Origin of the sequence: Desulfomicrobium apsheronum, from assembly GCF_900114115.1 — a bacterium.
GTDB lineage: Bacteria > Desulfobacterota > Desulfovibrionia > Desulfovibrionales > Desulfomicrobiaceae > Desulfomicrobium > Desulfomicrobium apsheronum.
On record NZ_FORX01000004.1, the window covers coordinates 1 to 57,001 of the forward strand.

Annotated in this window: 54 protein-coding genes (1 of these 54 cut by a window edge); 27 read left to right on the top strand and 27 right to left on the bottom strand. The window is 57.3% G+C overall.

The window, feature by feature from the left end; translation table 11 throughout:
- Positions 1 to 36: 36 nt before the first annotated feature.
- From BMZ40_RS05620 to BMZ40_RS05630, 3 genes are all read right to left on the bottom strand, one after another.
- Entirely contained in the window at positions 37 to 192 is a 156-nt protein-coding gene (locus tag BMZ40_RS05620; RefSeq protein WP_092372871.1) for a (2Fe-2S)-binding protein, read from the bottom strand.
- Between the two features lie 180 nt (positions 193 to 372).
- Positions 373 to 3,090, bottom strand: coding sequence for a molybdopterin-dependent aldehyde oxidoreductase (locus BMZ40_RS05625; RefSeq protein WP_092373141.1), 2,718 nt, complete (start codon positions 3,088 to 3,090; stop codon positions 373 to 375).
- 54 nt (positions 3,091 to 3,144) lie between these two features.
- Positions 3,145 to 4,167 carry a molybdopterin-binding protein gene (locus BMZ40_RS05630; RefSeq protein WP_092373142.1) on the bottom strand — a complete coding sequence of 341 codons (1,023 nt, stop codon included), beginning with the start codon at positions 4,165 to 4,167 and terminating at the stop codon, positions 3,145 to 3,147.
- Positions 4,168 to 4,695: 528 nt separating this feature from the next.
- On the opposite strand from BMZ40_RS05630, the gene BMZ40_RS05635 reads away from it, so the two are divergent.
- Positions 4,696 to 5,100 carry a NifB/NifX family molybdenum-iron cluster-binding protein gene (locus BMZ40_RS05635; RefSeq protein WP_092373143.1) on the top strand — a complete coding sequence of 135 codons (405 nt, stop codon included), beginning with the start codon at positions 4,696 to 4,698 and terminating at the stop codon, positions 5,098 to 5,100.
- Positions 5,101 to 5,131: 31 nt separating this feature from the next.
- Here the strand turns inward: BMZ40_RS05635 and BMZ40_RS05640 are convergent, their stop codons facing one another.
- Positions 5,132 to 5,551, bottom strand: coding sequence for a winged helix-turn-helix domain-containing protein (locus tag BMZ40_RS05640; protein ID WP_092373144.1), 420 nt, complete (start codon positions 5,549 to 5,551; stop codon positions 5,132 to 5,134).
- A gap of 8 nt (positions 5,552 to 5,559) precedes the next feature.
- Positions 5,560 to 7,236, bottom strand: a complete 1,677-nt coding sequence (locus tag BMZ40_RS05645) for an FmdE family protein (protein ID WP_092373352.1) — start codon at positions 7,234 to 7,236, stop codon at positions 5,560 to 5,562.
- 299 nt (positions 7,237 to 7,535) lie between these two features.
- On the opposite strand from BMZ40_RS05645, the gene BMZ40_RS05650 reads away from it, so the two are divergent.
- Positions 7,536 to 8,378, top strand: coding sequence for a transposase (locus tag BMZ40_RS05650; RefSeq protein WP_177193035.1), 843 nt, complete (start codon positions 7,536 to 7,538; stop codon positions 8,376 to 8,378).
- Between the two features lie 102 nt (positions 8,379 to 8,480).
- On the opposite strand, the gene BMZ40_RS05655 is transcribed toward BMZ40_RS05650, so the two are convergent.
- The 5 genes from BMZ40_RS05655 to BMZ40_RS19130 all read right to left on the bottom strand — a co-directional run bounded on the left by BMZ40_RS05655 (position 8,481) and on the right by BMZ40_RS19130 (position 15,052).
- Positions 8,481 to 9,416, bottom strand: a complete 936-nt coding sequence (locus tag BMZ40_RS05655) for a formate dehydrogenase accessory protein FdhE (RefSeq protein ID WP_092373146.1) — start codon at positions 9,414 to 9,416, stop codon at positions 8,481 to 8,483.
- A 57-nt stretch (positions 9,417 to 9,473) separates the two neighbouring features.
- The gene (locus BMZ40_RS05660) at positions 9,474 to 10,232 is read right to left on the bottom strand and encodes a 4Fe-4S dicluster domain-containing protein (RefSeq protein ID WP_092373354.1); all 759 of its coding nucleotides are present in this window, start codon (positions 10,230 to 10,232) and stop codon (positions 9,474 to 9,476) included.
- 26 nt (positions 10,233 to 10,258) lie between these two features.
- Positions 10,259 to 13,303 (bottom strand): formate dehydrogenase-N subunit alpha, encoded by a 3,045-nt coding sequence (gene fdnG, locus BMZ40_RS05665; RefSeq protein ID WP_092373356.1) that lies wholly within the window; start codon positions 13,301 to 13,303, stop codon positions 10,259 to 10,261.
- Between the two features lie 415 nt (positions 13,304 to 13,718).
- On the bottom strand, positions 13,719 to 14,324 hold the full coding sequence (locus BMZ40_RS19125; RefSeq protein WP_143075547.1) for a hypothetical protein: 606 nt from the start codon (positions 14,322 to 14,324) through the stop codon (positions 13,719 to 13,721).
- A gap of 173 nt (positions 14,325 to 14,497) precedes the next feature.
- Positions 14,498 to 15,052, bottom strand: coding sequence for a hypothetical protein (locus BMZ40_RS19130; protein WP_143075548.1), 555 nt, complete (start codon positions 15,050 to 15,052; stop codon positions 14,498 to 14,500).
- Between BMZ40_RS19130 and BMZ40_RS05675 the strand changes: the two genes are divergently transcribed.
- Entirely contained in the window at positions 15,039 to 15,386 is a 348-nt protein-coding gene (locus BMZ40_RS05675) for a hypothetical protein (RefSeq protein ID WP_177193036.1), read from the top strand. The two genes, BMZ40_RS19130 and BMZ40_RS05675, sit on opposite strands and share 14 nt — an antisense overlap.
- Before the next feature lie 70 nt (positions 15,387 to 15,456).
- Here BMZ40_RS05675 and BMZ40_RS05680 read toward each other — a convergent pair whose 3' ends face one another.
- Together BMZ40_RS05680 and BMZ40_RS05685 are read right to left on the bottom strand one after the other, a co-directional pair.
- Positions 15,457 to 16,299: a KilA-N domain-containing protein gene (locus BMZ40_RS05680; RefSeq protein WP_092373149.1), complete on the bottom strand. Its 843-nt coding sequence runs from the start codon at positions 16,297 to 16,299 to the stop codon at positions 15,457 to 15,459.
- Entirely contained in the window at positions 16,296 to 16,511 is a 216-nt protein-coding gene (locus BMZ40_RS05685) for a hypothetical protein (RefSeq protein WP_092373150.1), read from the bottom strand. The genes BMZ40_RS05680 and BMZ40_RS05685 overlap by 4 nt, the downstream gene beginning before the upstream one ends.
- 647 nt (positions 16,512 to 17,158) lie before the next feature.
- Here BMZ40_RS05685 and modB point away from each other — a divergent pair.
- From modB to BMZ40_RS05715, 6 genes are all read left to right on the top strand, one after another.
- The gene (gene modB / locus BMZ40_RS05690; RefSeq protein WP_177193037.1) at positions 17,159 to 17,830 is read left to right on the top strand and encodes a molybdate ABC transporter permease subunit; all 672 of its coding nucleotides are present in this window, start codon (positions 17,159 to 17,161) and stop codon (positions 17,828 to 17,830) included.
- Between the two features lie 47 nt (positions 17,831 to 17,877).
- Positions 17,878 to 18,660 (top strand): ABC transporter ATP-binding protein, encoded by a 783-nt coding sequence (locus BMZ40_RS05695; protein ID WP_092373358.1) that lies wholly within the window; start codon positions 17,878 to 17,880, stop codon positions 18,658 to 18,660.
- 124 nt (positions 18,661 to 18,784) lie between these two features.
- Positions 18,785 to 19,480 carry an ATP-binding cassette domain-containing protein gene (locus tag BMZ40_RS05700; RefSeq protein ID WP_092373152.1) on the top strand — a complete coding sequence of 232 codons (696 nt, stop codon included), beginning with the start codon at positions 18,785 to 18,787 and terminating at the stop codon, positions 19,478 to 19,480.
- An 8-nt stretch (positions 19,481 to 19,488) separates the two neighbouring features.
- Complete coding sequence (gene modA, locus BMZ40_RS05705) at positions 19,489 to 20,202, top strand: molybdate ABC transporter substrate-binding protein (RefSeq protein WP_092373153.1); 714 nt, start codon at positions 19,489 to 19,491, stop codon at positions 20,200 to 20,202.
- Between the two features lie 3 nt (positions 20,203 to 20,205).
- Positions 20,206 to 20,868 (top strand): molybdate ABC transporter permease subunit, encoded by a 663-nt coding sequence (locus tag BMZ40_RS05710; RefSeq protein WP_092373154.1) that lies wholly within the window; start codon positions 20,206 to 20,208, stop codon positions 20,866 to 20,868.
- A 19-nt stretch (positions 20,869 to 20,887) separates the two neighbouring features.
- Positions 20,888 to 21,610, top strand: coding sequence for a Rossmann-like domain-containing protein (locus BMZ40_RS05715; protein WP_342707882.1), 723 nt, complete (start codon positions 20,888 to 20,890; stop codon positions 21,608 to 21,610).
- 99 nt (positions 21,611 to 21,709) lie between these two features.
- On the opposite strand, the gene BMZ40_RS05720 is transcribed toward BMZ40_RS05715, so the two are convergent.
- Entirely contained in the window at positions 21,710 to 22,846 is a 1,137-nt protein-coding gene (locus tag BMZ40_RS05720; protein ID WP_092373156.1) for a TOBE domain-containing protein, read from the bottom strand.
- Between the two features lie 170 nt (positions 22,847 to 23,016).
- Between BMZ40_RS05720 and modA (BMZ40_RS05725) the strand changes: the two genes are divergently transcribed.
- Positions 23,017 to 23,766, top strand: a complete 750-nt coding sequence (gene modA / locus BMZ40_RS05725; protein ID WP_092373157.1) for a molybdate ABC transporter substrate-binding protein — start codon at positions 23,017 to 23,019, stop codon at positions 23,764 to 23,766.
- A 157-nt stretch (positions 23,767 to 23,923) separates the two neighbouring features.
- A complete protein-coding gene (locus BMZ40_RS05730) occupies positions 23,924 to 25,075 on the top strand; it encodes an iron-containing alcohol dehydrogenase (protein WP_092373158.1) in 1,152 nt (383 codons plus the stop codon).
- A 132-nt stretch (positions 25,076 to 25,207) separates the two neighbouring features.
- Here BMZ40_RS05730 and BMZ40_RS05735 read toward each other — a convergent pair whose 3' ends face one another.
- From BMZ40_RS05735 to hpsG, 3 genes are all read right to left on the bottom strand, one after another.
- On the bottom strand, positions 25,208 to 26,596 hold the full coding sequence (locus tag BMZ40_RS05735; protein WP_092373159.1) for a sigma-54 interaction domain-containing protein: 1,389 nt from the start codon (positions 26,594 to 26,596) through the stop codon (positions 25,208 to 25,210).
- A 163-nt stretch (positions 26,597 to 26,759) separates the two neighbouring features.
- Positions 26,760 to 27,704, bottom strand: coding sequence for a (2S)-3-sulfopropanediol dehydratase activating enzyme (gene hpsH, locus BMZ40_RS05740; RefSeq protein WP_092373160.1), 945 nt, complete (start codon positions 27,702 to 27,704; stop codon positions 26,760 to 26,762).
- Positions 27,705 to 27,805: 101 nt separating this feature from the next.
- Complete coding sequence (hpsG, locus tag BMZ40_RS05745) at positions 27,806 to 30,298, bottom strand: (2S)-3-sulfopropanediol dehydratase (protein ID WP_092373161.1); 2,493 nt, start codon at positions 30,296 to 30,298, stop codon at positions 27,806 to 27,808.
- A 659-nt stretch (positions 30,299 to 30,957) separates the two neighbouring features.
- Between hpsG and BMZ40_RS05750 the strand changes: the two genes are divergently transcribed.
- The 7 genes from BMZ40_RS05750 (at position 30,958) to BMZ40_RS05780 (ending at position 40,026) form a co-directional block, all read left to right on the top strand.
- Entirely contained in the window at positions 30,958 to 31,968 is a 1,011-nt protein-coding gene (locus tag BMZ40_RS05750) for a TRAP transporter substrate-binding protein (protein ID WP_092373162.1), read from the top strand.
- A 180-nt stretch (positions 31,969 to 32,148) separates the two neighbouring features.
- On the top strand, positions 32,149 to 34,020 hold the full coding sequence (locus BMZ40_RS05755; RefSeq protein ID WP_245751049.1) for a TRAP transporter large permease: 1,872 nt from the start codon (positions 32,149 to 32,151) through the stop codon (positions 34,018 to 34,020).
- A gap of 91 nt (positions 34,021 to 34,111) precedes the next feature.
- Positions 34,112 to 34,951 (top strand): amidohydrolase family protein, encoded by an 840-nt coding sequence (locus BMZ40_RS05760; protein WP_092373164.1) that lies wholly within the window; start codon positions 34,112 to 34,114, stop codon positions 34,949 to 34,951.
- A gap of 597 nt (positions 34,952 to 35,548) precedes the next feature.
- Entirely contained in the window at positions 35,549 to 37,123 is a 1,575-nt protein-coding gene (locus tag BMZ40_RS05765; protein ID WP_092373165.1) for a methyl-accepting chemotaxis protein, read from the top strand.
- 95 nt (positions 37,124 to 37,218) lie between these two features.
- On the top strand, positions 37,219 to 37,935 hold the full coding sequence (locus BMZ40_RS05770) for a substrate-binding periplasmic protein (RefSeq protein ID WP_092373166.1): 717 nt from the start codon (positions 37,219 to 37,221) through the stop codon (positions 37,933 to 37,935).
- 234 nt (positions 37,936 to 38,169) lie between these two features.
- A complete protein-coding gene (locus BMZ40_RS05775; protein WP_245751039.1) occupies positions 38,170 to 38,916 on the top strand; it encodes a sulfite exporter TauE/SafE family protein in 747 nt (248 codons plus the stop codon).
- Between the two features lie 90 nt (positions 38,917 to 39,006).
- Positions 39,007 to 40,026 (top strand): nucleoside phosphorylase, encoded by a 1,020-nt coding sequence (locus BMZ40_RS05780; protein ID WP_092373362.1) that lies wholly within the window; start codon positions 39,007 to 39,009, stop codon positions 40,024 to 40,026.
- 258 nt (positions 40,027 to 40,284) lie between these two features.
- Here the strand turns inward: BMZ40_RS05780 and BMZ40_RS05785 are convergent, their stop codons facing one another.
- From BMZ40_RS05785 to BMZ40_RS05805, 6 genes are all read right to left on the bottom strand, one after another.
- A complete protein-coding gene (locus tag BMZ40_RS05785; protein WP_092373167.1) occupies positions 40,285 to 40,659 on the bottom strand; it encodes a hypothetical protein in 375 nt (124 codons plus the stop codon).
- The gene (locus BMZ40_RS19500) at positions 40,656 to 40,808 is read right to left on the bottom strand and encodes a hypothetical protein (RefSeq protein WP_177193038.1); all 153 of its coding nucleotides are present in this window, start codon (positions 40,806 to 40,808) and stop codon (positions 40,656 to 40,658) included. Before BMZ40_RS19500 ends, BMZ40_RS05785 begins: the two co-directional genes overlap by 4 nt.
- A gap of 66 nt (positions 40,809 to 40,874) precedes the next feature.
- Positions 40,875 to 41,486, bottom strand: a complete 612-nt coding sequence (locus tag BMZ40_RS05790) for a response regulator transcription factor (protein WP_092373168.1) — start codon at positions 41,484 to 41,486, stop codon at positions 40,875 to 40,877.
- On the bottom strand, positions 41,471 to 42,724 hold the full coding sequence (locus tag BMZ40_RS05795; protein WP_177193039.1) for a PAS domain-containing sensor histidine kinase: 1,254 nt from the start codon (positions 42,722 to 42,724) through the stop codon (positions 41,471 to 41,473). The genes BMZ40_RS05790 and BMZ40_RS05795 overlap by 16 nt, the downstream gene beginning before the upstream one ends.
- A 5-nt stretch (positions 42,725 to 42,729) precedes the next feature.
- A complete protein-coding gene (gene rnk, locus BMZ40_RS05800; RefSeq protein WP_092373170.1) occupies positions 42,730 to 43,152 on the bottom strand; it encodes a nucleoside diphosphate kinase regulator in 423 nt (140 codons plus the stop codon).
- Between the two features lie 8 nt (positions 43,153 to 43,160).
- On the bottom strand, positions 43,161 to 43,820 hold the full coding sequence (locus BMZ40_RS05805; RefSeq protein WP_143075551.1) for a hypothetical protein: 660 nt from the start codon (positions 43,818 to 43,820) through the stop codon (positions 43,161 to 43,163).
- Between BMZ40_RS05805 and BMZ40_RS05810 the strand changes: the two genes are divergently transcribed.
- Positions 43,802 to 44,875, top strand: coding sequence for a lipid II:glycine glycyltransferase FemX (locus BMZ40_RS05810; RefSeq protein ID WP_092373172.1), 1,074 nt, complete (start codon positions 43,802 to 43,804; stop codon positions 44,873 to 44,875). The genes BMZ40_RS05805 and BMZ40_RS05810 overlap by 19 nt on opposite strands.
- A 189-nt stretch (positions 44,876 to 45,064) precedes the next feature.
- Here BMZ40_RS05810 and BMZ40_RS05815 read toward each other — a convergent pair whose 3' ends face one another.
- Both BMZ40_RS05815 and BMZ40_RS05825 read right to left on the bottom strand, forming a co-directional pair.
- On the bottom strand, positions 45,065 to 45,400 hold the full coding sequence (locus BMZ40_RS05815) for a helix-turn-helix domain-containing protein (protein WP_092373173.1): 336 nt from the start codon (positions 45,398 to 45,400) through the stop codon (positions 45,065 to 45,067).
- A 289-nt stretch (positions 45,401 to 45,689) separates the two neighbouring features.
- The gene (locus BMZ40_RS05825; RefSeq protein ID WP_092373174.1) at positions 45,690 to 46,175 is read right to left on the bottom strand and encodes a FlxA-like family protein; all 486 of its coding nucleotides are present in this window, start codon (positions 46,173 to 46,175) and stop codon (positions 45,690 to 45,692) included.
- A gap of 149 nt (positions 46,176 to 46,324) precedes the next feature.
- Here BMZ40_RS05825 and BMZ40_RS05830 point away from each other — a divergent pair, with 149 nt between their 5' ends.
- Positions 46,325 to 46,564, top strand: a complete 240-nt coding sequence (locus BMZ40_RS05830) for a hypothetical protein (RefSeq protein WP_092373175.1) — start codon at positions 46,325 to 46,327, stop codon at positions 46,562 to 46,564.
- Positions 46,565 to 46,771: 207 nt separating this feature from the next.
- On the opposite strand, the gene BMZ40_RS05840 is transcribed toward BMZ40_RS05830, so the two are convergent.
- Together BMZ40_RS05840 and BMZ40_RS05845 are read right to left on the bottom strand one after the other, a co-directional pair.
- Positions 46,772 to 47,530, bottom strand: coding sequence for a slipin family protein (locus tag BMZ40_RS05840; RefSeq protein ID WP_092373177.1), 759 nt, complete (start codon positions 47,528 to 47,530; stop codon positions 46,772 to 46,774).
- Positions 47,531 to 47,543: 13 nt separating this feature from the next.
- Complete coding sequence (locus BMZ40_RS05845; RefSeq protein ID WP_092373178.1) at positions 47,544 to 49,001, bottom strand: NfeD family protein; 1,458 nt, start codon at positions 48,999 to 49,001, stop codon at positions 47,544 to 47,546.
- Between the two features lie 147 nt (positions 49,002 to 49,148).
- Here BMZ40_RS05845 and BMZ40_RS05850 point away from each other — a divergent pair, with 147 nt between their 5' ends.
- A complete protein-coding gene (locus BMZ40_RS05850) occupies positions 49,149 to 49,811 on the top strand; it encodes a class I SAM-dependent methyltransferase (RefSeq protein ID WP_092373179.1) in 663 nt (220 codons plus the stop codon).
- Positions 49,812 to 49,832: 21 nt separating this feature from the next.
- A complete protein-coding gene (locus tag BMZ40_RS19505; RefSeq protein ID WP_177193040.1) occupies positions 49,833 to 49,988 on the top strand; it encodes a helix-turn-helix domain-containing transcriptional regulator in 156 nt (51 codons plus the stop codon).
- 240 nt (positions 49,989 to 50,228) lie between these two features.
- Here BMZ40_RS19505 and BMZ40_RS05855 read toward each other — a convergent pair whose 3' ends face one another.
- Positions 50,229 to 50,585 (bottom strand): helix-turn-helix transcriptional regulator, encoded by a 357-nt coding sequence (locus BMZ40_RS05855; protein ID WP_092373180.1) that lies wholly within the window; start codon positions 50,583 to 50,585, stop codon positions 50,229 to 50,231.
- Between the two features lie 615 nt (positions 50,586 to 51,200).
- Between BMZ40_RS05855 and BMZ40_RS05860 the strand changes: the two genes are divergently transcribed.
- The 5 genes from BMZ40_RS05860 to BMZ40_RS19135 form a co-directional block, all read left to right on the top strand.
- Entirely contained in the window at positions 51,201 to 52,655 is a 1,455-nt protein-coding gene (locus BMZ40_RS05860) for a class I SAM-dependent DNA methyltransferase (RefSeq protein ID WP_092373364.1), read from the top strand.
- Positions 52,652 to 53,344 carry a four helix bundle suffix domain-containing protein gene (locus BMZ40_RS05865; RefSeq protein WP_245751040.1) on the top strand — a complete coding sequence of 231 codons (693 nt, stop codon included), beginning with the start codon at positions 52,652 to 52,654 and terminating at the stop codon, positions 53,342 to 53,344. Before BMZ40_RS05860 ends, BMZ40_RS05865 begins: the two co-directional genes overlap by 4 nt.
- 111 nt (positions 53,345 to 53,455) lie before the next feature.
- The gene (locus BMZ40_RS05870) at positions 53,456 to 54,679 is read left to right on the top strand and encodes a restriction endonuclease subunit S (RefSeq protein ID WP_092373181.1); all 1,224 of its coding nucleotides are present in this window, start codon (positions 53,456 to 53,458) and stop codon (positions 54,677 to 54,679) included.
- Between the two features lie 26 nt (positions 54,680 to 54,705).
- A complete protein-coding gene (locus tag BMZ40_RS05875) occupies positions 54,706 to 56,502 on the top strand; it encodes a GmrSD restriction endonuclease domain-containing protein (RefSeq protein ID WP_092373182.1) in 1,797 nt (598 codons plus the stop codon).
- Between the two features lie 180 nt (positions 56,503 to 56,682).
- Positions 56,683 to 57,001 carry the 5' portion of a hypothetical protein gene (locus BMZ40_RS19135; protein WP_143075553.1) on the top strand. It continues 23 nt past the right edge of the window, so only the first 319 of its 342 coding nucleotides appear in the window; the start codon lies at positions 56,683 to 56,685; its stop codon lies off the right edge, out of view.

The following is a 57,001-nucleotide window of genomic DNA, read 5'->3' on the forward strand; positions in this document are numbered from 1 at the left end:
AATTTGGTCCGCCAACTGACGAACGTCTGAAAGACATCAGCGACCTTTCGGATTCTTTTCAGCACACTGGCACCCACCAGCCTTTTTTTCGTTCATGATACGTTCAAAAATTGTAGATTTTCCTTTTTGAATAACATCCTGCTCAATATCGTCGGATGTATAGCCAAAACAATAGCATACGAGTTCTGACATAATCAAACTCCTTAAAGAAATTTTCCGATGAATGCATGATTTTCTCTGAATTGATTACGGCCAGGATGACGGCGATGTCAATTTTTGGCTCTGACGTCGGAAGGAATTTTTCAACACGCTGTTAGAAATAAAAAAAGCCCTCCGGGCGCAAAAGCGCCCGGAGGGAGGTTGACCAGGTCATTATTTCTTCATTGCAGCCAGGATTTTCTCCGGCAGCGCGGGAATCTCGCGCACACGAGCGCCGCAGGCGTTGTACACGGCATTCAGGACCGCTGCGTGAGGAGCGGTCAGAGGCATTTCACCGACACCGGAAGCACCGAAGGGACCGGCGGGACGCGGGGTCTCCACATAGGTGATGTCCATGGAGTCCGGGATGTCCTTGATGTAGGGGATACCGGCGCCGCGCATGGTGGCATGCTTCTTCAGGTCCTCGTAATCCTCGGTCAGCGCCAGGCCGATGCCCTGGGCCAAGCCGCCGTAAATCTGGCCGTCGACCAGGGAGTAGTTGTTGACCTTGCCGATGTCGCCGACAATGGCCATCTTTTCGACCGTGGTCTTGCCGGTGGCGGCTTCGACAGCGACCTCGGACAGGAACAGGCCGTACATGTAACAGCAGAAGGGGCTACCCTGGCCGTTGGCGTCGCAATCCTTGGCAGGAGCGGTCCACTTGCCGTTATACTTCGTAGGCAGCTTTTCGGCGACCATCTCATCGTAGGTGCGGAATCCGCCGGAAGGCTTCTTCATGGCTTTGACCAGCTGTTCGCAGGCGTTGATGATGGCCTGTCCGCCCATGACCTGGGAGCGGCTACCGCCTGCAGGGCCGGTGTTGGGAGCCACGCGGGTGTCGTTCATGACCAGACGGATCTTGTCGGGCGTGATGCCCAGCGGCCTTAAGGCCTCGTGAGCCGTGCCCAGGGTGCCCATGTCGGCACCCTGGCCGTGATCCTGCCAGCAGTCGTAGATGGTGACGGTGCCGTCGGCCATCAGTTCGGCATCGGCGGCGGCGGAGTCGGCGCCGTCAAGGCCTGCGCCGTAAATGCCCAGGGCGACACCCACGCCGCGCTTGACTTCGGCGGTGGAGGCAGCGGCGGCGCGCTTCTTGGCTTCCTCGTACTTGGGCCGCATGATGTCGAACATCTCGGGCAGGCTGTACACTTCAGGATCCTGACCCGTGGGGGTGGTGGAACCCTTGCGGTAGATGTTCTTGTAGCGCAGCTCGAAAGGATCAATGCCCAGCTTTTCGGCCAGTTCGTCCATCAGGGTCTCGGACGGGAACTCGGATTCCGGAGCGCCGTAACCACGGAACGCAGCGCCCCAGCAGTGGTTGGTGCAGACGGTGCGGCCTTCGCCGCGAATGTTCGCGATGTCGTAACCGGCGCCGATGTACTGGGCTCCGCGCAGGGTCAGCAGGTCACCGAACTCGGAGTACGGGCCGTGGTCGACGGTCCAATCGGTTTCCATGCCCAGAAGCTTGCCGTCCTTCGTGGAGGCCAGGCGCATGTTGGTCCAGAACGGAGAGCGCTTGCCGGTGTAGGCCTGCTGCTGACGATAGTCGTATACCAGATTCACGGGACGACCGGTGGCCAGGGCGGCGGCGCCGACAAGGGCTTCCAGGGTCGGGCTGAACTTATAACCGAAGGTGCCGCCGGCGGGATTCTGAACCAGGTGCAGCTGATCGGGTTCCAGACCGAGGCCGGGAGCGATCATGTACAGGTGCAGGTGCAAACCGATGGACTTGGAGTGAATGATCAGCTTTCCTTCGTCATCGATGTACGCAAAGCCGCAGTCGGGCTCGATGGGCAGATGGGGCTGGCGGGAGGTGTAGTAGCTGCCTTCCACGACCACATCGGCCTTGTCGAAGATGGGAGCGGTCTCGGCGCCCTTGGCGATCTTCTGGATGTAGTAGACGTTGGGCGTGCCGGGATGAATCTCGATGGCGTCCTCGGCCATGGCCGCCGGAGCGCTCATGTATTCGGGCAACTGCTCGATCTCCACCTTGACGGCCTTGGCAGCGGCCTTGGCCTGCTCCTCGGTGTCGGCGCAGACGATGGCGATGGCGTCACCGTACTGGAAGATCTTCTCGTCGCACAGGATCGGACGATCCCAGCCGTCACCCTTGTTGGTGGGGAAGGTAATCAGACCGGTGATGCGGTTCTTGCCCTTCACATCCTTGTGGGTGACGACCTTGAACACGCCGGGCAGCTTCTCGGCTTCGGTGGTGTCGATGGACAGGATCTTGGCGTGGGACACTTCGGCCTGCACCATGGCACACTGCAGAGTGCCGGCGGGCAGCTTCAGGCCCAGATCAGCGCCGAAATCCAGGGTTCCCGTGACCTTGCTCAAGGCCGAGGGACGGGGGTAGCGAGTGCCCCAGACACTGCCGTCGGCAGGCATCTTGAATTCGAGGTCGGCCGCGCTCTTTTCGCCGCGTAGCACCTTGGCCGCGTCCATGACGGCGTCCACCAGCGGCTTGTAGCCGGTGCAGCGGCAGGCGTTGCGATGCTTCTGAAACCAGTCGCGGACGTCGTCGCGGGTCGGGCTGGGGTTGGTGTCCAGCAGGCCCTTGGCCGAGACGATGAAGCCCGGGGAACAGAATCCGCACTGGGCAGCGCCGTGGAGCATCCAGGCGAGCTGCAGCGGGTGCGGGTTGGCCGGGGTGCCGATGCCTTCGATGGTGGTGATCTCGGCACCGTCGTCGACGCGTTTCATCTTGGTCGCGCAGGCGCGCACGACCTTGCCGTCCATGATGACGCTGCACGCTCCGCACTGACCTTCGCCGCAGCCGACCTTGGTGCCGGTCAGGCCGATGCTTTTCCTGATCACGTTGACCAGGGTGTCTTCCGCGTCGACCACCAGATTCCTGCGGATGCCATTGACCACAATTTGCTTCTTAATCATTCCGGTTCCTCCAAATAACAATGTGAATGTTCGAACAGAATCTGCGTGGGGACGCTAGAGTTTGCCGAAGCCGCAGGCCGGGTAGTGGCAACTGGGACAGCTTTCGCACAGACCTCCGTGACCGAACGCAACAATATCCTTCCGCTCCAAACGCTCCCCGGTCAGCAGACGGGGCACGATCAGATCGAAAATACTGGCTTTGTAGTACATGACGCATCCCGGCAGTCCGACCACGGGCACGTCATCCAGATAGGCGAGCATGAACATGGCGCCGGGATAGGTGGGCGCGCCGTATGAAACGACCCGGGCCCCGGTCGCCCTGATGGCCGCCGGGGTCTGATCGTCGGGGTCGACGCTCATGCCGCCCGTGACGGCGATGAAATCTGCGCCCCGCTCTTTGAGGCCCATAATGGCCTGGGCTGTCATCTCGACCTGGTCCGAGACGAAAACTTGGTCCAGAACGGTGGATCCAAGACCTTCGAATTTCTTCCTGAGCACCGGCCCGAAGCCATCCTTGATGCGGCCGGTGTAAACCTCGCTGCCCGTCGTCACCACGCCGACACGCGTGGGCTTCAGGGGGCGGACCTCGATGAGCGGAGCATGCTCGCGACAAACGCCCTCGGCCTCCTGCAGCAACTCTTCCGGCACGGCCAGCGGGATGACCCGCGTGCCGCCGAGCACCCTGCCCGACTTCACGAACTGACCGGTGTGGATAGTGCCAAAAGTCACGTCGGTGATGGAATTGAGGCGGAAAAGTCCTTCCACGTCGATGGACAGAACGCCGTCGTGGGCGGCGGTGAGCGTCGATTTGCCCTCGCTTGGCGAACTGAATGTGATGCCCTGCCCGGCCGCTGCCCGGGCCAGACGCAGGGCGCATTCATCCTCATGGACGTATCCGTCTCTGGGATCAAAAACATAAAGATGGGCCTTGCCGATATCGAGCAAGGTGGAGATGTCATGCGGCCCGACAATGTGCCCGCGCCGAAAGGCGGGTCCCTTGGCCTCGCCGGGAACGATGCGCGTGATGTCATGACAAAGAACGGTGCCGACAGCCTCTTCAACGGGGATGGATTTCATCGCATGTCCAAAATATATCTTGATTGGCATTTTAATATTAAAACATGTCATTTTTGACATATTTTAAGGCCTGAGCAACCTTAACCACCTATTATCATGTGCAAATCATTCTTTCTGAAGATGCCTCGCCGCATCGAAACAATGGAGGCTGCCAAGTCGAACGAAATCACTATGTCACAAGTGGCATATCGACGCATAAAGGCAAAAACAAGGCCAATATGCTTGAATTATCGCTCCATAATTTTGCAACATATTTATTTAATTGAAAATATAACTTTTCAACGCAAAGACTCAGTCACTCTTTGATGTCGATTCGTGTCCGCACGTGGCCGAATTGTCCCAAATGGAACCACCCGAAACAGGAAAAATGAGACAGAATGACACACAAGCCATGAAGGATTCCAGCCTGAACTAGCGAACCGCCCTCCCAGGCATGGCCTGTGTTCCCGGCAGGATTCGATCTCGACATATGTCGAAAAAGGCACAATAAATGCTTGGCTCTGCCATCAAAACATCAAAGGAGAACTCATGAATATTGCAGTAAGCGCCGCAGGAGCATCCCTGGCCAGTCCGGTTTTCGAAGAATTCTCGAAAACTCCGTTTCTGCTGATCGTGAATGTGGAGACGATGGAATGCACCAGCATTCCGCACGACAAGTCCGGGCAGGGGTCGCAGATCGCCTTGGCCGAAATGATCCTGCAACACCGCTGTGAAGCGTTGATCACCGGCAAGCTCGAAGAGGATGTTTTCAAGATTCTGGCGGACGACCACGTGACCCGATTTTTCGGGTCGGGCCTGTCTGCGGAAGAGGCCCTCATGGCCATGGAGAGACGGAAACTAAAGCTGATCCGCAACCCTGAAGGGACGGATGAATGCAACGAAAATCATCACGAACTTGAAGAATTGCAGGTCTGTAGCGGCCACCAGCATTGAAAGTGGGGCCCGGTGGATCATCGGCACAGGCTCAATGTCTGTTTCGATGGTCCGCCGGAACTTCTATATGCCCGGACGCGTGCGGTCTGACCTTCTTTTCGGAAAAGCTTTGCACGCCTTGGGCGAAAATGACCCGGGCCTCGGCCACGGCAGTTCTCTCCACGGCTTCGAACCAGGCGCTGAACTTGTCCCGGTATCGCCGACCGGCCGGAGTCAGGCGGTATCCACCGCGCTTGGTGCCGAGCATCTCGACAAGCTCCTCGCCCACGGCTTCCTCCGTGGCCCGGAGTTTCCCCCAGGCCGCCCGGTAGGACATGCCCAGGGACTCGGCGGCCTTGCGCAGGGAGCCATGCTCCTCGATCCTGTCGAGAAGCATGAGTCGCCCCATGCCGAAATAGACGTTCTCGCCCGACTCCAGCCACAGATGCATCCGAACGGTTGGTGTCTTCATGGCAATCCTCACTTTCCAAATGGACATTTGGGATAGGTGCAGCGTTTGCACTGCATGCACAGCCCGCCGTGACCAAGCCTGGCCAGCTCGCGGCGGGACGGAGACATCCCGGCCAGAATTCTCGGCAACAGCAGATCAAGGCTCGTTGTCTTGAAATACAGGGCGCAGGCCGGAACGCCGATCAGCTCCACTCCCCCGATCGAGCCCAGAAGCGTCATGGCCCCCGGCAGGATGGGCGTGCCGTAGCGCAGGTTTTCCAGACCGGCATCGACAAGCCCCTGCCGGGTCACATCTCCGGGATCCACCGACAAACCGGCCGTGGTCACGATCAGCTCGACGCCGCGATCGAGCATGTCCTGCACGCCCCGGCAAATGAGCTTACGATCGTCAGGCACGATGTCCGTGGCCACCACGGGGCAGCCGTAGGCCTCGACCTTGGCGGTGATGATGGGAATAAAGCGGTCCTCGACCAGGCCCTTGAACACTTCCGTGCCCGTGACTAGGATGCCGACCCTGCGTTTGCCGAAAGGACGCACGCTGACAGCGGGACCGCCGCCCAAGGTGCGCAGCGCCTCGCCGAGCGTATCCCGGCCAAGATAGAGCGGAATGGCACGCGTGGCCGCGATCTGCTGTCCCTTTTCGACCACGCTGAAGGCGTGACGGGTGGCGCACATGACGCCGGGGATGGCGTTCAGCTCTTCGAGCGCCTCCTCGTTTATGGTCACAAGTCCTCCGTGCCGGGCGACCATGGTGATCTTGCCTTCGCGGGGCTCTCCCGAGCAGTCCACCCCGTCTCCCGCCACAGCCGCGGCCAGCAGTCTCGCCGCATCGTCCTCATGGACCCAGCGCGATTCCTCCAGCTCCTCTTCCTCCACATAGACTTCGAACCGGCCCATGCGCTGCAGACGGCAGACATCACCCACATCGAGCACCTGCCCGCGCGTGAAAGCGGCGTCCTTGCTCACGCCCGGATCGATGCAGGTCATGTCGTGCAGGGTCTTCTCGCCCACTGCTTCCTCGGCCGCGACCACCCGGAGTTTTGGTCCGTCAAAGCCCAGTTCGCGCAGATCATGGCCTCCGATCCAGCCCATGTAGGGAGACTCGCCCCGACAGGACCGGCAAACAGAGCCATCCCGGGCCGGATAGGCCTGACCACAGGAAGGACAGGCCGCGATGGCCCCCTTGCCGCGCCCTCCCATGAATTCCGGTCGAAGCGCGATCTCCTTCACGGAACAGATGGATGCCCCCGCCATGCGGATCTCCTCGCGCAGGCGGTCACTGTCCTGTTCCTTTTTGGGCTTGAGCTTGAAAAGCCACTCGCGGATAGTCGGGTAAGGCGTAAGCAGGTCCGTCTCCACGGCCACGCGCACGCCCTTGCCGGTGAACTTGTCGAAAAGAGAGACAGCGTAAAGGCCAAGATGGAAAATTCGCAGCCAGCCGTTGCCCACCGTGCAAGGGGTCAGCATCTGCACGGCGTCCGGCAGACACCAGGCCGTTTCGGAGATGGCGTCGAAAAGGATTCCCTCGGCGATATGGCTTTTCGCCTCGTGGACCATGAACCCGCCCAGTATCAGGCCTGGCGCGGCATATCCGTGAAAGCGTCCCGCCGCCGCGATGAATTCGTCTACGGTGTACGGACCAATGACGGGGCTGGCATAACTCAGGGCTGAAGATCCGTCGGGCATGTTCATGGGCGGCTCCAAATATGAAATTTTATGTCATGTCGCGCAGGAACATATCATGGAACCATCCCGCCGCAACGCCCCCGTGCTGCACAACCTATCGCTTTGGCCCCGTCCTTGAATTTTACAACTACTCAAATTTATTAATTTTTTATCCCTAAAGACAAATTATTGCATCTTTTTGACACAACCGCGTGAAACTCGCCTACCATTATGCCTTGTTAGACATGATTGTTTGTGACAAAAACGCCGATAACGCATCCACTCTACCTGAACACATTGGCGATTCGGCACGGCAGGGCATGGCAAAAATAAACATAATTAGCTTCAATAGCTTGACTTTCACGGAGAAGTCCGCACGAAAATTCCTTTTGGATTTTTGCTGGAAAAACCATCAAAGGTATTGCCCGAGCTGCAAAAACCGCAAACTCTATCGCCTCGCCGACGGCAGGCGCAGATGCGGCCGCTGCGGGTACACCTTTCATGACTTCAGCCGTCGCTTCCTGAATCGCTGCGCCTTCACCTCAAGGCAATGGCTCTGGTTCCTGAAACTTTTCGCGCTGGACATCGCTCCGGTCTGCATCGCAGCCGAGATGGACGTGAATTACGCGACCATCCTGAAAGCCGCCGATACCGTGCGCCGGGCCATAGTGGCCCAGGCGCTGGACGCCGATGGACTCTACGAGGCGGGCGTGTGGCCCGGCCCGGGCAATCCCATGCCCGCAGCGGCGATCGTGAATGCCCCGGTCTTCGGCATCATCGAACTGGGCGGCGTGGCCATCTGCGACCTCATGCCATCCCTAAGCGCTGAAAATCTGCTGCATTTCAAAATCAATTTCTGCCTCAAGACGGCCAGCGTCGGCCAGGTTGTCTACACCGCGCCCTACAAGCAGTATCTGTCCCTCGTCTCCTGCGGACCCGGACTTTGGCCCGCCCGGTACATCAGGCACGCGGACAAGCGCCTGCCTGTCGAGGCCTCCCCGTTCTGGACTTTCGCCAAGCTGCGGCTGCGCCACATGCGCGGCGTACCGGCCTCGCACTTTCCGCTCTATCTGAAGGAATGCGAACTGCGCTACAACTCCCGCGACCAGGATCTCGTGCCCATCCTGGCCCAGATGCTGTGCATGTTCGTGCCCCGCAAATGAGGCGGCGTGGGCTTGCGGGTTGGAATGAAAGCGGCCGCCAACGGACTCGCCCAGTCCATTGACGGCCCATCACCGAAGGAGGAGGGTGAAGAATATGAAAAGTTAGGACGCCTTGGCCACAGGGGTTGCCAGACCCAAGGCGGTCCAGGGGGCCGGGGACAGGGGCACATACCCTTTGCTCTGCGCGACGGCGTCCAGATGCACAAGCCCAAGGGCGGCCAAATCAAAATCAATAGGTTCGGAACGCTCAACCAGATCCAGACACGGCAGGTACTGGGAGCACTCTTCACAGACATGGATATACTCATGCGGGGAATCCGGGAGTGAAAAACGAGTCATGTTTTCATGTTCCTGATTCCCGCAACCCGGACAGGTCATACGCATAAAGCGCCAGCGATGGGTGCAAACCGGACAATGGTGCCAAAGCTCACCACTTTTTGAGATCAGAAAGTCCGATGGATTGGGGTGGTTCTCCAAAGTCGCCAGGTCCGGATCAGATCCGCAGACCGGGCAATATGACTTGCGCCACAAGTCTGCCGGAGCCAGAGACAGCAAAGCCTGTTTTTGGGCCGCGATGCAGGGTCCGTAAGCCGCTCGCAAGGCCATGAGTAAAAAATCGGGCGTCACGGCGGCTTCTGCTGCCGCGCGGTCCAAAGCCGCCTCATCGCCATGAACCACGGCCATAAGGCACAGTCTGGTCCACTGCCGATCTTCTTCGAGCTTGCGACCAAGCCCGCCGAGGCCTTCAGCCAATGCCGGAAAAAGCACCCCCATCACAGGCCAGATCCGTATCGCCGAAGCCTTTAAGGCCGGGGCGAACGCCCCAGAATCCATGCCGACAACAAGCGCCTCCCCGCCAAGAAACCTGTCCTCGGCGACACTCATCGCGCTCACGTCCGCAAGGGGAAGCTCAGAATGCAACTCCACCTGACGGCAAAGAAGCAGCCCAAAACGATTGATGATTTCGCGAAATGGCTCGTGGCGACTGGCCAAAGTATTCAAAATGGCGTCCTTGGTCTTAAGTCCGGTGCTCGGCATGTCTGCTCCTTGAAAAATTGGCCCGCCGGGAGTCCGGCGGGCCAAGGTTGAATTCTGCTAACCTAGCATGTTCTTGAAAGGTTTCGCCAAACCCGCCAGGAAATCGGCCCTGTTCAGGGGCTTGATCTCGCGGCCAGCATATTGATGGTACATTTCCCTAGGCATCTCCAGAAAATAGATAACGCCCAGATCTTCCTCATCCAATATCGTGCAGCTCTTGTGCACATCACAGACGATCTTGGTCTCAAGTTCGGACTTTGGTCTCTCGATCTCTGCCTGGGCCTCGGTGAGGCGCAACTTGGCCTTGATGAGCATGTCCTCACGTTCGCCGAAGCTCATGGCTCCTGTGCAGCAACTCTTCACGCACATGGGCACAAGACCGGCCTGAACGCGATCGATGCACATGTCGCACTTGACCAGTTCACCCGAGATCTCGTTACGGCGCGGGATGTTGTAGGGGCAGGAATCAATGATCTCGTCGCACTGCTCCTTGGTCAATTCCTTGGTCTTTTCCGTGCAGACGACAATCCCCGTGGCCTCATCGACCACGATGGCGTCTTCCACATACATGTCCGCCGTGGCCTTGCAGGCAGGTTGCAGACAATGGCGGCACTGATCGGGAAAGAAAAGCCAATGAACGTGCCCGTCGATCTTGTGTTCGGAGAAACGGACCAGTTTGAAGTTGTTGGGGGTCAGATCCGGCGGATTCTGATGGGTGCCGGTCTGTTTTGTGGGCACGGCCTCATGGTCGTGCCACTGTTTGCACGCCACCTGACAGCCACGGCAAGCCGTGCAGCGGGTGGTATCGATGAAGATGCTCTTGCCATGTTGTTCCTCCCTGCTTAAACGGACAGTTCCGTGACCTTGTCGGCCTTGCGGATGTTCACCAGACACGCCTTGTACTCCGGAATGGTGGTATTGGGGTCACCCACCGAGGGTGTCAGACGGTTGGTGGCGTCGCCCACGCCGGGGGTAGTCCAACCAAAGCAGAAGGGCATGCCGATAAGATGCACGGTCTTGCCTTCCACCTGGAACGGCACGATGCGCACCGTGACCATGGCGATGGCCTCGACCTTTCCGCGGATGCTCTCGACCACGACCACGTCGCCGTTCTTGATGCCCTTTTCAGCTGCCAACTCGTGACTCATTTCCACATACTGCTGCGGTTCAGCTTCAAGCAGATACGGAGTGTTGCGGGTGTCGCCGCCGCCGCACCAGTGCTCGGTCAGGCTGTATGTGGTCAGCACGATGGGGTATTTGGGGTCCGCCGGTTTGGCCAGCAGGTCCATATCGCTCTTGGCTACTTTCATGCACGGATTGTTCATCCGGCTTGAGAACGGGTTCTTGGCTATCGGGGTTTCGGCTGGCTCGTAATGTTCCGGAAATGGACCATCCACCCGGCCTGGACCAAAGAGATGGCCATGGCCTTCCGACTGCATAATGAAAGGATAGGTGCCCTTTTCCTCGGCCATTGGCGGAGCGCCACCGTCCGGAATGTCGCCTATCCATTTCCCGCCTTCCCACAAAATGACCGGCAGTTCCGGATTGAAAGGATTCCCCTTCGGGTCAACGGAAGCACGGTTGTAGAGAATACGGCGGTTTACGGGCCAGGCCCAAGTATAACTCGGGAACAGTCCGAGCTTGGCCTGCATGGGGGTCTGGGTCAGATCGCGGCGCTTGGCCAGATTCTTGCCCGCTTCCGGATAACAGCCACAGTAGAGCCAGTTCAGACTGGTCGTGGAACCGTCCGCCTGCAACGAGGGAAAGGACGGAACCTGGTCACCTTTCTTGTAGGTCTTGTCCTTGATGGTCACGTCGCGAGTGAAGACGCCGTTGATCATGCGGGCCATTTCGTCGGCGTTGTATTCCTTGGGCCAGGTATGGCTCAGCAGACCTTCGGGAAACGCGCCCTTCTCCTTTTCATACAGAGCGCGGACTCGCTTGCCGATCTCCACCAGCATCCATCCCATGGAACGGCTTTCGCCCGCGGGCTCGTAGCCTTTGTGGTGCCACTGATGCCAGCGACCGGAATTGGAGGTAGTGCCGTCCTTTTCGCCGCGCTGGCAGGAAGGAAGCAAAAACACCTCGGTCTTGATCTTCTTGGGATCCTCGCTCGGATTGCGCCAGAAGGACGCCGTCTCGGTATCGTGGACTTCGCCCACCACCAGCCAGTCGAGGTTCTTCAAAGCGGCGCGGATCTTGTGCGTGTTGGGCATGCTCACGGCCGGGTTATGGCCGAAAATCATGCCACCCTTGATCTTGCCTTCGTACATTCTGTCGAACTGGAACATGCTGGCGTAATCCACGCCCGGTTCGGCCTTGGGCAGCAGTCCGTAACCGAACTCGTTCTCGGCCGTGGCATTGTCGCCAAACCATCCTTTGAGAAGACTGACCACGTACTTGGGCCTGTTGCCCCACCAGTTCAGACTCTTGGGGTCGTTGGTGACCGGCGTGTTCGCCTTTAAATAATCGGTCAAAGTGGGCCAGGCCGTGGTCGGAACGGCGTGGTAGCCGGGCAGGATGTGCCACAGGAGGGCATGGTCCGTGGACCCCTGGACATTGGGCTCGCCGCGCAGGGCGTTGACGCCGCCGCCGGCCACGCCGATGTTGCCCAGCAAGAGCTGGATCATGCAGCCCAAGCGGATATTCTGACAACCCACGGAATGCTGGGTCCAGCCCAAGGCATACATCATGGTGCCGGCCTTGTCGGGCTTGCCCGTGGCGGAGTACGTCTCATAGACAATGAGAAGATTTTCCTTCGACACGCCGGTTATGGAGGAAACCCTGTCAAGATTGTAGCGATCATAGTGCTTCTTGAGCAGCTGATACACGCAACGCGGGTTCTGCAACGTCTTGTCGCGCAAGGGCACGCCCTTCTCGTCCTTGGCGAATGCCCAGGTCGTCTTGTCGTATTTCCCGGTCGCGGGGTCGAAACCTGAAAAAAGGCCATCTTCGAACGTGTAGCCGTCACCAAGGATGAAGGCCGCATTGGTGTACTCGGCCACGTATTCTTTCTGGATCAGATCGTTCTCCAGAATGTACTTCACCATGCCGCCCAGGAAAGCTATGTCCGTGCCGCTTCGGAGCGGAACGTGTAAATCGCTTCTGGCCGACGTACGCGAGAATTTCGGATCCACGTGGATCACCTTGGCCCCCGCATCCTTGGCCTTGAGCACCCATTTGAAGGAAATAGGGTGATGTTCGGCAGCATTGCTGCCCATAATCAGAACTGCATTGGCATTCTTGATGTCAATCCAATGCTGGGTCATTGCACCGCGTCCAAACGACTCTCCCAGAGCCGCTACAGTGGGGCTGTGTCAGACCCGTGCCTGATGATCGATGTTCAGGCCTCCCAGCGCGCGGCAAAGCTGATGGGTCAATGCGCATTCCTCATTGTCCATCTGGGAGGTGCCGAGCTGGAAATAGGACTCCCAACGGTTGACGGTCTGTCCCTTTTCATTTTTGAGCATGAAGTCTTTGTCACGCGTGTCTTTCATCTTGCGTGCAATGCGATCCAGAACCCAATCCCAATCCTTCTCTTCCCACTTCTCGCCGCCTGCGGCGCGATACCTTGGCTTGAGCACGCGATGGTCGCTGACATGCATCTGATAGAACGCAGCACCCTTGGCGCACAACGCGCCTTCGCTGACGGGATAGTCAGGATTGCCTTCGGAGCTGACAATCTTGCCGTCCTTGATGTGCATGATGATCTCACATCCGCAGGAGCAAAAGGCACAGGTCGAGATGACCTCCTTGGCTCCCTCGATCTTCAGCCCCTTCGCATACGCGTAGGCGGGCTTGAGATCGAACCCCAGTTGCCCGAGGGACATGGCCGCGACGCCCGCCCCGGTGATTTTCATGAACCCTCGCCGTGAAAACGTAGCCATCAAAACCTCCATGGTTTCATGTTCCTGCACCCTTCACTCCCTCTTCACAAAGTGGGTAGCGGGTGTAGAGCTAATGGCTACATAGCACTTCAATCAATATTTTCAATATGTTATAATAAACACATATGACATTCTTTTCGATTTGCACGGTGTAAAATTGCGTGATGGTCCACCGTGCTCGCAGCGCGGTCCCACTCGCTAAAAAAATCAGCGAGAACGTGACCATCCCGGCTCCTTTCAGGCCGGGAATACGCTCAGCCCTGGAAAGAGGCAGGCTAGCTGACTATTGAAAAATTCAAAATTCTCAGACCGTTCAAAAATGGTGAGATGCAAGGAAGCGAAAAAACCAGACCGCTTATGTATGCGCAATACACTTCGCGCTCTGGATTTTTTCGCTGGCGCAGTGCCCAAAATCCTACGACATTATTTTTTTGAAAACAAATTTGTTGCGATCATCAAAAAGTGAATCGTCGTTAATATTTTTGTTTAAAAAATCTACCCACTCCTCTGATTCGGACACGAATATATATGATTTTGCCATACCGCTTCCATATTCTACAAATTTTAAATTATAGTTACCATTTTCAATTTCATCAATTACATATTGTCTATTCAACAACCGTACTGTCATTATATTGTCTTTAATTTCAATTTTCCCTAAAGAATGAGATGATATTAAACCTGAAATTAAATATATACTAGCTTTTTTTTCTAAAAAATTATCAAAATCATATGGTGTAAAATCAACTAATATTGAATTTTTTATTTTAAAATATTTCGCATCGAGAATTAATTCTGAATTATCTTCTTCAAGTATATTTATAGTTCCAAATTTAAATGTCCATCGATTCATATTTGCAAAATCTTCAGAATCTTCATCTTTTATTAACATCCAATCCCCATAAACTTCATCAAATAAAATATCCATATCGTCAGTTAAAAATGGATGAAGCGATTGAATACATCCAGAAAGAACTATTGAAACAAAAATTAAAACTGAAAAATTAATTAACAATCTCATAAAATTATCTCCGTATTTTTTACAATATAAATGAATTACTAACAGTATTTTACTGATAAATCCTCTAAAAATGCCATAATTACAAAAATATGCTTGCTGTCTTGGGTCGCTTCGGACATTTCACAGAAGAAACTCTGACACATTAGGACACAAGGATCATTACTACCCTTTCATCAAAATTCTTCCTTCAGCCAGGCAGAGATTGTGAATGGCGTTGATGGTGGCCTGGATGGCACACCGGTCGTAGAAAGCCAAATGTTCGCTTTCCTTGGGACTGCCCGTGGCAGTGAATATGTTGCCGGTGGGCCTGTCCCATAACGGAAGCAAGCCGTTGCGCCAGCCCATGTGTTGCAGTCCGGGTCTAGGCCCGTGGCCGAACTGAGCGGCACGGTGCCGTCCCCGAGGTGGCAGCGCTTTTCGTCACGCATGCCCGGTCCTTCCTTACCGATATTCGACAGTCTGAACTGCCTGAGGCGACGCGGCGCCTCCATGAACGCCTCTCCGTCCCGGTCGATGCAGGCCAATGATCGAGTATGCGTCCTGGTCACCATGCGGCGCACGGGACCCAGGAAAACGGGAATCTCTTCGGGCAGGATGCTGCAGATGCGGCTCAGGACCGATCCATCCCAGACTTGCAAAATGGCGTCGTTCTCGTCGGTCCAGACCAAGAGGAGGCTTCGCAGATGGACCATGATTTCCTCCAGCAGCGCGTCGATGGCAAGTATCATGCCCCTGTTCCGAGGCTCATCCTCGCTCAACCAGCTCAGCATCGGAGACTTCGACCCAATGGCGGCCACGCGGGATGTGGCCGTGCGGGATTGTTCCAGTGGCGTTTTGTGGAAAAGCTTCACGATGTCCCCGCTCTGTTTGTATTCGTACAGTCTTGGCAAGGGCCAAGGCGTGACAAAAGGAATCCTGCACGAGCCAGAGCGCACACCCTTTGTCCTCGGCTGCCCGCAGACACGGCCCGGCATCCTCGCCGATGCGGTGTATGGGACGATTTGGTGGACGCGTTGTCCATCTTCCTACCTCCTGACTCTTGGTCTCAGAGACCCAGACTGAGTTGCTGTTCTCGATCCGGCCCAGGCGCACAGAAAGTTTCATATTTTGCAACTTTCCGTAGCCCCACCTGTCACTTTTGCCCTCTTCCCAACTGCTTTGCGATTCGTGCGGTGAGCGTTTGCATCTGGCGGATGGCAATTTGATTAAGCCGTTTCAAACGGTCGCCCTGAGGGAGTTCCATATGGATAAACTCGGCGTTCATGTTTTCGAGGTTGGCGAGAACAAGAAGCTGTTCGAGGCTGGCGTGATCGCGCATATTGCCGTCCTTGCCGGGATTGGCGTCCCGCCATTCTCGGGCGGTCTGGCCGAAGAGGGAGACATTGAGGAGGTCGGCCTCTTCGGCGTAAGCGAAAGCGGCCTGTTTTGCGGTAACTTCCTTCGGAATGAGATGCGTCTGAATCGCGTCGGTATGGATGCGGTAGTTGATCTTGGCCAACGTGCGGTTGAGGTTCCAGGCAAGGGAAAGGCGACGATTTTCGTCCTCCTTGAGACGCTGGAATTCCTTGATGAGGTAAAGCTTGAATTCCACCGAGATCCAGGACGCAAATTCAAAAGCCACATCGGTATGGGCATAGGTTCCGCCGTAGCGTCCGGCTTTGGAAACAATCCCGATCGCGCCAGTTTGATCAATCCACTGTTTCGGAGTGAGCGTGAAGCTGTTCAGTCCGGCCTGTTTTTTAATCCCGTCGAATTCGACGGGATTAAAATCGGGGTTGTGAAGTTGCTCCCATATGCCGAGAAACTCCAATGTGTTGCGATTACGTAGCCAATTGCGAATGAGGTCGTCGGTGTGCTCCGGATTCTTCGACTTTGCGATGTCGGTGAGCGAGATGTAGTCCTCGTCCTGTCGACGAATCACGGTGATCTTGGTGCCCCGGACGTTGATTGTGGTGTCGGAGGTTTTCTTTTTCATTCCTTGGAACCCAAGTGTCCGAGAACACCCCTCAGGGCCTCGTCAGTATGCCTGGCCTCCAGTTCAACGGCGTTCGAAACATGGCGCAGCGCCAGCAGGAATCCTTCAGTATCCCCGTCTTCCAGACATGCATTGAGCATTCCCGCCGCCAAAGCGGGATCTTCCCGGTACATTCTGATGGCCACTTCATCAAAAGGCTTTGTAGCTCTCATTTCTTCCTCCGTTCATAGTAGGCCCTGTATTCCTTAGCCCGCTGATTTTATGGCAAAAGGGTTCCCTCACGAGTCAAAACGTGCACCCTTTATCCACGGATTCCCGCAGGCACGGCATCCGTGACATTCCGTTGCATGGAGCGACTGGCGAGCGCGATATTCATCTTCCACCTCCTCTGGCCAAAATTGCTCCGGTGAGCCGGAATGAAACCCTGGATTTAATGAAGAAGCAAAGATATGGACATTCGGCGCATCGTGTACCGCTGCGACACTGAAGCTACTCAGTTTGCGGTATGCGCAGGGCTGAAGTGTGAGATACTTTGGAAGAGAACAACGCGGCATCGCAAAAATATTCGAAAATGCTCGATATCTGCGCTCACAATAACTACGTTTATGTATCCTACTGCAAATATGTAGAAATCCATATCGTAGCCCGTCCGAAAAGGAGCGGATATCATCGCAGATCCCGGTCACGCTTTTCCGCGCTACCGTGACCGCCTTGAGGCCAACGGACCGGAAAGCTAAGGGATCTAGAAAGTCATGAGAAGCGACCTCGGGAACGCCTTCCTGCGGCCCGGTTGTTGCTTGAGAGCCTGTAGCCACCCACGGCGGCACACCGCCCAACCCTCGCCAACGGATAAATGCGAATGGACATGACCTTTCTCTTCCCGGTGCAGCTCAGCCTGCGCGTGGCGGCCTTGGCCACCTTGACCTCCCTGGTCTTCGGGGTGTTTTTTGGCTGGGTCTTCCACCGCTATCGTTTTCCGGGAAAGGAACTGCTTGATTCCGTCCTGAGCCTGCCCATGGTGCTGCCGCCCACGGTGCTTGGCTATTACCTCATCGTGCTGCTCGGCCGGAACGGTTTCGTCGGGCGTTGGCTGGAATCGACATTCGGCGTGACGCTGATCTTCACCTGGCAGGGCGCGGTGATCGCCGCCGCAGTGGTCTCCTTCCCGCTCATCTTCAAATCCTCCCGCGCCGCCCTTGGAGGCGTGGAACGCAAGTACGAGGACGCGGCCCGGACCATGGGATACCCTGAATGGAGGGTTTTCCTGCGCGTTTGTCTGCCGCTGGCCGCGCGCGGCATTCTGGCCGGGACCATGCTCGCCTTTGCCCGGGCCATGGGCGAATTCGGGGCCACCCTCATGATCGCGGGCAACCTGCCCGGCCGCACCCAGACCCTGTCCCTGGCCGTGTATAGCGCCACCCAGGCGGGTCACGACGATCTGGCCGCGCAGCTCGTGCTGCTCATTTCCGTGCTCTGCACCCTCATCCTCTGGGTCTCGGGGCGGCTCCTGACACCAAGATGGCAGGCCTGACCATGTTCGTGATCAGCCGCACCGCAAGCTCCCATTCCGAGGCTTCCATGCATCCACGGACCGCACCGAAGGCAACGGCCCGGACCATCTCCTGCGACATCGACACGCGCGTGACCGCTCCCGGCGCCGAGTTTCGCCTGCAAGCGCGCTTCGAGGCGCCCGGACGGCGCATCGCCCTCTTCGGCCCCTCGGGTTCCGGCAAGAGCCTGACCCTCATGGCCCTGGCCGGACTGCTGAAGCCCCAGCGCGGCCGCATCGAGGTCTGCGGCCGCACCTTCCTCGACACCGCCTCCGGCGTGAACGTCCAGGCCCGCAGGCGCAACATCGGCATGCTTTTTCAGGATTACGCCCTGTTCCCGCACCTGACCGTGCGCGACAACGTGTCCTTTGCCCTCAAACCCATTTTCGGCCCCCTGAAGGCGGCGCACCGCGAACGCGTCGACGAACTGCTGGAACTGTGCGGCTTGACGGCCCTGGAAGGCCGACGCCCCGCCCAGATCTCCGGCGGCCAGCGCCAGCGCACGGCCCTGGCCCGGGCCCTGGCTCCAAGCCCCGACCTGCTCCTGCTGGACGAACCCTTCACCGCGCTCGACCAGCCCCTGCGGGAACGGATGCGCGCCGAACTCTTCGACATCCTGGAGCGATTCGACATACCCATGGTCATGGTCAGCCACGACCTTGAAGACGTGGACCATTTCGCCCAGACCCTGGTCGCCTTCGGCCACGGCCGAGTGCTCTCCGTCATCGACTACGAAGCCCGGCGCAAATCGGAATCACCCCGCCAGATCCTCGACCCTCTTTTCCTGGCCGCTCAGACGCAGGCCGGTTGAGCGGTCACGTTTCCTTCCCCTTGCGTGACCCCGTTGCCGCGCGCTCCCTTCTTCTCCTAAAGCACAGACAAACACGGTCCGCTTCCCTCTTCCGTCCTTTGGACCGCAAGCGCTGGAGCAATGCATGGGACTTCACATCAGTCTTCGCAAACGCCTGCCCCACTTCGACCTGCGCCTCGACCTGAGCTGCGCCCGGGGGCAGTTGACTGCCATCGTCGGCCCGTCCGGAGCGGGCAAGAGCACGCTCATCCGGCTCGTCGCCGGACTGGAGACGCCGGACTGGGGCCGCATGAAGCTTGGCGCAAGGACCTTCTTCGACAAGGCGGCCGGAATCGACATGCCCACCCGCGAGCGGCAAGTCGGCATGGTCTTTCAGGACTATCCCCTCTTCTCCCACCTCAGCCTGGCCAAAAACGTGGCCTTTTCCTGTCCGGACCAGGGCAAGGTGAACGCCCTGCTCGCACGCTTCGGCATCCGGCATCTGGCCCAGCGCAAACCAGGCGCCGTCTCCGGCGGGGAGCGTCAGCGTGCGGCCATGTGCCAAGCCCTGGCTCGCAACCCGGCCATCCTGCTGCTGGACGAACCGTTCTCTGCCCTGGACGCGCCCACGCGCTCCGATCTGCGCGGTGAGCTTCGGCAACTCACCAGACAGCTGGACATCCCCGTGCTGCTCGTCACCCATGATCTGCACGAAGCCGCCGAGCTTGGCGACGCCATCTTCCCCATGACCGACGGCCGCCACGATCCGCAGTGGCTCAGCGATACCCTCTCGGGGGCGCGGCGCGCCTCCCAAAATCTTGCAACCCGCGTCTGCGCATAGGACTGGCCATGAAAAAAACGCTGTTCACTCTTCTTCTCGTCTTCCTCGCCCTCCCCGCCCTGGCCGGAAACACCCTGCTCATCGCATCCGGGGCGGGCTACAAAACCGTCGTCGAAGCCCTGTCCGAGGCGTACGCCAAGCAATCGGACGCAACGGTGGAGCGCATCTACGGCAACATGGGCCAGATCATCGGCCAGGCGCAAACCAGCGGCAAGGTCGACATGCTCATCGGCGAGGAGGGATTCCTGCGCTCTTCGGCCCTGCTCCTGGCCGAAAGCGCCCCTCTGGGCACGGGCAGGCTGGTCATGGCCTGGCCCAGCGGCAAGGAAGAACCGGCGGACCTGAAGTCCGCGGCCGTCACGCGCATCGCAGTGCCGGACCCCAAACGGGCCATCTACGGCAAGGCCGCAAGGGAATATCTTGAAAACAGCGGGCAGGCAGACGCCCTGAAGGACAAACTCGTGGTCGTGGGCACGGTGCCGCAGGTATTCACCTATCTGACAACGAACGAAGTGGACGCGGGGTTCATAAACCTCACTCAGGCCGTAGCGGTAAAGGACAAGATCGGCGGCTTCAGGGAGATGGACCAAAGCCTCTACGATCCCATCGCGATCAGCTGCATCCGGCTTGAAACCTCTCCGTCTCCAGAAGCGGCCAGAAATTTCGCCAAATTTCTCAAAACCGGCACGGCCCGGAGCATCATCGCCGCCCATGGCCTGTAGGTCATGACGGAACTGTTGACCGATCCAAGGACCCTCGGCCCGCTCATTCTGTCCTTGAAGATCCTGGCCCTGGCTGGCGGCATCCTGCTTCCTCTGGGGGTGCTGCTGGCTTATTTCCTGTGCGGCAGACCTTGCGCCGCGCGTTCGGCGGTCGATTTTCTGGTGACCGTGCCGCTGGTCTTCCCGCCCATCGCCACGGGCTTCATCCTGCTCATGCTGCTGGGACGAAACGGACCTTTGGGGCGCGTGCTGCCCATAGACGTGGTCTTCTCCTCCCCCGGTCTGGTGCTGGCCTCGGTCATCGCCGGACTGCCCCTCATGGTCAAACCCGTGGAGGCCGCCTTGCGCAGCCAGGGCAAACGCCTCTCGGAAGTGGCGGCGGTGCTTGGAAAAACGCAATGGCAGACATTCGTCCTGGTCCTGCTCCCGGCCATACGCAAGTCCGTGCTGAGCAGTTGGCTCTTGGCCCTGTGCCGTTCCATGGGAGAGGTCGGCATCACGCTCATGCTCGGCGGCAACATCATCGGCAAGACCAACACACTGTCGCTGGAAATCTACAATTGCGTCTTTACCGGAGAACTGGATCGGGCCATGGTGCTGTGCGCCATCATCGCCACGCTGTCCGGCACGATGCTCTTCACCCTCAAACGCATGTCCGCGATCTGAACATGCCACGGAGAAAATGATGACTATTCTGGAACAGGTCCGCGCACGGGCCATCACTATATGGGACGAGGCAGGACTCATGGATGAAAGCGTCGAGGTCACGGCCGCGCCACTGACCGTCGAGCAGGCCATCGGCAAGCCGGAAGGACACGACTTTCCGATCCAGAAAGGCAAGGAAAAGCTCATGGAAGCATCCTTCAAGGGAGCAAAGGGGCAGGCCTTCACCGACACCTACGGCAATTACCGGGGACGTCTGCGCGACATCGCCAGTCTCGACCTTGCAGAGCCCATGTCGCAGGCGATTTTCGTGGCCACCCTGAACGCGGTCATGCGCAGCGTGGGTCAGACCGAGTGCACCGTCCACTGCAAGGACGCAGGCCCCGCCGAGTGTTCAAAGCTCATCGCCGGACACATTCGCGCCGCGCACGGCCAGCCGAAAATCGGGATGGTCGGCTACCAGCCCGCCATGATCAAGGCCCTGAGCGACGAATTTGAAATGCGCGTGCTCGACCTTGACCCGGACAACATCGGGCAGATCAAACACGGGGCACTGGTCGAAGGCGGCTGGGCCACCGAGGAAGTCATGCGCTGGGCGGACCTGCTGCTGGTCACGGGCACGACCCTGGCCAACGGATCCATCGACATGTTCCTGAATTCGAAGCCGGTCATTTTTTACGGAACGACGATCGCCGGAGCGGCCAGCATCATGGGATGGGAACGTTACTGCCCGAAAAGCATGTAGATTTTCGCCAAGCTGGCAGTGCAGTTCTGAAAAAAAACGGGCCTGACGCCTCAAGACGCCAGGCCCGTCAGGCCCGCTCACCAAAGGGCGGAACAGGTGTCATTCAAGAGTCAGGATCACCGAGAAGGCCTTGACCATGGCGCAGATGTCGTCGCCGACTTTGAGATCGAGGTTGCTCACGGATTCATCGGTGATGAGCGAAGTGATCTTGGTGCCGTCGGCAAGGTCCACCACCACCTCGGCCGCGATCTGCCCCGTGTTGACGGCCGAGATCCTGCCGCAGAACTTGTTGCGGGCGCTGGTCTTGAACATGGAATCCTCCTTGACCAGCACCACCCAGGGAGCCTTGACCGTCGCGATGACGGTCATGCCCATGCTCAGTCCCAGGTTCTCGTAACTTTCCTTGGTGATGACGGACACGACCCGCAGACCCGAGGCGGTGGTTACCTCAACCTCGCTCAGGATCATTCCTTCGCGCACGGCGCTGATCTGACCGACGAACATATTTCTGGCTGAAGTCTTCATCTTTTTCTCTTCCAAAATATAATGGTTCATGATCCGCCGGGTGTCGGCATCGGAAAAGCTGACGTACTGGGAGGACGGACTCTGATGGCCGAGCATGGCGTCGACCACGACCAGCGGTACCCCGCCGCGCAGCAGCTCCACGGCCCTGGAATGACGGAGCACCCGAGGATTCAAAAGCTCCCGGGGGATGCCAGTGCCAAGGCCGCGTTCGGAGAACTTGCGGCGCACATACCCCTGGTCCATGCGAAAAATCTGCCCCCGCAGCTCCATGCTCATGGGATGCTCGAAAAAAAGGGCCAGGGCGTCCACAACCTCGGTCGGCAGAGGGATTTCGCGAGGCGCGTCGCCCCGGACCATGACCACGCCCCGGGCGAGGTCGAAGTCAGCGCAATCATCGAGATCGAGGACCTCCCCAAGACGCATGCCCGTGTAACGCAAAAGGAGGAAAAGGAGCCAGATGCGAGTGCGTGCCTGACGAGTCCGCGCATCACGGGCCGCATGCAGCCATTCGCGAAAAGAACGCGTCAGGGTTTCAAGCTGGCCGGGTTCGAGATACTTGACCGACTCGGGCACCTGAAAAATCCGGGCCGCCTTGGGAGCGCGTTTTAGCACGCCCTCCGATTCCTCCAATCCCCGGCGTTTCATTTCCTCCTGCGCCAGAAAGGACAGCTGAATCAATGTATTCGGATCAAGTTGGTCCAATTTGTGCATTTTTTCTCCCGCCAACATATTTTTGCAAAGCATGCAATAGTACACATCGAGCGATGCACGAAACGCAGCGGTCTGATCAATACAGTCACGCTTTATCATGCTTGCGTGACCATATTGCCAAACAGGTGATCTTCAGGCCAGTAAAAATGCAATCAAAAAAGGAGAGCCCCATGAATTTTAAATCGTTGCATACAATTTTGTCGCTTTGCATTGTCCTCATGTCCACTCCCGCCATGGCAGGGGACCTTCTTGTCTCGGCGGCCGCCAGTCTGACCAACGCCTTCACGGAAATGAAGGAACCATTTGAGAAGGCCCATCCCGAAACCACTCTGGTCCTGAATTTCGCTTCTTCCGGTGCGCTACTCAAACAGATGGAGCAAGGCGCTCCCGTGGATGTCTTCGCCTCGGCCGACCAGGCGACCATGGACAGGGCCGAGAAGCTTATCGACCCGGCCACCCGCGTCAATTTCGCGGGCAACGCCCTGGTCCTGATCGTGCCCATAGAAGGTGGTCTGCCCCTGAACGACCCAGCCGCGCTCAAGGGAAAAGAAGTCAAGCTCGTGGCCATCGGCAACCCCGACTCCGTTCCGGCCGGGCGTTACGCCAAGGTCGCTCTTGAACATGCGGGCCTGTATGAGGCGCTGACCCCCAAATTCGTCCTTGCCGAAAGCGTGCGCCAGGCCCTCGACTACGTGGCCAGAGGAGAGGTCCAGGCAGGATTCGTCTTCGCCACGGACGCGGCCCTGCGCGCAGACAAGGTCAAGGTCACGGCCGAGATCGCCGGACACAAGCCCATCACCTACCCCGTCGCCCTGCTTGGGGCGTCCAGGGAAAAGGAAATGGGCCAGGCATTCATTGACTTCGTGAAGTCGGAGGAAGGACAGGGCATCCTGGGCAGGTTCGGGTTCAAAAGACCCTGAAATTCATGATCTGCATTCCGTCAGGCCAATGATTCGTTGCACCGGATCATTGGCCTGACGTCTTTTTTTGCATTTTCATTCCTGAAAACCCCAAATTTACCCGCCAGGCCTGAATCTTGCTTTGTTCTGAATCGATAAAAAACATTCTGGAGCAAGCATGATTCACACATTTCAAACGGTCGGAAAAATCATTCACGGCAGAGGTTCCTCGGCAAGAATCGGCGATGAAGTCATGCGCCATGGAGCGTCACGCGTTTTCATCATAGCGGGCGGGAGCAGCATCCGAAACGATTGCCACAAACCCCTCGTCGAATCCCTGGCACGACACGACATCCCGGTGGAAATATTTTCCGGGGTCTCCAGTGAGCCGACCCCGTCACTGGTTGAAGAGTGCGCGGCCTGTCTCAGGAAGTTCGGCGCGGACGCCGTCATCGGACTTGGCGGGGGAAGCGTCCTCGATACCGCCAAAGCTGCCTCTTTGCTGGCCGTAAGCGAGGGGCCCCTTGAAAAATACTTCGGGGTCGATCTTGTCCCCGCACCATGCCTGCCAACATTCCTCGTTCCCACCACGGCCGGGACCGGGAGCGAAATGACATCCATCAGCGTCGTGGCGGATGTCGCGTCGAATTCCAAAAAAGCCATCGTCAGCGATCATCTCTTTGCCAGGGCGGTGGTGCTCGATCCGGAACTGACCGTCTCCATGCCGCCACGCATAACAGCGTCCACGGGGCTCGACGCCCTCGTCCACGCCATGGAGTCCTACGTCAATCTCAGCGCCACCCCGTTCACGGACTGCCCCAACGTGCAGGCCATGGGCATGATCGCGGCCAGCATCCGCGAAGCCTACGCAAACGGCGGCAACATCGAGGCCAGGGAAAACATGCTCTACGCTTCGGCCCTGGCCGGGATGGGCTTTTCCAACACGCAGAACGGAGTAATCCACGCCATCGCCATGGCCGTCCCGGCGACGTATCACATCCCCCACGGCCTTCTCGTCGGCGCATTGGCCCCCATGGGCATCGCCTTCAACTGCCTGGCCAGCCCCGAAAAATACGCCCGGATCGCCGAAATACTCGGCAGCGACGTCGTTGGAAACAACATGGACGAACGCGCACAAAGCGCCGTCGCCGGTTTTGAAAAGCTGCTCTTTGATCTTGGCGTCAAGCCTGGCCTTGAAGCCCATGGGGTGAAGCGTGAGGATATTCGGGGCATCGCGGAACGCGCGGCCGCGACGCGGCGGCTGATGGACAACAATCCCCGAAAGGGAACTGCCGACGAACTGGAAAAACTGATCGAAAGGCATTTTTAGATCGAAGCACACCCTGCGCCGACGTTACGCGGCAGCATCCGAAGAACACTGGCAAGGCAAAACAAGCCTGTCAAAGGAACGCGCCATGTCAGGCAATGTCTGCGTCCAGATGCCGGGGCAACCGCCCCGGCGTCACTTCTTCTGGACCTTCCTGAAAATCGTGCTGCGATCGACCTGGAAAAGATCGGCAACTTTCTGCACCGAACCGTGAACTTCAAGGGCCTGCTGCAGAAAATCCCGCTCGATATCGGCCATGATGTTCTTCAGCGAGCGCCCGCCGGTCAGGATGTCGTCGGTGTAGCACCGCTCGCGCGCCAGGCCCTCGGAGACGGAGGCGGGAAGGTCGCGCGGGGACACGAGGGTTCCCTTGTGGGTTATGACCAGTCCATGGATCATGTTCTGCAATTCCCGCACGTTTCCAGGCCACTGATAGCGTGACAGGATGCCCATGGCGACCTCCATGACGGCCATGCTCTTGCTGTACTTGGTGGCATAATAGCGCAGGAAATGCTCGACCAGGGGGCGCACGTCGTCGGGCCGCTCGCGCAGCGCCGGGATGGTTACCGTGGCCACATTCAGGCGATAGAAAAGATCGCGGCGAAAGGTCCCCGTCTCCACGCATTCGGCCAGATTCTTGTTGGTGGCGGCGATGATCCGGACGTCCACCTTGCTCGGACGACTCCCGCCGACGCGCATGATCTCCCCGTCCTGCAAGACACGCAACAGCCGGGTCTGCATGGACAGCGGCAGCTCGCCTATCTCATCCAGAAAAACCGTACCGCCGTCGGCCAGTTCGAAATAACCGGCCTTGCCCTTACTCGACGCGCCGGTGAAGGCGCCCGGCATGTAGCCGAACATCTCGGACTCGGTCAGGGTTTCGGAGATACCGCCACAGTCCACCTTGAGAAAGATCTTGTCCTTGCGCGAACTGTGTGCGTGCGTGAGACGCGCGAAGACATCCTTGCCCACGCCGGTCTCGCCGAGCAGGAGCACGGAGGCGTCGGTGGGGGCCACGGTCTGGAGCATGCTCACCACGCCCTGCATCACCTCGCTTTCAAAAATCGGGGTCAGCGTCTTGCTGCGCTCCTGGGCGATATAGGCCATCTGCTCATGAAACTGCTCGATCAGGTGTCGCTGTTCCTCCATCTGATCGTTGAGGCGCGTGATCATGGTGATGTCGCGCACGAAGGTGACCACCAGGCGCAGGGCCCCGGAATCATCGAATACGGGAAATCCCGACAGGACCAGCTTCTTCCCGTTCTGCAACTGCTGCACGTGGGTGGCGGGCTTGCCGGTGCGTACTATTTCAGGGTTCAGGATCTTGTCGAAGACTCCGTTCTCAACAAGTGCGCGCACCTGTTTGCCCTGCACCTGCTCCTGCTTGAGCCCGGTAAGCTGCTCGTACATGCGGTTGACACGCAGGGTCACGCCCGAAACGTCCGAGATGAACACTCCGTCGGGAAGAGCATCAAGTATGTATTCAAAGTTCTTTGAAAGAAAATCCATGGAACGGTTTGGCATGCAAAAAATCTCTCACGGCTTAAAAAAAAAGGCAACCCTGACGAGCTGCCTTTTAATACAATGCTATGTAAAATATGAATATGACATCAATCTACCGTCACAAATATCAATTAATGACAAAATAAGTGATGTATAAATTCAAATTATAAATATTGCATCAATACTATTTCGCCACTTCGACCCTGTCTCCAAGAACGCTTCGTGCGGCATCAATCAGTCTTGGCATGACGGATTTATCCAGCGTGACTTCATCCATGGGCGGAACACGATCGAGAAAATGATATTTCTGTGTCCCGAGACGATGATAGGGAAGCATTTCGTAGCGCACATTCGGGAATGGTTCCAGAAACTTCGCAATGGCGATGATTGCCTCCTCCGAATCATTGAATCCGGGAATCACCGGAGTGCGGGCCAGAATCGTCTTGTCCGGATCAAGCAGGGCGAGCTTCCTGAAATTGTCGAGAATCCGCTCATTGGAACATCCGGTCTGTGCCTCATGAATCCCGCTATCCATATGCTTGATATCGTACAAGACGTAATTCAGATATTCGGACGCGGCCTCCAGCGTCTTCCATGGAACCATCCCGCACGTCTCCACCGCCGTCTTGATTCTGCGACGACGCGCATCGCGCAGCAAAGCCAGGGCAAACTCGCCCTGCATGAGCGGCTCCCCTCCGGACAGGGTCAATCCACCGCTGGATCTGGTGTAGAACGCCGCATCCTGCTCAACGACCTTCAGCACATCATCGACGCTTCGCTCCTGTCCGTAGACGATAAGCCCCTGGGATGGACACGCCTCGGCGCAATTTTTCGGGCACCCGTCACAAAGCGCGCGGTCTATGCGCAGCGTGTCGTCCGCCTCACGTATGATCGCGCCGCGCAGACAGGCCTGCAGGCAGCGCGTGCATTTTGAGAAGGTGAGGCAGCGGCCGGCATTGAAGGCCAACTCGGGTTCGCTTTTCTGCGACTCGGGATTGCTGCACCAGTTGCAGGACAAGGGGCAACCCTTCAGAAACACGATGGTTCGGATTCCGGGGCCGTCGTGCACGGAATATTTCTGGATGTTGAACACCAGACCTTTCTTCTTTTTGTCTTCTAGCGCGCTCATGAGACTCCTCGATGGTTTACGCGATGGGAAGGACCGACGGGCGGTCCCGGCGCCGATTCCAGGAACGGAAAAGGTCAGGGGGCCGAAGCCCCCTGTTTTTTTTAGATATCTCCATGCTCCGTACGAGCGATGAGGTCGTTCTGGAGATCGGGGGAGAGATCCACGAAGTAGGCGCTGTAGCCTGCGATGCGCACGATCAGGTTGCGGTACTTCTGCGGGTCCTTCTTGGCCGCGATGAGGGTGTCGCGGTTGATGACGTTGAACTGCACGTGCCATATCTTCAGGTCGCAGAAGGTGCGGATGAAGGACACGAGCTTTTCCGTGCCCTGCTCGCCCTCGATGCACTTGGGAGTGAACTTGATGTTGAGCATGCGGGCCGCGCGGTCGCGCATGCCGTAGTTCTTGGTGTTGTAGTTCGAGAGCAGGATGGCGGTAGGCCCGTTCACATCCGCGCCGTGGGAGGCGGAGGAGCCGTCGGACAGCGGAGTGTACTGCTTGCGTCCGTTGGGGGTCGCGCTGACGACCTTGCCGAAGGGCACATGGGAGGTGAAGGGCACGTAGCGCACGTCGTTGTGCATGCCCAGTTCCTTGCTGTACTTGCCGCCGTATTCGACGGAAATCCTGTCGATTTCACGGCCGATGCTGTCGGCATAGGGGTCGTTGTTGCCGTAGCAGGGAGCGCTGCGCAGCAGGGCCTCGATGTCTTCGTGCCCTTCGAAGTTGGCGTCGATGGCGTCGATGATCTGCTGCATGGTCAGCTTCTTGTCCTCGAAGACCAGCTTCTTGATGGCCGCAAGGGAGTCAACGACAGTGCCGAGTCCCATGTATTCGAAGTAACCGAGGTTGATGCCCTCGGGGATCTGCTCCTGATGCAGGTCGATGCAATGCTTCATGCACAGGTCGTGCATGGCCGAACCCATGGGCTGGGCGAAGCAGGTCGCGCGGATCTTGTTGATCTTGTACTGCTGCACGAAGGCGGCGCGCAGGAAAAGCAGGTGCTGCTGCACGTATGCGTTCCAGAACTCCTCCCAGGTGGCGAACGTGGTCGGATCGCCGGTCTTCAGGCCGAGCTCGGCATCGCCGTATTTCTTCATGCGGCCGTTGCGCAGCACCATTTCCACGGCGGCGGCGAAGTTGATGTACGCGCCGCCCGAGGTGTAGGTGTCGCGGTTGGGCATGCGCGCCTCGGTGCAGCCGGACACCGCGTAGTCATAGGCCTCGGCGAAGGTCGCGCCCTTGGAGACGTACAGCGGCACGATCTCCTCGTCGTTGATCAGCTTGGGGAAGCCCGAGCCGTCCTTGATGGTCTCGGCCACGTCCCACAGGTAGCTCTCGGGGGAGCGGCTGTGGATGCGGGCGGCGAGGTCAGGGTAATGCAGCGGGAACTCGCGCTTGGACTTCAGGATCAGGTGCGTCAGGTCGTTGGTGGCGTCGCGTCCGTCCGGGGTCTGTCCGCCAACGGTCACGGCTTCCCAGTGCGCGTAGCCTTCATTGAAAGCGCCGCCCGTGGGAGAGATGTACATGTCGATGAATTCGGCCATGCCGACCCACATGCACTCCAGAAGCTCCATGGCCTGCTCTTCGGTCAGCTTGCCCGCCTCGACGTCCTGGGCGTAGTAAGGGAAAAAATACTGGTCCATGCGGCCGTTGGAAATGGTCGTGCCGGTCTTCTGCTCGATGCGGGAGAACATCTGCGTGAACCACTGGCTCTGACAGGCTTCCCAGAAATCACGGGCGGGCTCGCCGGGAACGTGCTCGGCGTTTTCGGCCATGCGGATCAACTCCGCCTTGCGGGCCGGGTCGGTTTCCTTCTCCGCCACTTCACGGGCAAGCACGGCATGGCGCTTGGCCCAATGCACGATGGCATCGCTGACGATGACGATGGCCTCAAGAAAAGGTCTCTTCTCGCAATTGTCCTTGGGGCTCAACGGATCAAGGATGGCCAGCTTCGCTTCGGCTTCGCGCTTGATGTCGTTGAAGCCGCGCTTCAGAATCTTCTCGAAGTCATGCACCCACTGGATGGAGGAACGGAACGAGGCGGTCTCGTTGACGATGAAACGGGACATGAGTCCTTCCGGATCGTCGTAGGTCAGCTTGTGAACTTCCTCGGGCAGTGCGGCGTTGAGCTTCTCGTGAAAGGTCTTGCCCTTCCAGAAGGGAGCGATCTGCTCGACGACAATCTTTGCGTCCTCGGGAGTGATGGTCGCGGGAGACTGCGTACGGGTGGGCAGGTCGCGCACCGCGATATCCAGAAAGTCGCCATCGAGTTCAGGATAGAGAATGCCGTAGCGGCCGTCGAAACCGGCGCGACCCAGCAAAAGCTGATCTTCCTGAACGTAAACAGTCATGTTTTCGGCGATGTGCTTCAGAGCCTTTGCCCAACGCAGAACAAGAGGCTGTCCTTCAGTCTCTTGCATCGACTGTGTAAAATACAAGGCACGCTCGACATCGATGCGCGGTTTCTGTCCGTCAAATTTTTCCAGGAGCTTGAAGACACGACTGTGGGTCTTTCTGAATTTATCTTCCTTGCCTTCAATCTGATTATAAAGGCGTTCTTCCTGAGGCGACATGCATCCACAAGTAAAGCGAGTCATGTTCTTACTCCTGATCTAAGTTTATTGATTGAATCTTATGAGAACTTAAATCCCGAAAATTAGTCATTGGACTATTTTTAGCATCGTATTCAATTCTTCTCTTCACAGACATGCTTCGGGATTATTGAACTGCCTGCTTCTGAGCATTCTTTGTGCCAAATCTTATAACCACATGAAAAGATACGGTTTCCGGAGTTATGGTGTCTTTTCGGTCTTTTGAGAAAAAAATAACGAATCGCGCCCGTCGCATATTTGCAACAAAGCGTAAAAAAACTTCTTTTCAGGCAAAAAAAGAGTTGCAAATTTGCGACGAGATGCTCAAAATTTACTACCAAAACCGTCGCAAAACCCGAAAGCCAACTTAAAGAGCTTACGTATGACACCGTTTTGTGATTTTTTTCCCAAAAGCAGCGCTTCTGACAAGAACATTTCCCAGTAGTTGCAAGTTTGCAACGACACCTCCCACACTCTGCCGCATTTATGCACTGCACAATTCCAACCATCTGGATTTAAAACACTTTTCAACGTAGCATATTTGCTGATCGGCTTTTTTCTCTGGCATGTATTCTGCTCAGGGACCATCAACACCCGTGATCAGAGGGCGACAGCCAAACAATTGCAGAGCAATACTGGTCAAAACTTAAATTTTTGGAGGAAGAATGAAAAAGAAGATCGTTTTTGCAGCGCTGGGACTCATGGCCGCCATCGGTTTGTCCGGGAGCTTCAACGCCGCCGAGGCCGGAAAGCCGCTGACCCTTCGTCTTGGACACCCGATGGCTCCAGGTAACAACGTCACCGTCGGCTACGAAAAGTTCAAGGAACTGGTGGAAGCGAAAAGCGACAGGAAGATCCGCATTCAGATCTTCGGCAATGCCCAGCTCGGCAGCGACAGAGTGACCACCGAAGCGGCCCAGGCCGGCACGCTGGACATGTCCTCATGCTCCTCCCCGAACATGGCCAGCTTCAACAAGGCCTACATGGCCCTGGACCTGCCCTACATAACCGCTCCCAAGTATCAGGAAAACCTGTACAAGGCCCTCGATGAAGGCGAACTCGGCCAGGAACTGGAGAAGCTTTCCAACGAAATCGGCCTGACCACGCTCATGTTCAGCCAGTACGGATACAGAAACTTCGTCAGCACCAAGAAGCCCATCCGCACCGTGGCGGATCTGGCAAACCTCAAGGTCCGCACCACTGACTCTCCCGTCGAGGTTGCCGTGGCCACCGCGCTTGGCATGAACCCCGCTCCGGTTGCCTGGGGCGAGACCTACACCGCCTTGCAGCAGGGCACTGTCGATGCCGAAGGCAACACGTTTTCCCTGCTCAACGACGCCAAGCACACCGAAGTCCTGAAGTACGCCATGGACTCCAACCACAACTACAGCATGCACCTTCTGCTCATGAACAAAAAGAAGTGGGACAGCCTCACTCCCGACCAGCAGCGCATCCTTGGCGAATCCGCACGCGAAGCACTGCAGTGGCAGCGCGAGGAAACTGTCCGCCTTGAGGCGAAGGCCTGGGAAGCGTTCAAGGAGAAGGGAATCGAGATCACCATCCTGGACGACGCCGAACGCGCCAAGCTCAAGGAACTCACCGCGCCCGTGCGTGATAAATTCGCAGAGCAGATTCCCGCCAATCTGCTCAAGCTCTTGAACGAAACACAGCAATAACATTCCCTTTTCACCCCCGGAAGCAAGTCCGGGGGTGAAAAGACAAACCTGTCTCCCCTGAACATCGTGAAGTGCATCAAACTTTGCGGCATGCTCGACTTGCAGGGGATTTGACCGGATGGTCCACATAAAATGAGGCAAAAGGGAGACCACATGGATCAGGAAATCACCTGCGGCGCAATGCCCATCACACAAATCAACGCGCCAGACACTCAGTCGAAGTGCTGGGCCTGGATCGATGAAAATTTCGAAAAAATATTCCTTGTTTCGGGATTATTGCTGATAATCCTCTTCATCACCTTCCAGACCACTTACAGATACCTAATAACCCACTTCTCAGACACTGCGGGCGCGGCGGTCTGGAGTGAAGAGCTTTCCCGGTACATTTTCATCTGGATAACGTACCTGGCACTCTCCGTGGCCATCAAAAAACGCAGTTCGATCCGCATCGACATAATTTTCGACAAGCTCCCTCTGCGCTGGCAAAATGCAAGCTGGGTCATGGTCGACACGTTCTTCCTGATACTCACGCTCACCATCTGCTGGACGGGATGGTCGCAAATCGAAAGATTGCTCGAATTTCCCCAGCATACGACGGCCCTGGGCATTCCCTACATAATCCCGTACATGGTTCTGCCGGTAGGTTTCGGGCTCATGAGCCTGCGCCTGCTTCAGGGCCTGGGCCGCCAGGTTCGCATCTGCGGCCTGAAGGACACCCTGTTTGCGCTCGCATGCGTGGCCCTGGTCGTCTCTCCGGTCTTCGTCGCGGAGTACATCGAACCGCTGCCGGCCCTGTTCGGATATTTCGTGGTCCTGTGCCTTCTTGGCGTCCCCATCGCGATCTCCCTCGGACTGTCCACCCTGGCCACGGTCATCTGCGCCGACACCCTGCCCATTCAGTACCTGGCGCAGACGGCCTTCACATCCATCGACAGTTTCCCCATCATGGCCATCCCGTTCTTCATCGCGGCGGGCGTGTTCATGGGCGCGGGCGGCCTTTCGCAACGTCTCCTCTCCCTGGCCGACGAGATGCTCGGAGGACTGTATGGCGGCATGGCTCTGGTCACCGTCGCGACCTGCATGTTCTTCGGAGCCATCAGCGGCTCCGGCCCGGCCACCGTCGCTGCCATCGGAGCGCTGACCGTTCCGGCCATGGTGGAACGCGGATACGACAAATATTTCGCGGGCGCACTGGTTGCGGCTGCGGGCGCCATCGGCGTCATGATCCCGCCCAGCAATCCCTTCGTGGTTTACGGCATCTCGGCCCAGGTCTCCATCGGCGACCTCTTCCTGGGCGGCATCGTGCCTGGTGTTCTGACCGGGCTTGTGCTCATGGGTTATGCCTATTTCTTCTCCAAGGCCCGCAACTGGCACGGTGAAGTGCGCGAAAGAAGCGTAAAGACGCTGGGCAAGGCATTCTGGAACGCCAAGTGGGCGCTCATGGTGCCCGTCATCGTGCTCGGAGGCATCTACGGAGGCCTCATGACGCCCACGGAGGCGGCGGCTGTCGCGGCTTTTTACGGCCTGATCGTCGGCGTTTTCGTATACCGCGAGATCGGCTTCAAGAAACTGTTCAATTGCTGCGTCGAAGCCACCGAGACATCCGCCACGATCATCGTGCTCATGGCCATGGCCACCCTCTTCGGCAACATCATGACCATCGAGGACGTGCCGGGCACCATCGCCCGCGCCATCCTGAGCGTCACCGAGAGCAAGCTGGTCATCCTGTTGCTCATCAACGTCCTGCTGCTCATCGTCGGCATCTTCATGGAAGCCCTGGCCGCCATTGTCATCCTGACCCCCATCCTACTGCCCGTCGTGACCGGCGTGGGTGTCTCCCCGCTGCATTTCGGCATCATCATGGTCGTCAACCTGGCCATCGGCTTCATCACCCCGCCCGTCGGAGTGAACCTCTTCGTCGCCAGCGGCATCTCGAAGGCGAAACTCTCGGAGCTGTCCAAGTCCGTCATACCCATGATTCTGCTCATGATCGTGGTGCTCCTGATCATCACCTACATCCCAGAAGTACCGCTCTTCTTCATCTCGAAATAACGCACCCGTAACAAATGCCGCCGGACATTCCGGCGGCACTTTTCAAACCCGGCTGACGCACCTGTCAAGCCCGGATAAGGAGACTTTGTCCATGAAAATCATTGATTTCCGTTTCCGCCCCAACACTCCTGAGATAATCAACGGCATCAAAAACAGCGCCATGTTCAAGGCAGCCTGCAAGGCCATCGGGTTCGACGCCCGCCAGGCCCAGCCCCTGGACGAGATCGTGGCCGATCTTGACCGGCGCGGCGTCGAACGCGCGGTCATCACCGGCCGCGACTGCGAAACCACCTACGGCTCCCCGGCCAACAACGGGAGCGTGCTGGAGTTTTGCAAGGCCTATCCCGAAAAGTTCATCGGTTTCTGGGGCATCGATCCGCACAAGAAAATGGCCGCCGTGCACGAAATTGTCAGGGCCGTCGAAGAACACGGCATGAAGGGCATCGCCATCGACCCCTATCTGGCCCACATCCCGGCCTGCGAGGCCCGCTACTATCCGCTGTACACCAAGTGCGCGGAACTGAATCTACCCGTGTTCGTGACCATGGCCCCTCCGCCGCAGGTTCCCGGCGCCATCATGGACTACGCCGATCCCCGTCACGTCGATCAGGTCGCCCGCGACTTCCCTGAACTGACCATCATCATGAGCCATGGCGGCTATCCGTACGTCAACGAAAGCGTCTACGCCTGCCTGCGCAACGCCAACGTCTACATGGATTTCTCGGAATACGAACGCGCGCCCATGGCCGACGTTTTCGTGCAGGCCATGAGCACCATCATCCAGGACAAGGTCGTCTTCGCCAGCGCCCACCCGTTCATCGAACTCAAAGACGCCCTTGACGCCTACGCATCCTTCCCCCTAAGCGACGAAGTTCGCCGCAAGGTCATGTACGAAAACGCAAGCCGCATCCTGGGCCTTCACCGCAACTAGCCACTCCTTTAGCCCCCTGGGGATGACGCCACGGCGCTCCCCAGGGGGCTCAAAGAACGAACTGTCGACACGACCACAACCCTTTTGAAACCATCCGAGCCTTTATTGAGTGGCCTTGAGCGAGGCGCTGTACTTCTCGTCGACGTTTAACAGAGGTCACTGCAAAAATTCATCATCCCCTTGAAGAAGGGGAGCCAAACTTTTTTAACCATCTGAAAAAAATGGATTCCCGCCTGCGCGGGAATGACACTCAGGTTCTTTCGCGACTTTTTACTGTGTCGCCTTAACAGGCGAAATGATTTGGATCGGACCAAATTATATAGAATATAAAATGCACTGGAATAAAATGAAAAAAACTTAATAAGAATAAGATCACTGCAAAAAGTCGTCATCCCCTTGAAGAAATGGAGCCATGCTTTTTTAACTATCTTAAAAGAATGTGTTCCAGCCTACGCGGGAATGATACTCAGGTTACTTTGCGACTTATTGCAGTGTCGTCAATAATAAAATATTTCAAATTTATTATAAATCAATAAATATCATAAATAATATATATTATTTAAACATATAAACTTTATTAATCTTTAAGGAAGTTCGATGAAAAAAAGACGCAGCTTGCAAATTCTTATGGTGGGCTTCATTGCAGCTATCGTTACTCTTGTTTTGAGCGGGCTTGGTGCCATGGATTACATCAGGGAACGCTCAGAGCTGACCTCATCACTGGATCAGGATATGCAAATCATCTCCGGAAGATTGGCTGTAAACCTGGTTGCACCGCTCTGGGACATGAATGCTGATGGAGCCAAGGGCGTGCTTGAAAGTGAAATGACCAATCGGAATCTTTACGCCGCCACGATCATGCACAAGGACAAGCTCATTACCGGAGTGGTGCGGGATAAAACCTGGAATGCCGTCACTCTGGAAAGTCCCGTGGAACCTGGGAACTATGAAACAATCACGATTCCCCTGGTTTACGAGAAAAGCGGCAAAAAGACCGACCTGGGCGAACTCACACTGTTCATGAGCAAAAAGTTCCTGAACGAGACGCTTCGCGAAACACTGCTGGCCACGATACTGCGCGTCATCGTGGTGGACGCCATACTGATCCTTGGCATCGTGTTTTTCGTTCGGCGCACGATTACGCGTTCACTGCAGGGAATGATCGCCATGCTCAAGGATATCGCGGAGGGCGAAGGCGACCTGACGAGGCGCCTTGAGGACAAATCCGGAACGGAAATCCAGGAACTGGCGGACTGGTTCAACATATTCATCGATAAAATCCGCGCCATCATTACCGAAGTGGTGGACAACGCCCAGCGCCTTGAAACGTCTGCCCAGAATCTTCTGCAACTCTCCTCCACCCTTTCGACATCTGCCGAGGCAATGACCGGACAATCGAATAGCGCCTCGACATCATTGAACTCCATGAGCGGCAACATGAATTCCGTGGCTTCCGCGATGGAACAATTCGCTGTCAATATCGGTACAGTGGCCGCTTCTTCCGAGGAAATGAGTTCAACCATCCATGAAATTTCGCAAAACACCGCCAAGGCCAAGGACATCACGGGAAATGCGGTGCTCAAGTCCACAGAGGCTTCAGAGAGAGTCAACGAACTCGGCAGCGCCGCGCAAGAGATCAGCAAGGTCACCGAAACCATTACGGCCATATCCTCCCAGACCAATCTCCTGGCTTTGAACGCAACCATCGAAGCCGCCCGGGCCGGAGAGGCAGGGCGCGGCTTTGCTGTCGTGGCAAATGAAATCAAGGAATTGGCCATGCAAACCGCTCGGGCCACCGAGGAAATCCGGGAGAAAATCCAGGGCATTCAGAGCGCAACCGGAACCACCGTCGGCGAAATACATCATATCAGCCAGATCGTCGGCGACGTCGATCAGATCGTGGCCACCATAGCAGCGGCTGTCGAAGAGCAATCCGTGACGACCCGCGACATCGCGGACAACGTTGGGCAAGCGTCCCAGGGCGTCAAGGAGGTGAACGAAAATGTTGCCCACGCGGACACTGTTACTCGTCAAATTGCACGAAGCGTTGACGATGTCAGCGGCACTTCAGGGGACATATCCAACATGGCGGGGACAGTGCAGGAAAATTCCGAAGCATTGAGCGCTCTGGCGAAAAGTCTGAACACTCTTGTCGGCAAGTTCAAAATCTGAAGGCCAAGGAGATCCCTATACCAAGGGGAATCCCAGGCAAGACGATAAATCCAGTTTATCCATTCAACACGTTAACGTAACAACATGGAGGAAGAATGAAAAAGATCGCATTATTTTTTCTTGCGGCGTGCATGCTTATCCCGGCAGTAGGCATGGCAGCTCCGGAGTACACATTTGTCCGTATTGAAAACCTTCCAGAACAGGAGATAGGCGAACGCCTGCTCAAGGAAGTCTACAAACGCGCCGGAATTGAGATCGAAGTCGAAGCCATGTCCGGGGTCCGCGCCCTGGAAGCTGCGAGCTCCGGGGAAAAAGATGGCGAGGCCCTGCGCATCTGGAGCGTCGGCGAAAAATATCCTTCGCTGGTCCGCGTTCCAACGCCGCTCTCCGCGCTCACGACCCAGGCGTTTGTCAGAAAAGACAGCAACATCAAGCTCTCAAGTCCTGACGAACTCAAGAAATTCTCCATTGCCATCACCCGTGGCGTGGCCCACACCAAGGACATCACAGCCGGCCTGGAAAACGTGCACGAAGTGCCAAGCGAAGATTTGCTCATGCCTTTCGTCCAGGCAGGCCGCGCCGAAGTAGCCCTCACCAGCCTTGAAAACGGCATGGTCATCCTCAAGAATGCAGGGATCACTGACGTGGTTCCTGTGGAACAACCTCTCAAGGTTCATCCGCTCTACCATTATGTCAATGAAAAGAACAAGAATCTGGTGGAGAAGATCGATGCAGTCATCAAGGAGATGACTGCTTCCGGCGAACTTGAAAAACTGCAGAAACAATACGCTGAAGACATTCTAAACAAGTAGAATGATACAAAAGGGAGGCATTATGGCTAAGCAGCCTGATGCCTCCCTTTTTTACATCCGAAAATCAATCACGCATCATCTTTAATAATTTAATGGAATTATAAGCCTGCACTTCCAAATCTGAAAAATATCAGATAGCCCCGATGCGCGGCCAGGAACAGCGCCGTCCCGTTCCCGGTTGAGAGATTGCACAAGCCGTGACTCACGACACCCGAACCGAGCAGAGCTTCTCACATGAATATCGACTTTTCACACGCCTTTCTCACCACCATGTTCGGCTGGCTCCTTGGCGGTTTCGTCAACGGCATCGTCGGCTTCGGCGCGGCCCTGGTGGCCATGCCCATCGTGGCGGCGGGACTCGACATGCAGCTGGCCGTCTCCACCTGCGGGCTGGTGGTCCTCTCGCTCAATGTCCAGATGGCCTGGAATTACCGGCAGCACCTTGATTCCTGCGGCATACGCGCCATGATTCTGGGCGGACTGCCCGGAGCCGTCAGCGGCGTGCTGATACTTAAAAATGTCCCGGAATCCGGGTTGAAACTCGGACTTGGAGCCCTGCTCGTGGCCTATTCGATCTGGGGCCTGAGCGGCACGCAAGTGAACAAACGGAAACTAGCCGCGCCTTGGGGCATGCTGGCCGGATTCCTCTCCACCGGACTTGGCACGGCCTTCGGATTCAACGGCCCGCCTCTGGCCGTATACCTGTCCCTGCGCGGCGGCACGCAGCAGCAGATCAAGGCCGCCCTTGGCGCATTCTTCATCGTCAGCGGCCTCTTCATCGTCGCGGCCCACGCCCTGGCCGGGCTGTACAGCGCGCAGTCATTGACGCTCCTCGCGGTGGCCCTGCCTTCGGTATCCCTCGGCGCGTGGGCGGGGATGCGCGTTTCCGGACGGATGCGGGATCTAATTTTTCAGCGGATCCTTTTCCTGATGATCCTCATCATGGGGTTGAACATGGCCGTAAAGGCGCTTGGCGCATAATTCACGCGGGCCTGCCCTGCCGTGTCCATGCCCTGCCGTATCCTGAAAGGGACACTGGCTAGCCGAAATAAACTTGGATAGATGCCGGCCATGAACACGAAACCTGATCTCTTCCCCGCCCCGCCCTGCTCCGCCGCCGACCTGCCCATCGATGCCGAAGGGCGCATCTATCATCTTCAGATCACGCCCGAGCAGCTCGCGCCGGATATCCTGCTGGTCGGCGACCCTGGTCGGGCCGAATTCATCGCCCGGACCTTTCTGCATGACCTGGAGGTCGAACGGGAGCACCGGGGTCTGGTCACGGCCACGGGCACGTCCTGCGCGACCGGGGGCCGGACCACGATCATTTCACCCTTGCGAGCCACCGTGGCGACTTCGGGCATGGGCACCCCATCCCTTGAGATCGTGCTCAACGAACTGGTGGCGCTCTGCGAGATCGACTTCGCCACGCGCACGCCAAAGCCGCTCTTCCCCAGGCTGCACATCATCCGGGTCGGAACTTCCGGAGGCCTACAGGCGTCGACGCGGCTCGGCACATCCATCATCACCGCCTACGCCTTAGGCATGGACAACACCGGGCTGTTCTACGAAACGCCCTGCCCGGACCAGACCTGCGCGCGCCTGGAACAGGAACTGGCGCAAGTGGTCGAGAAGGCGGCCAGGCCGGACTCACGGTTCCGGGGAAAAATCCACCCCTATGTCTCCCGCGCGGAACCGGCAGTGGTCCGGGCGCTGACGCAAGCCGCACAGGAACTTGGGGTTGCAGCCAGAACAGGCCTCACGGTCTCAAGCAGCGGTTTTTTCGCGCCCCAGGGCCGAGACATCTCACGGCTTCGACCAAGCACGCCGGAGCTGGACAGGATTTTCAGCGAATTCGATCCCGGTCTGGACGGACTGCGGATCGAGAACATGGAGATGGAAGCGAGCTTTCTGCTGCACTTTCTCGGCGGGCTGGGGCACTGGGGAGGGGCAATCTGCCCGGTCATCGCAAACAGGCGCGACAATACCTTCGATCACGATTACCTGACCGCCATCGAAGGCGCGACAAAGACAGCGCTATTGGCCCTGGCCGCGCTTTCAACGCGTCGGGATTCAGCATTGCGGGACTAGAATGACGGAGTGGATCCCGGCCTGCGCGGGGATGACTTGCGGGCAGGCTTAGAGCGCGAATCAAGAGCAGTCCATGCCTGAAGTTGGCTCAAAACGAGCCGGAACACTACGAACACCCTGTTAAGGTACAGCGCAAACAAAAGTCGTCATCCTCTTGAAGAAGGGGATCTATGCTTTTTTAAGCGTCTGAAAAGAAAGGATTATCCTGATGGATAAATGATGTCTGAGGGGCTTTCGCGACTTTTGGAGCGGCCCCGGCTACGGCTCGGGCGAACAGGCCGTGATCGACCTCACACCCGCGTCGACGCAGATTCTGAGGATGTCCTGCAAGGCGGCATCCTCCCGCTTGGGGGAGGGAAAAAGGGCCAGGATGTCCTGCTCCCGCAGCGCCTGGGCTTCCTCCACGGTCTTTTGCAGCACCTCGTCGCAATAGGCCGAGGCGCAGACAAGGCCGTCGCCGGGGATGTTGGTCAGAAAACCCACATCAATGATTCTGCCGTCGCGCACGGCCACGAAAATCTCCACGAACCGACCACTATCCTCCCAGCGCCCGGCCTGACAGGCCCAGCCGGGCATTCCCAGATGCGGAGGATCGAAGGCGCGCAGTTCAAGATCTTCAAGGCTCAAGCTCATCGTCGGTGCTCGGATTGTTTGCGGTTCACGAAGTCAAAGTTGTCCGGCAGCGATCGGCTCGGTCTGCGTTTCCTTCCGCCCAGCATGAACAGCGACAACGCCAATCCCAGAAAGCCTGCCAGCAAAAACAGTGTGCCAATTTCTTCCATGATTATCCCTGATTTGTAGCCTGCCCGGCGGGCCTGACGCAACCTTGTCGGATTTCTCCGACATGATCACATGCCAGCCGGACCATGTTCGAGCATGAAGCGAATGAGCCCGGAGGTGGTGCCGATGTCAAGTTTGCGCATGGCCCGGGTACGATAGGTGCTGGCGGTCTTGACGCTGACGCCCATGGCCTGGGCGATGGCGGTCATGGTTTCGCCTTGTGCGAGCCTGCGCGCCACGTCGCGTTCCTGACGGGACAGGGTGTCCATGATCGTTGTCGGCCTGCGCGAGTCAAGCAGCGAGGGGTTGACGTAGATGCCCCCGTCCAGGATGGCGGTCATGGCCTCTTCGAGCTCTTCGGGGGCGGAATTCTTGCTCAGATAGCCACGCGCGCCCATGCTCAGGCACCTTTGGGCGTATTCAATCTCATGGTGCATGCTGAGCATGATAACCGGCAATCCGGGATCATGCTCCCGCGCGAACTCCAAAAAATCGAGACCGCTTCCGTCGGGCAGTGAAATGTCCAGAATGACGAGATCAAAACGCGTGTCCCCGAGGACCAGCCGCGCCTCATGCAGGGTGCCGGCCTCCGAGAATTCACAGTCCGGAAAACGGTCGATGATGATGTTCATGGTGCCGCGCCGCACCACCGCATGGTCGTCCACTATGAGCAATCGCATGAGCCACTCTCCCCGGTCAGGGGCACCCTGACCAAAATTTCCGTTCCGCCCTTGGGCAGCCTCGTGATGGCAAGACAGCCGCCCACCAGCCGGACCCGTTCACGCATCCCCAGCAGCCCCAGCGAACTGGACGAATCGGCCTGCTCCGGTGTTATGCCCCGTCCATTGTCGGTCACCAGCATCTCGAACTTACCATCCATGGTTTGCACGCTCACATGCAGTCGGCTGCAACCCGAATGCCGCGCGGCATTGGTCAGGCACTCCTGCAGCACCCGATACATGGCCGTGGCCAGATCGCCAGGCAGGTCGGGGAGATGGCCGAGCTGCTGGTCCACGCGAAGTCCGGAGGCCTGCGCGAAGGTCCGGATCTGCCAGGCCACGGCTTCGACGAAACCCAGCTCGTCGAGCATGGGCGGACGCAGTTCCCGTGAAATGCGGCGCACCGTTTCGAGGGTCCCGGCCACCAGGGCGCGCAACTCCGCGAGCTGGGCGAGCCGCCCGTCGTCCGGGTCATGAAAGGAGCGTTCAAGGCGGTGCAGGCCCATGTTCATGGCGGTCAGGTCCTGCCCGAGAATATCGTGGATCTCGCGCGAAATGTGCGCCCGCTCCTTTTCGATGCGGTCCTGCAGGTATCCGGAGAGAGCCCGGTATCTCTCGCGGGAAAGCTCCAGCTCGGCGGTGCGCTCGCGCACCCGCTCCGCAAGGTTCTGTCTGGCCTGGTCCAGGCTGATGCGGGTCTGCACCCGCTCCGTCACGTCCCGCAAGGACAGGCGCCAGCCCTGGAAACGGCCACGCGGATCAAAGACCCGGGTCGTTTCCTGGGACAGCCAGATCCGGGTCCCATCCCGGCGGCAAATGCGAAAATCCATGGCCGGAATATCCTGTGCATGACCGGTATCCATGGCCTGTCGCCATTTCGCAAAATCATCGGCGTCGATGATCCGCGAAAAAAAATCCGCATCGCGCAGCGCGTCCAGGGCCGGATAACCCGTCACCCGCAGACACGACGGAGAAACATAGCGCAACGAACCGCCAGCCTCCATCCAGATCTCCAGATCATAGGTAAAATCGGCCACCGTGCGATACATATGCAGCAGCGCTCGTTGGCGGGACCTGAGGCGCGGAATCAGAAGGCGGGATTTCATGAGGATCGTATGGATCAGAAGCGACCGGGAAGCAAGCCCGGCAGCTTCCGTATCGCGGCGGCAGAAACGCACTGGGCCGGGGCGATCGGTCACGCTGCTCAAAGATCGAATTCGCCGGCGCGTTCAGGCTGAAAGACAATCTCCTCGATCCGCACCTGCAGTATTCCTCCGCCGGGCCGGGGCCACTGGATTTCATCGCCGATGGAGAGCCCGAGCAACGCGCTGCCCACCGGGGCCAGGATCGAAATCGTCGAACCCGGTGCGTCAGCGGGGCCGCTGGAACCGGGATAGACGAGCGTGAGACAGAACTCCTCTCCGGCGGGCATGAGCTTGAATTTGACGGTGGAGTTCATGGTCACCACGTTGGGCGGCACATTTTTCGGGTCAACGATGATGGCGCGATCCAGCTCGTCCTCAAGATCTGCTTTTCCGGCAAATCCCCCCTTTGGAAGGGAATCGAGAAGTATTTCAAGACGCTCGGCATCAAGAGAGGTTATGGTGATACTTGGTTTTCTGTTCATGATTGTCCTTATGCACTCATTTCTTTTTTTACGCGTGCGGATGCATTCAACACAGAAAAATCCGTGTTCATGCGACAGGAAGCGCGTGAAAGAAGACAATCGTCCGGAAAGATGAAAATAGTCAAGTTTGACAGAATATTCTTACAAATCGATTTCATTTTCTTGAAATGAAACCACTCGGACTTAAAATATAACGCACATAAAATTTTATGATGAAATAATTTTTCCGACAAATAATTCATCTCATTTTTTTTGCTATGCAATAAAACATGCATTTCTTTGAGAAAGGTTCTTGAAAATCGATTTTTGAAAAAAAATATCCACGACATAATAACCAGTCTTGCATGAATGCAAAAATACGTATAGCAGATCTCCATCTTTTGAATCCGGCATTCCCTGGGGGAGGCTTCCGCGCGGAAGCCTCCCCTTCGCTTTGTCCCAACCGACTTGCCCGGCGCCAAATCCCTGCCGAGGAGGAAACCATGGCCTTTCGAATCACAAACAGCCCCACTGCCAAAACCCGGCAGTTTCATCAGCGCATCTGAATCTGGATACCTCTGCAGCACTTGCCTTGGGGGGATGCGTCGATGGCGCATCCCCCTTTTCATTGCCCGATAATCAACTAAAAAATCACCGACAGGAGCCTGAAATGTTGGATCTTTCCGCAAAAAAACCGGAGGCGCTTCTGCCTACCGACATCTTCTTCCAGACCCCCTACTGGGCGCAGGTCAAATCCCGGCAGGGATTCAAGCCCCTGGCATTCGACCTGGAATCCAGAAAGTGCGGAGATGTCCTGGTGCTCTTGCAGCCCTGCGGCGACAAGAAGGTCGCCGTGGTGCCCCAGGGGCCGGAGTACGCTCCCGATGAGGAAAACTACGGCCCGTTTCTCGAAGACTTCTCCCTGGCTTTGGCCAAGGAACTGGGACCTGACGTGGCCTTCATTCGCTACGATCTGCCATGGAAGTCTCTCTATGCCGACGAAATGAAAAAGCGGGAGTGGACCGCGTTTCCGGAGCCCAGAATCAGGGAAATGCGCATGAACATGGGCACCAGACACTGGAATATCCGTAAAGCGTACACGGATCTGACCGTGGCCAGTTCGCTGGTGGTGGATCTGGACGGAAACGACGATGCACTCCTTGCACGCATGAAGGCCAAGACCCGCTACAACATAGGCCTGGCCGGGCGCAAAGGCGTGACTGTACGCACGGTCAGCGCGGAGAACCTGCCGGAATTTCACGCCCTGTATTGCCAAACCGCGCAACGCAATGGCTTTGCGTCGTGTAGCTTCGAGAACTTCGCGGCCCTTTTCAAATGCCGGCTGGCCGCAAGGGGCAATTCGGAGCTTGTCTTTCTGCTGGCCGGCCACGGAGAGGACAATCTGGCCGGAGCCATCATCGGCATCTCGGGCAAGGCAGCCAATTTTCTCTACGGGGCGTCATCCAGCCTGAAACGCGGACTCATGGCGCCCTATCTCATGCACTGGACAGCCATGACCCTGGCCCGCGATCGCGGTTGCCTGACCTACGAGATGGGCGCGGTCTCCCCCGGACTTGACCCCGCGCACCCGTTTCACGGCATGTACCGCTTCAAGACCGGATTCGGAGGCAGGATCGAACTCAGAAGCGGCTCCTGGGACTTCCCCCTGGACCAGGATGCCTACCGGGGCTTCTGCAACACCGAGGGCCTGACCCGTTACCGGTCCACGCAACGCGCGTCCTGACACGAGCCGGAGCTTCATGCACCTTGCTTTTGGATTTGTGTGGGAAAGTGGATAAAGTGGATCGGTGCGAAAGCAGATATTGTTCAGGCTTTCATGACAAATGAAGGATGCGGCGGGAGCGATTCCAGTCGTGTTGTCGACAGGATCATGAAGGGGCGTCGGAAAGAAATCCGGACGCCCTGTCTTTCGTCAGCCCAGAAACACTTTCCAGTTCATGTCCAGAGCTTCGCCCAGCTTTTTGGCCATGCCCTTACCTATGGGACGGGCTCCGCGTTCCATTCCGGAGATATGCGACTTGTGCACGCCGATGACGGCGGCCAGGGCAGCCTGGGTCATCCCGCGCAAACCTCGCGCCCCGGCCAGCACCCTGCCCGGAGTGGACTCGGGGAACACCTCGTCGGCCGGAATATTGGCCTCTACCGCGTCCACGATGGCCCTGGCCACGGCATCGACGCGATCAGCGGGGATGGCGGCACTGATGACCACCAAACCGTCAGTACGGAGCGTTTTTGTGAGTTCCAACATATATGATCTCCACAAGGACAGCGATTTTGTTGCGCACCTGCCACACAACCACATAAAAAGGGTTTGATTCGATTTTTCTTCTGGAATTATTGATGAGGCCCGGGAATATACCAAAAGCGGAAAATAATCTGTGAGAAACAGCCGTGTTATGGAAAAACCAATAGAATTATGTATCCGTTGCAACACCATGCGTACGGACTCACATGCCAGCGATTTCATCCGTCACGCCCTGTCCCGAGGCGGGACGCCATCCCCTCCTCGGTGACAAAACGCCGTTTTGGGCAGGCAGTTAGGCGTCCTGCAACTGCTCCGTCATAAGCTGCTGCAGCTGTTGCTGCAACTCCTGGATCTGCTGCAGATACGGGGCGGCAGCGCTTTGCTTCTGCTCGGGCGGCAGATCGCTGTCCATGATGTGCTTGACCTTGTCCATGAGGTCCTTGATGCGCTTTTCGATATCCTCGACCTGGCTGCCCGACCCGGAATTGCCTGCTGCTCCGGAGCTTTCGCCGGCATCGACGCCCTTGACCGACGTGCTGGACGTGCCATCAGCGCCCTTGCCCACGGATGCCGTTGTCGCGGCGGAGGACGTCCCTTGCGTGTCATCCCGGTCCATGGCGTTGACCTGCTTGCTTCGGAAATACTCAAGCAGACGCTTGGCCTCCGATGAAAGGCTGACCGTATCCCCCTGACTTGCCTGTTTATTTCCAGTTACGCGCTCCCGAGCCGGATAGCCTGTGCGCATGGTCATGACCGATTCCGTGCCGCCGATCTCCATGTTTCCTCCTTGTCGGCAGGAAGATGCTGCCGCATTGCGAACCAAATTGTCAGTTCTAGCAAAAACCATGCATGAAAACGCAGGCCAGCAGCGGCCTCGATCGCGGCATTTTACCGACAAATGCTCCGAAATCGTGGTTTGAGTTACAAGTGTATACGGATGAAGTGGCCACCAACATCGCCCAGACCACGACCGGCGTTCAGGACGCCAATTCGCTCATCGCCCAGATGTCCAGCGCATCGTCCGACATCGCGCAGGACATCACCAATGTGGACAATGTCACCAGCGAACTGCGCCAGGGCGGAGAGCTCGTCCAGGAAAGGGCCCTGGAACTGGCCCATCTGTCGGAGCAGCTCAAGATGCTGGTGGGGCAATTCAAGGTGCGTTAAGACAATGACCGAGGCGGAGCCTGGATTTCCCGGCCCGCCCCTGTTTGAAGCGGACCTGAACGCCTGCCGCCGGAAAGAGGCCAGAATAGAAGGCCCTGCGATGATCAACTACGGATCATCGCAGGGCCTTTTCATGTTCGATAGCGAGCCGTCTTCGCGCTTCCTCGCGCCCGCGTCCTCGGGACGGAAGGTCTGACCGGAGGAGAGCTAGGACTTTCCGCCAAACAAGGACTTGAGCGTGTCGATGGGCACCGGGAAGACGATGGTGGAATTCTTCTCTCCGGCAATTTCCCCCAGAGTCTGGAGGTATCTGAGCTGGATCGCGCTTGGGCTTTCGGAAAGCTTTTCCGCTGCCTCCACCAGCTTCTGCGCGGCTTGCTGCTCGCCTTCGGCGTGAATGACCTTGGCGCGCCGCTGCCGTTCCGCCTCGGCCTGCTTGGCGATGGCCCGGATCATGGATTCGTCGAGATCGACATGCTTGATCTCCACGTTGGAGACCTTGATCCCCCAGCCGTCGGTCTGGCGGTCGAGAATCTTCTGAATGTCTTCGTTGAGCTTGTCGCGTTCGGCCAGAATCTCGTCGAGTTCATGTTTTCCAAGCACCGAGCGCAAGGTGGTCTGGGCCAGTTGGCTGGTGGCGTCCATGAAGTGCTCGACCGCGATGATGGCCTTTTCCGGATCGATGACCCGGTAATAGACCACGGCGTTGACCCGCACGGAGACGTTGTCGTGGGAGATGACGTCCTGGGTCGGGACATCCATGACCACGGTGCGCAGATCCACCCTGACCATCTGCTGCACGAAGGGGATGAGGATGATCATGCCCGGTCCCTTGACCTTGTCGAACCGGCCCAGGGTGAAGACGACTCCGCGTTCGTATTCGCGCAGGATCTTGATGGTATAGTAAAGCAGGACGACCAGCAGGATGACGCTGAAGGTCACGAATTGCAGCAAGTAGGGATTCATGCGGTTCTCCTTTTCATTGGTTGCCGTTGCCGGTTGGCGCCGGGATGACGGAAAGAACGAGCCCCTCGTCCTCCATGGCCATGATGCGCACCTTGTCGCCTTGGCGAATCGGGTGACTTGACCTGGCCGACCAGTCCTCGCCACGTAGATGCACCCGTCCGGATCCATCGGTAAAATCCTGGATGGCTTCGGCCTCAAGGCCCACCATGGCATCGCGGCTGCTCAGGCGCGGCTTGCGCAAGGTGCGCGCCGCCACCCAGACGATGCCGCCGAAGACCAGGGCCGAACCGGCGCCCATGCCGGCGATGACAGCCGTATTGATGCGGAACTCGGGCATGTCGCCCTCGAAGAGAATGACCGAACCGGCCACCACGGCGACAATACCGCCTATCCCGAGGATGCCGAAGGCCGGAACGAAAAGCTCCACTCCTATCAGCGCAAGGCCAAGCAGAATGAGCGCCAGCCCGGCATAATTCACGGGCAGGATCTGGAAGGCATACAGGGCCAGCAGAAGACAGATGCCTCCGATGACGCCGGGCACCATGGCGCCCGGATTGTAGCCTTCGAGGATGAGACCGTAGATGCCGACCATCAGCAGCATGTAGGCCAGGGTCGGGTTGGTGATGATGGCCAGCAGCTCGGTGCGCCAGTCCGTCTCGATCTCGACCACTGTCAGGCCAGCCGTATCAAGGGTTCGCGAGCCGTCTGCCATGCGCACCTCGCGCCCATTCATGGCCTCAAGAAGTTCGGGCAGGTCCGTGGCTATCAAATCGATGACGTTCTGCTCCAGCGCCTCGGACGAGGTCAGGCTGACGGCCTCGCGCACCGCGCGCTCGGCCCACCCGGCATTGCGTCCATGCCGTTCGGCCAGCCCCTTGATGTAGGCCACGGCGTCATTGACGACCTTGCGGCCCATGGCGTCGTCCGGCAGATTCTCGGGCTCCTCCGTCGCGTTGGCGCCCTCTGCGCCGTCCTTGTCCGCGTTCTTGCTCAAGGCATCCCGGGCACGCTCCCAGGCCGATGGGGACTTGTCGGAATCACCGCCCCCGATCTGAACCGGCGTGGCCGAACCGAGGTTGGTGGCCGGGGCCATGGCCGCGATGTGACTGGCGTACATGATGTACGTTCCGGCGCTGGCCGCACGGGACCCTGACGGCGCGACCCAGGTCGCCACCGGCACCTCGGAGGCCAGGATCTTGCGGATGATGTCGCGCATGGAAGCGTCGAGACCGCCGGGAGTGTTGAGACGCACCACAATCACCTCCGCGCCGTCCCGCTCCGCACGGGTTATGTTGCGCACGATGTGATCGCGGGTGGCGGGTCCGATGGCGTCGTCGATGGTCAGGACATAGGCTTTTTTTTGCCCCGTGTCCGCCCACGGCGTCAGAACAGAACCGACCAGCGCGACAAGAAGAATCGCCGCCAGCACGGCGCCTGAACGCAAGAGATTGGAGTGTATGTAATTGCGCATGCTTTACCGATAAGGCCATTTCGACTTGGATTCAAGGCTGAAGGTATTTTTTCCGTACGCCTGCGGAGCCGGTCACGCGGCACTTTGAGATTCAGACATTTTGAACTAACGAATTCAGGGCACACGACAATCATAATGAGGAGCAGCATGGGCAACCCGAAAACCGAGACAATCCGCCTGGCCGAAACCTACGCCGCCAAGGGCGACCCCGATGGATGGTTCGAGGAGTTCTATGACCGGGCAGGTGGTGACATCAGCCGAGTGTACTGGGCCGACCTGGAGCCCAATCCCCTGCTCCTCGACTGGGTCGACGCGCATCCCACTCCGGCAGGCAGGCGGGCCGTGGTCGTCGGTTGCGGGCTGGGCGACGACGCGGAGGCGCTGCGGGAGCGCGGCTACTCGGTCGTGGGCTTCGACATCTCCCCTTCGGCCATCGACATGTGCCGCAAGCGCTACCCGGACAGCCCCGTTGAATACGTCGTGGCCGACCTGTTCGACCTGCCCGCTTCGTGGCTGCGCGGCTTCGACCTTGTCTACGAGTGCAACACCATCCAGATCCTCACGGGGGCCAACCGGCTCAGGGCGCTGAGCGCCATCGCCGAACTGGTCGCACCCGACGGCGAGGTCATCGTCTCATGCCGCAGTCGCGCGAGCGATGACCACTCGCAAACCTTCCCCATCGCCCTGGACCGCCACGAAATCGACGGCTTCGTACGCGAGGGCCTGACCGAGACGCATTTCCTGGCCTACGACGACCACCAGGACCCACCCGTCCCGCATTTTTTCGCGGTGTACAGGCGTTTGGCCTGAGCATTTGGCGGCATGCCGCAAGTGGCCAGAGCGACCGGGCGCCACGAAAAGACGCTGTACAAGAGCCTGTCCAGCAAAGAAAATCCAAACCTCAAAACGCTGATGGACGTGGCCGAAGCCATGGGCATGCGCATCCCCCTGGTCCCGACGGACAAGCATTATGGGCACAATGCATGATTTTGCATGGATGAGTTTGAATCAACCGGCCAGACGGCAAGCACGGTTTCGGTCCTTTCCTCAAACGAAATAGCCCTGCAAGCCACGCCTTTGGCCTGTTCTTCGCGCTTAGCCATGGCATCCTGCCATGCAGGTTGTTGTGCTTAGGGCCGGTCTGATGTTCGTTACACCTGTCCGGGCCGCTTCTATTTCACCCGGCCATCATGGCCAGAATCAAACGCTGATCAATCCACCTTGCCTCTACAGAAACACCCGGTAATCAACCTTCAGGACTTCGGCCAGCTTGCGGGCGTTCTGCTTGCCGATGGGGCGCTTGCTGTTCTCCATCTCGGAGATATGGCGCCGGGGGATGCCAGCGGCCTTGGCAAGCTCTTCCTGGGTCATGTCCTCGCGGTAGCGTGCGCCCCGCAGCATGGATGCGGGCATTTCGGATTCCGGAGTATTGAAAACTTCCCGCCATGGGATGGCGTCCTCTGCCTCCTGGATCGAGAAGCCAAGGCCGCTCAGCGCCTTCTCCACGTCCGCCAGCCTGCTGGCCGGACCGGTGGCGCAAAGGGTCACGTTGTCAGTATGGGGCTTTCTCGTGCGTTCCAGCATATGTCACCTCAGTTCCGGACTTGCGCCCCGCATCATCCTTTTCGCAATGGCCTTTGTGTCCATCGGATGGCGCCCCTGCGATACCCTGTCAAAACCGCACACCATCCCCCTGGAAAAAAGGCCTGCGCCGTCCTCGTCCTAGTCTTCGCCTTCTCGTCCATCTTCGCGCCTTCCAGGCTTGATGCCAGCCCTTACCCTGAAACGGTCCTGCATACCATGGGCAGCACTCCCCATTGGCGGCCTCGGGCGTGGCAGATAACTTTCTTTAAGCCCAAAACAGTGGCCTCCAAGTCTCGATAATCGATATATTCTCCAACTTCGGGCTTTTCCATTTTGACCACGGTTGCCCCAAGACCGCTATAGGAGTCACCTCACGATGGAAATTGTTCGTCGCCTGTTCAATGGCGCTGAATGCAAATTCTGTCTTCTCCCGTCCTCTTTTCTCGCCATCGCCGTATCTCGGATCAATGTGCCCGACTTCAACCTTTCATGTGACAAATATATCTTGTGTCATACAGGAGTTATGCTCTAAAAACACCCGTGGATTTCCTGCCTGGCCGGCCTTTTTTCAACCTGTGCGGGCTGACTTGCTGCACCTCTTCATTTTGGGACATCATGTTCGAACAAGCATTCAAAAATATCGACGACGCACTCTGGAAAGAGAGCGGCTGCACGACGGAGCTCGATTACACGGAGCAGACATCCTGGCTCCTTTTTCTCAAATACCTCGACGCGCTGGAACAGGACAAGGCCACGGAAGCGGCCCTGGAAGGGCGGGAGTATTCGTTCATCCTCGACGAGTCCTATCGCTGGGAGGCGTGGGCCGCGCCCAAGAACGGGGGCGGCAAACTGGACCACAACAAGGCCATGACTGGGGATGATTTGGTCGATTTCGTGGACCGCAAGCTCTTCCTCTACCTGCACGGTTTCAAGCAGCGGGCCACCGGGCCGGACACCATCGAATACAAGATCGGCGAGATTTTCGGCGAGATCAAAAACAAGATCCGCAGCGGCTACACCCTGCGCGACATCATCGACCATGTGGACGAACTGCGTTTCGGCTCCCAGAACGAAAAGCACGAACTCTCGGCCCTATACGAAGAGAAGATCAAACGCATGGGCAACGCGGGCCGCAACGGCGGGGAATACTACACGCCGCGTCCGCTCATCCGGGCCATGATCCAGGTCACGCAGCCAAAGATCGGCGAGCGTATCTATGACGGCGCATGCGGTTCGGCAGGCTTTTTGTGCGAATCCTACGCCTATCTCTCGGCCAAGCCGGACCTGACCACGGACGATCTCAAAACTCTTCAGGAACGCACCTTCTACGGCAAGGAAAAGAAGTCCCTCGCCTACGTCATCGCCATCATGAACATGATCCTGCATGGCATCGAGGCCCCCAGCATCATCCATACCAACACCCTGAGCGAGAACCTGGCCGACATTCAGGATAAAGACCGTTTCGACGTGATCCTGGCCAACCCGCCCTTCGGTGGCAAGGAGCGCAAGGAAGTCCAGCAGAACTTTCCCATCCGCACGGGCGAGACGGCCTTCCTCTTCCTGCAGCATTTCATCAAGATGCTCAAAGCCGGAGGCCGGGCGGCCGTGGTCATCAAGAACACGTTTCTGTCCAACTCGGACAATGCCTCGGTGTCGTTGCGCAAACTCCTGCTGGAAAGCTGTGACCTGCATACGGTGCTCGATTGTCCTGGAGGCACGTTTCAAGGTGCGGGAGTAAAGACAGTGGTGCTCTTTTTTAAGAAAGGTCGCCCCACACGCAAAATTTGGTTCTACCAGCTCAACCCAGGTCGCAGCATGGGCAAAACTACGGCTTTGAACGATGCCGACCTGGTCGAGTTCGTAGAACTGCAGAAAAGCAGGGCCGACTCGCCCAAAAGTTGGAGCGTGGACGTTTCCCAGATTGGCCATGCAAGCGTTGACCTCTCAGTCAAGAATCCGAACAACGGCGAGGAAAAAAAGTACCGCAGCCCGCAGGAGCTCATGGACGAAATCGCGGCGCTGGATGCTGAGAGTGCGGAAGTGCTGGGCAAAATTCGGAAGCTGCTATGAGTGCCGATCAAAAGAATGGGAAACATGGGATGAATGTGATGGATGAAAAGCATGAAAAAACCGGGAACTGTAAAGCCCCTGGCTCCCATAATTCCCATATCTCCCATTCTGAGCCACCGTGGCCCAACACCCGGCCCATCATCCCCCCACGCGGCGATTACCAGACACTCCTCTCTTTTCAGAAAGCCGAGGTCATCTACGACATCACGTTCCGCTTCGCCCACAAGCACCTCAGCCGAGGCGACCGCACCGTGGACCAGATGATTCAGTCCGCGCGCTCCGGCAAGCAGAACATCCTTGAAGGCAGCAAGGCCGGGCTGACCTCAAAGGAATCCGAGATCAAACTTACCAATGTCGGACGGGCCAGCCTCGAAGAGCTGCTCGCCGACTATCGCGACTACCTCCGCGTGCGTGACCACGCCATTTGGGACAAGGACTCCAAAGAAGCGCAGTTCGTACGCCGCCTCGGCCGCAAGGTCCCGCACACCTTTGAACTTTACCGCGAATTTGTAGAGACCCGCCCGCCCAAAGTCATTGCCAACATTGCCATTTGCCTGATTCATCAGGCAAACTACCTGCTTGACCAGCAACTTTGCCGGCTGGAAAAGGATTTCCTGGAGCAAGGCGGCCTCCGCGAGCGGATGTTTCAAGCTAGACTCGCCCACCGCAACCAGCAACACAAGAAATGACCCAATGAAACAGCTCAACCCTATATTTTCCATACTTCCCAGACCTCCCATTCTTTCCAGCTGTCGTTCTGTGGTAAGTGCGGAAGTTCTGGGGAATTTCAAGGCGGTGCTATGACCAAGGGGTGGCAAACAAAAACACTTGGTGAAATCGCCGATGTAAAGGGAGGGAAGCGTGTTCCCAAAGGCTACAAATTACAGACTGAGCCAACAGATCATCCATATATTACGGTGTCGGACTTCACTGACGATGGCACAATCGACACGTCAAGACTGCGATATGTCAGCCAAGAAGTATTTGAGCAGATCAAACGCTACACAATATCCTCAAAGGATCTCTACCTGAGCATTGCGGGAACAATCGGAAAGACAGGCTATGTTCCTGACGAGTTGGATGGAGCGAATCTGACTGAGAATGCATGCAAGCTCGTTCTTCATCCTGGAACGAGCAGGGACTTCCTGTACTACTTTACAAAAAGCTCCGACTTCGCTGATCAGGCGGGAGCAAACACCCGAACTGCTGCACAACCCAAACTGGCACTAGAACGTTTGAAGACGATCAAACTTTGCATCCCTCCGCTCCCCGAACAGCAACGGATCGTCGCCATCCTTGACGACGCCTTTGCGGACCTCGCCACCGCCAAAACCAACGCCGAAAAGAACCTCCAAAACGCCCGCGCCCTCTTTGAAAGCCATCTCGATGCTGTCTTTAGTCAGAGGGAAGCGGGGTGGGAGGAGACAACTCTTGAAAAAATCCTCAATACGCAACCCCGAAACGGATGGTCCCCCCCTGCCGCCAATCATTCAGACACAGGCACTCCTGTGTTGACTCTCTCATCTGTCACGGGCTTTCAATTCCGGCCTGAAAAAATAAAATACACTTCTGCCCCCACTGACAATCATCGACATTACTGGGTTAATAATGGTGATTTCCTGATTACTCGAAGCAATACGCCAGAACTCGTTGGACATGTCGCGATCGCTTCTGGCATTGAGCAACCAACGATATACCCAGACCTAATCATGCGAATGAATCCAAATCCAGAAGAAATAATGACAGAGTTCCTTTTTTATCAGTTACGCACAGCGAAACTGCGATCAGAAATTACTTCACGGGCACATGGAGCAAATCCGACAATGAAAAAACTGAACAAAGAGGCGGTTCAGACACTCCCAATCTGTGTACCGACTCTGCCAACACAAAAGAGCATTTTAAATTCATTGAATCGCCTTGCCGACGAAACCGGACGCCTCGCCCGAATCTACGAGCAAAAACTTACTGCCCTTGGCGAACTGAAGCAATCCCTGCTGCATCAAGCCTTCAGCGGCCAACTCTGACAACCACACTTCGGAGCAACGAAACAATGGCCACCCAACGCTACTCAGTAACCCCTCATCCAATCGAAACGCTCCTGATCTGGGTCAAAACCGGCGAGATCGCCATCCCAGAAATTCAGCGTCCCTTTGTCTGGGAAGCGACCAAGGTCCGCAACCTGCTTGACTCCTTGTATCAGGGCTATCCGGTGGGCTATCTGATCGCTTGGCGCAATCCCAAGGTCAAACTGAAGGACGGTTCCATCTCCGTTGGCAAGCGCATCCTCATTGACGGCCAGCAGCGCGTCACGGCTCTCATGGCGTCCCTTCTAGGCCATGAAGTGCTGACGGACGACTACGAGACGCGGCAGATCCAGATCGCCTTCAATCCGCAAAATGAAACCTTCGAGGTCACCAACCCGGCCATACGCAAAAACTCGGTCTGGCTGCCGGATGTGGCGCAAGTCTTTGCCGCGAGCGCCAGCATTTTCCAGATGGTCGAGGCCTATTGTGCGGTCAATCCCGATGTCTCCAAAGACGACGTCTACAAGGTGATCGAAAAGCTGCGTGGCATCATTCACAACCATGTGGGCATCATCGAGTTGGCGGAAGATCTGGATATCGAGACTGTGACCGAAATCTTCATCCGCGTGAACTCGGCCGGCGCCCCACTCTCCCAGGCCGACTTTGCCATGTCCAAGATCGCGGTGAATGAGACCTACGGCGGCAACATGCTGCGCAAGGCCATCGACTATTTTTGCCATCTCGCCGTGGCCCCTGAGTTTCTTCCCAAGATCAAGAAGGGCGACAAATCCTTCGTTGAATCCGAATTCTTCGACAAGATGAAGTGGGTCGCCGACGTCAATGACGACATCTATGATCCGAACTACACCGATATGCTGCGCGTTGCCTTCACCTCGGAATTCGGACGCGGGAAACTGCAGGACCTCGTGGCGCTTCTCTCGGGGCGTAATTTCGAGACCAAGCAGTACGAGGAAGCCATTGCGGAAGAGTCGTTCGCAAAGCTCAAGAACGGCATTCACGCCTTCATCAACAAGACCCACTTCGACCGCATCGTCATGATCCTGCGGTCGGCGGGATTCATCGTCAGCAACCTGATCGGCAGTCAGAACGCCGTCAATTTCGCCTATATCCTCTATCTGCGCGGCCGCTCGGAGAAAGTGCCCGCCGACGATCTTGAACGCCTGGTGCGCCGCTGGTTCGTCATGTCCATGTTGAGCAAGCGATACAGCAGCGCCCCGGAATCGACCATCGACTTCGATATCCGTCAGATCGATAACAGAGGTGTCGTTGCGTATGCGGATGCGGTGGTTCCCAACGAACTGCCGGACAGTTTCTGGACAGGCATGCTGCCGCAGTTCCTTGATACGTCCTCAAGCATCAGCCCCTATTTTCGCTGCTATCAGGCTGCGCAGATCAAACTTGGCGACCGGGGCTTTCTGTCCCGTGACATCACTGTGGCGGACCTGCTTCTGAACCGGGCCGACGTACATCACGTATTTCCCAAAAAACACCTCAAGGATGCAGGATTGTCGCGCGGGAGTTACAACCAGATCGCCAACTTCGTGATCGCCCAGAGCGAGATCAACATCGCGATCGGCGCCAAGGCCCCTGCCGTCTATTTTACGGAACTGGTCGACCAGGTCCAGGGCGGCACGAAGAAATACGGAGGCATCACGGACAAGGACGATCTGCATGCAAATCTGCGCATGAACTGCATTCCGGACGGCCTGCTCACAGGCGCAATCACGGAATACAGTGATTTTCTCGAAGAACGGCGCAAGTTGATGGCCTTGAAAATGAAAGACTGGTTCGAGGTGTTGTGATGATTTAGTACAGAGACATTGCCTTGATCGAGGAGCTTCGCGCTCAGACCGACGAATTGACCTTGATGGAGTTCAAGAGAGACAGCGATGACCCGGAGATAATCGACAATCACTACGCATTAAATCCCTAGGTACTCGATATATGTTTCGCTGAAATAATACTATTTTAAGGAAATTTTCATGGAAAAAGATTCGTACATAGGAATAGGATTCATTATTTTTGGACTATTTATTGGCGGCGTTGGAGTGGCTACAGCAGGAGTTGGAATCGGTATACCAGTCATCCCAATAGGTATTTATCTCGTATGGAGAGGATTTTCGCGAAAAAGACTCACAGGCAATCAAAATGATCCTTTTGTATTTGAAAAATCTTCACAAGGAAAGATTGGGATTGGAATACTATTAATTATAATCGGCATTGCTACAAGTGCACTGGTTATAGGAATACCCATAGCATTGTATGGTGTATATTTGATCTACACAGCATTAAAAGCAAGTA

Excerpts from the sequence above, each read along its gene's own strand:
- BMZ40_RS05685 (WP_092373150.1), bottom strand. The coding sequence starts at position 16,511 with ATGAGAGCTACAAAGCCTTTTGATGAAGTGGCCATCAGAATGTACCGG.
- BMZ40_RS05625 (WP_092373141.1), bottom strand. The coding sequence starts at position 3,090 with ATGATTAAGAAGCAAATTGTGGTCAATGGCATCCGCAGGAATCTGGTG.
- BMZ40_RS05865 (WP_245751040.1), top strand. The coding sequence starts at position 52,652 with ATGAGTGCCGATCAAAAGAATGGGAAACATGGGATGAATGTGATGGAT.
- BMZ40_RS05775 (WP_245751039.1), top strand. The coding sequence starts at position 38,170 with ATGAATATCGACTTTTCACACGCCTTTCTCACCACCATGTTCGGCTGG.
- BMZ40_RS05785 (WP_092373167.1), bottom strand. The coding sequence starts at position 40,659 with ATGAGCTTGAGCCTTGAAGATCTTGAACTGCGCGCCTTCGATCCTCCG.
- BMZ40_RS05695 (WP_092373358.1), top strand. The coding sequence starts at position 17,878 with ATGCATCCACGGACCGCACCGAAGGCAACGGCCCGGACCATCTCCTGC.
- BMZ40_RS05645 (WP_092373352.1), bottom strand. The coding sequence starts at position 7,236 with ATGCCCGACGGATCTTCAGCCCTGAGTTATGCCAGCCCCGTCATTGGT.
- BMZ40_RS05730 (WP_092373158.1), top strand. The coding sequence starts at position 23,924 with ATGATTCACACATTTCAAACGGTCGGAAAAATCATTCACGGCAGAGGT.
- BMZ40_RS19130 (WP_143075548.1), bottom strand. The coding sequence starts at position 15,052 with ATGATACTTGCCATCGACGCGCTGCTGGAGGAAATCATGGTCCATCTG.
- BMZ40_RS05700 (WP_092373152.1), top strand. The coding sequence starts at position 18,785 with ATGGGACTTCACATCAGTCTTCGCAAACGCCTGCCCCACTTCGACCTG.
- modA (WP_092373153.1), top strand. The coding sequence starts at position 19,489 with ATGAAAAAAACGCTGTTCACTCTTCTTCTCGTCTTCCTCGCCCTCCCC.
- BMZ40_RS05630 (WP_092373142.1), bottom strand. The coding sequence starts at position 4,167 with ATGAAATCCATCCCCGTTGAAGAGGCTGTCGGCACCGTTCTTTGTCAT.
- BMZ40_RS05635 (WP_092373143.1), top strand. The coding sequence starts at position 4,696 with ATGAATATTGCAGTAAGCGCCGCAGGAGCATCCCTGGCCAGTCCGGTT.
- BMZ40_RS05825 (WP_092373174.1), bottom strand. The coding sequence starts at position 46,175 with ATGGAGATCGGCGGCACGGAATCGGTCATGACCATGCGCACAGGCTAT.
- BMZ40_RS05680 (WP_092373149.1), bottom strand. The coding sequence starts at position 16,299 with ATGAAAAAGAAAACCTCCGACACCACAATCAACGTCCGGGGCACCAAG.
- BMZ40_RS05850 (WP_092373179.1), top strand. The coding sequence starts at position 49,149 with ATGGGCAACCCGAAAACCGAGACAATCCGCCTGGCCGAAACCTACGCC.
- BMZ40_RS19125 (WP_143075547.1), bottom strand. The coding sequence starts at position 14,324 with ATGAGATTGTTAATTAATTTTTCAGTTTTAATTTTTGTTTCAATAGTT.
- BMZ40_RS05870 (WP_092373181.1), top strand. The coding sequence starts at position 53,456 with ATGACCAAGGGGTGGCAAACAAAAACACTTGGTGAAATCGCCGATGTA.
- BMZ40_RS05790 (WP_092373168.1), bottom strand. The coding sequence starts at position 41,486 with ATGCGATTGCTCATAGTGGACGACCATGCGGTGGTGCGGCGCGGCACC.
- BMZ40_RS05860 (WP_092373364.1), top strand. The coding sequence starts at position 51,201 with ATGTTCGAACAAGCATTCAAAAATATCGACGACGCACTCTGGAAAGAG.
- BMZ40_RS05840 (WP_092373177.1), bottom strand. The coding sequence starts at position 47,530 with ATGAATCCCTACTTGCTGCAATTCGTGACCTTCAGCGTCATCCTGCTG.
- BMZ40_RS05875 (WP_092373182.1), top strand. The coding sequence starts at position 54,706 with ATGGCCACCCAACGCTACTCAGTAACCCCTCATCCAATCGAAACGCTC.
- BMZ40_RS05760 (WP_092373164.1), top strand. The coding sequence starts at position 34,112 with ATGAAAATCATTGATTTCCGTTTCCGCCCCAACACTCCTGAGATAATC.
- BMZ40_RS05750 (WP_092373162.1), top strand. The coding sequence starts at position 30,958 with ATGAAAAAGAAGATCGTTTTTGCAGCGCTGGGACTCATGGCCGCCATC.
- BMZ40_RS05770 (WP_092373166.1), top strand. The coding sequence starts at position 37,219 with ATGAAAAAGATCGCATTATTTTTTCTTGCGGCGTGCATGCTTATCCCG.
- modA (WP_092373157.1), top strand. The coding sequence starts at position 23,017 with ATGAATTTTAAATCGTTGCATACAATTTTGTCGCTTTGCATTGTCCTC.
- BMZ40_RS05655 (WP_092373146.1), bottom strand. The coding sequence starts at position 9,416 with ATGCCGAGCACCGGACTTAAGACCAAGGACGCCATTTTGAATACTTTG.
- BMZ40_RS05620 (WP_092372871.1), bottom strand. The coding sequence starts at position 192 with ATGTCAGAACTCGTATGCTATTGTTTTGGCTATACATCCGACGATATT.
- hpsH (WP_092373160.1), bottom strand. The coding sequence starts at position 27,704 with ATGAGCGCGCTAGAAGACAAAAAGAAGAAAGGTCTGGTGTTCAACATC.
- BMZ40_RS05845 (WP_092373178.1), bottom strand. The coding sequence starts at position 49,001 with ATGCGCAATTACATACACTCCAATCTCTTGCGTTCAGGCGCCGTGCTG.
- BMZ40_RS19500 (WP_177193038.1), bottom strand. The coding sequence starts at position 40,808 with ATGGAAGAAATTGGCACACTGTTTTTGCTGGCAGGCTTTCTGGGATTG.
- BMZ40_RS05765 (WP_092373165.1), top strand. The coding sequence starts at position 35,549 with ATGAAAAAAAGACGCAGCTTGCAAATTCTTATGGTGGGCTTCATTGCA.
- BMZ40_RS05755 (WP_245751049.1), top strand. The coding sequence starts at position 32,149 with ATGCCCATCACACAAATCAACGCGCCAGACACTCAGTCGAAGTGCTGG.
- modB (WP_177193037.1), top strand. The coding sequence starts at position 17,159 with ATGGACATGACCTTTCTCTTCCCGGTGCAGCTCAGCCTGCGCGTGGCG.
- BMZ40_RS05720 (WP_092373156.1), bottom strand. The coding sequence starts at position 22,846 with ATGCACAAATTGGACCAACTTGATCCGAATACATTGATTCAGCTGTCC.
- BMZ40_RS05810 (WP_092373172.1), top strand. The coding sequence starts at position 43,802 with ATGTTGGATCTTTCCGCAAAAAAACCGGAGGCGCTTCTGCCTACCGAC.
- BMZ40_RS05650 (WP_177193035.1), top strand. The coding sequence starts at position 7,536 with ATGGCAAAAATAAACATAATTAGCTTCAATAGCTTGACTTTCACGGAG.
- BMZ40_RS05710 (WP_092373154.1), top strand. The coding sequence starts at position 20,206 with ATGACGGAACTGTTGACCGATCCAAGGACCCTCGGCCCGCTCATTCTG.
- hpsG (WP_092373161.1), bottom strand. The coding sequence starts at position 30,298 with ATGACTCGCTTTACTTGTGGATGCATGTCGCCTCAGGAAGAACGCCTT.
- BMZ40_RS05715 (WP_342707882.1), top strand. The coding sequence starts at position 20,888 with ATGACTATTCTGGAACAGGTCCGCGCACGGGCCATCACTATATGGGAC.
- BMZ40_RS05780 (WP_092373362.1), top strand. The coding sequence starts at position 39,007 with ATGAACACGAAACCTGATCTCTTCCCCGCCCCGCCCTGCTCCGCCGCC.
- BMZ40_RS05735 (WP_092373159.1), bottom strand. The coding sequence starts at position 26,596 with ATGCCAAACCGTTCCATGGATTTTCTTTCAAAGAACTTTGAATACATA.
- rnk (WP_092373170.1), bottom strand. The coding sequence starts at position 43,152 with ATGAACAGAAAACCAAGTATCACCATAACCTCTCTTGATGCCGAGCGT.
- BMZ40_RS05815 (WP_092373173.1), bottom strand. The coding sequence starts at position 45,400 with ATGTTGGAACTCACAAAAACGCTCCGTACTGACGGTTTGGTGGTCATC.
- BMZ40_RS05640 (WP_092373144.1), bottom strand. The coding sequence starts at position 5,551 with ATGAAGACACCAACCGTTCGGATGCATCTGTGGCTGGAGTCGGGCGAG.
- BMZ40_RS05675 (WP_177193036.1), top strand. The coding sequence starts at position 15,039 with ATGGCAAGTATCATGCCCCTGTTCCGAGGCTCATCCTCGCTCAACCAG.
- BMZ40_RS05855 (WP_092373180.1), bottom strand. The coding sequence starts at position 50,585 with ATGCTGGAACGCACGAGAAAGCCCCATACTGACAACGTGACCCTTTGC.